The organism is Brucella anthropi ATCC 49188, from assembly GCF_000017405.1.
Lineage (GTDB): Bacteria > Pseudomonadota > Alphaproteobacteria > Rhizobiales > Rhizobiaceae > Brucella > Brucella anthropi.
In genome coordinates this window covers 2,720,938-2,777,192 of sequence record NC_009667.1, presented here as the reverse complement: position 1 = coordinate 2,777,192, position 56,255 = coordinate 2,720,938, and the positions used below count along the sequence as shown (strand labels likewise).

Here is a 56,255-nt window from a genome sequence, read left to right as displayed (position 1 = left end):
TCCATCCTTACCGCAATCGACGGCAACAAAATTCGTGGCAGATGGGACGGTTGTAAGGCCGTTTGCCTCAGCGATTGCAGCGATGCGATCGCGCCCTGCCTGTATTTTCGCGACTACGTCACGCAGATAAGCTTGATCCTTGAGGGCGGCGATAGCTGCTGCCTGCGCAAGGCGATTCACTGCGAAATGATCGCGAATCTTGTCGAAAGACTTGATGGTTTCGGCGCTGCCGACAACATATCCACATCGGATTCCCGCTAGACCATAAGCCTTGGAGAAGGTGCGCATCCGAAGAATGTTGGGTCGGTCGGTTTCAAAAGGCGGGAAGGCGGACGCTGGCCCTGTTTCGCAATAAGCTTCATCCAGAATGAGGAGGGTGGTTTCAGGAACGCGCTCGATGAAGGATTGAATGTCCGAACCCATATGCCAGGTTCCCATCGGATTGTCCGGATTGGCGAGGTACAGAATTGCAGCATCTTGCTTGCGGGCCGCATCGAGCAGGCCGTCGAGGTTCGATTTGTCGTTGATATAAGGAACAGTAACCAGGTTTCCGCCATAACCCGCAACGTGGTAGTTGAAGGTTGGGTAGCCGCCCAGCGAGTTGATGACCCTGTCACCTTCCTGAACATATTGTCTGACTACCAGCCCGAGCAAGGCGTCGACACCTGCTCCCGGCATTATGTGTTGCGGCTTTACGCCGTGATGTGCGGCAATGGCATGGCGCAGTTCATAGTTTTCAGGATCGCCATACTTCCAGATTTCGCTCGTTTCGGTCCGAATTGCATCAAGGACAGACGGCGCTGGACCAAAACTGCTTTCATTCGCGCCGACCCGTGCCTTGAAAGGCTTTCCGCGCTGTAGCTCCAGCGTTTCGGGGCCGGTAAAAGGAACAGTAGAAGGCAAGCTTGCGACGAGTGGTGTAAGGCGAGGCGATCCCATGGCGATTTCCAGTCGATTCTCAGTCCATCAACGTGTGAGGAGGGCAGTCGAAGAGCTGGAGAAAATCTTATCCACCTACGCCTGTCCAGCTCGGAAGGCATAGCAACTTGTAGTGACTGGTGCCATCACAATGATTCTAGTCGATTGAATAATCCAAGCGAACGATCAGGCTTGCTGCCCGCCGATCGAGTTAAACGATAAGGATCTGCAGAGTGAAACGGGTCGGAACCCGAACATCTGCACGCCTCAGGCGCGCGTGCGCACCGTCGGTGTCTCACAACCACAAGCACAACGCGCAGTGCCGGAGCCATCAAAAACGCCTGTCGATCTGATTGAATCAGATCGACGTTCCAAGCATTCAACCATATCGCACCTTGTCCGAAACCGGTTTACCCATTCCGAGATGCGTTTGAGTGGACCTCGAGCACTTTCACGCATGAATCGAGATCATGTGTCGCCAAATGGGCGTAACGCATGGTCATCTGGAGTGTCTGGTGCCCCAGCCACATCTGAACACGACGGATATCGATCCCGCCCCGGACGAGACGGGATGCGCAGGTATGACGTAAAATATGCGGAACGACCTGATCGTCCGTACCAAGACCGACTTCCATCTTCGCTTCATTCCAGATCTGGCGGAACCGGACCTGATTGAGCATGGAGAAGGGGCCTTTGAGCTTCTCATGCGGGATATGTGCAGCCTTGCGGGCACGGCGGGTGAGTGGGACATTGCGGCTGCGATTTGATTTGGTGAGCCAGAACGTAACCCGCTGATCTTGAACATCGTTCCAGGTGACACCGATTGCTTCTCCAAGGCGGCAGCCCGTGTCGACAAGAAAAAGGGAAAGCCGATAACTGTCTTCACAGCGCGACTTGATCGCGGCGAACAGGCGCTTTTCTTCCTCATATTCGAGGAATCGAATACGTCCCACACGCTCCTTCTGCCGGACGAATTCCGGTAGATTAAAGATATCTCCCATCTTGTGCGCCTTTCGCAGCAGCTTGCTCAGCGCAGCCATCTTTCGATTGATGGTTGCATTGCTGTTGCCACGCTCACGAAGCGAACCGATGACGGAATCAAGCATTTGCTGATCGAAACCTGAAAAGCGTTCGCCCTTCAAAATCTCATCAATCTCGCCGAGAAACGACTTCACATTATACTTGTGTGATCCATCATCCCACAGGATGTTGACATATTTCCCCGTCAGTTCCGCCACCGAAAATTGCTCGACAAGCCGGTGGTTCGGACTTTTGCTGGATGTGTACTTTAAGTTGTAGTCGACTATCGGCGCAAACTTGTCGCCTGTGTCGATCTTCGTTTCCCCAACGACGATCATTGCACGCCCCCCTTCTTCTTGTAGGACGTACAACTAATGAAATAATTCCCGGAGCACAAGATAAGTGAGCTAACTTTATGCGGAGACATGATTGGACCTTTCTAAAAGACCATGTTTGCCCCCAGCTTTCTGTCGTCCCCGAATTCCCCTCGTTTATCGATCCTTTTCGAAACTCCCTGTTCGAAAGGATCGTGTCACTTAATCGTAAGCGGTGTTTCAAATGGATGAGCGCCAACGGTTTCCCGTTGGCGCATTTTTTCAACGTCGTTCTTATTAGAACGAGCGCTGGAAGCGAAGCATGCCCTGGAATGCATCCTTGGTAACACGCAGAGGATGGTCATCGTCCCAGCGGGTGTAAGAGACTTCAGGCGTAATGGTGAAGCCCGGAACCAGCTGATAGGCAACGTTTGCGGTAACTGCGGTCTTGCCCCAGTCTTCGTATGCAGCCTGCACGTTGATGACAGCCTTTTCAGAGGCCTTGTACTTCAAGCCACCCCAGACGGCCCAGTCACCGCCCCACTGACCATACATCTGATCGTTAGACTCTTCCGAGGAATAACCAGCCTGTACCCAGACAGAGAACTGGTCGGTGAGGTTTACGTCACCGCGAACTTTAGCCGCCCATTCTTCAATAACGGAGTCATAAGCAACTACAGCTGCGATCGCACCCCAGCCACCGGCATACTTCACGCCACCAACAACGTGCGGAACATAATCGTTGACAACGTAGCCTTCGCCGCCTTCTTCCAGAGCAACAGTTGCCGAGAAGCCGTTGCCGCCAGTGAAGGTGTAAGAAATCTTGCCAGTACGATAAGCACCTGCAGCTACAACATCGTCGTTGATGACATCGCCAAGATAGCCAGTGAACGTATGGAACGACGATTCGTCGAGACCTACGCGAAGGCCGCCCAGTTCGATGTAAGCGAATTGCAGCGTGGTCGACTGACGATCAGCACCATAGCCTTCAAAACCGGTGTCACCGAGATTGCCTGGAACGGCATCCCACTGAAAGCGGTTTTCGGTAAACGTACGAAGAGTACCCAGTTCCGTTTCAGTCGCAGTATGCGTGCGCAGTGCGAAACGTGCACGCTTCACCCAGCCACCCAGTTCAACGCCGGAGTAGGCATCATCGCCACCCTTTACGTCGTAACGAACGTAACCGGAAATACGCAGGCAGGTTTCGGTGCCTGGGATGTAGAAGTAGCCAGCGCCGTAAGCATCGCAGACGCGGACATATTCAACGGCTTCTGGCTCTGGCGCGACGATTGCGTCGGCAGCCTGAGCGCCGGAAGCTGCAACCAGAGCTGCAGCGGAGCCAAGGAGAAGGCTCTTGATGTTCATTTCTGACCTCCAGTCAAGAATCGGAGGCTTTCGAAATAAATAAGTATTTTCAATGTGTTATAGAGTTTGCAGATTCGGGACTCAAAAAGTCAGCAAATCGGAAGTGATCCGACATGCGTCGAATACGGGGCGTAAAAGCACGGAATCGCACATCGCGTGGCAATCTGGATCTGATTTTTATGAAGAGATTTGCTTGAGGCAGCTGGCGGAGAGGATGGGATTCGAACCCACGAGACCCTTATGAGGTCTACTCCCTTAGCAGGGGAGCGCCTTCGACCACTCGGCCACCTCTCCGGTAAGGGCGAGATAGCTGGTACGCTTTGTCATTTCAAGCGAATTGCGCGCCAACTGGTAAAATTTCCTGCGAATTATCGCACTTTATATATACGCAATCAGGAATATGCGTGGAATCGGCCGCTTTCACCAGGCGTCGGCAGCCTCATTTCGAGCTGTATAACAAAGAAAGATTCGCACCCAAATCAGCTAATGTGGCAATACGCGACGGTGCTTTGACATATTCTCCACTCGGAGCACGGGAAGTCATGGATTCGCGGGCTGAAAACCGCAACGATGCCAAATATCGCGTGTTTTCAAGCGTTAAGACCCGTTAATTCGCGTTCACTCATGTTAATAAACCCTAAATAGCCCACCCTGAAACGGGCAATTTCGTGTCTTTTCTGCAACAACCCTCCCTCATAGAAGCACCAGAAAGGTTGGGAGAGTGTATTCGATGTTGAAACGAAGGAACGGGCGAGTATCTTCACATCCAGAAGAAGGAGCGCTTCGGGGCGACTTTTTCAAAAGGGGATGGGGACAGGTTGTCCTTCAGCCAAATCAGAATGCCCAGACCCATTTTTAACTTTGACTGGAGGTCAGAAATGAACATCAAGAGCCTTCTCCTTGGCTCCGCTGCAGCTCTGGTTGCAGCTTCCGGCGCTCAGGCTGCCGACGCAATCGTCGCGCCAGAGCCAGAAGCCGTTGAATATGTCCGCGTCTGCGATGCTTACGGCGCTGGCTACTTCTACATCCCAGGCACCGAAACCTGCCTGCGTATCCATGGTTATGTTCGTTACGACGCAAAGGGTGGCGATCGCGTTTACGCTCGTACGCCTGGCGATCTGGACCGTGACACCTGGGGCAAGAACGCCCGTGCAACGCTCCGCTTCTCGACCGCTTCGGAAACCGAGCTCGGCACTCTGAAGACCTTCACCGAACTGCGTTACAACTGGAACGGCGGCGGCGACGGCGAAGAAGACGCATACGGCTCGAGCGAAAACAGCTCGCTGCGTTATGCTTACATCCAGCTCGGCGGCCTGCGCGTTGGTCTCGATGAATCGGCCTTCGTAACCTTCCCTGGTTACCTCGGCAACGTCATCAACGACGACGTGATCCTCGCTGGCGGCTACCGCACCAACCTCATCAGCTACACCTTCACCGGCGGCAACGGCTTCTCGGCTATCCTGTCGCTCGAAGAAGGCGGCAACGGCGACTCCGACGTTGACGTAACGCTGAACGACTACACGCCGCACATCGTTGGCGGTCTGAAGTACGCTGGTGGCTGGGGCTCTATCGCAGCTGTTGCAGCTTACGACGCTCGTAACGAAGAGTGGGCTGGTAAGGTTCGCGGCGACGTTAACATCACGGACCGTTTCTCGGTTTGGGTACAGGGCGGCTACAAGTCCAACGACGACACCTATGCAGTTGACCGCGCTGGTTACTCCTACCGCGTAATCGACTCGTTCTACGGCACGTGGGGCGGCGACTGGGCTGTCTGGGGTGGCGCTGCATTCAAGGCAACCGAAAAGGCTACCTTCAACCTGCAGCTCGCTTACGACGACACCAAGACCTTCGCAGCAACCGCAAACGTTGCTTACGAACTGGTTCCTGGCTTCACGATCACCCCGGAAGTTTCCTACACCAAGTGGGATGACGAAAACATCAGCCTCGACGGCGAAGATGCTTTCCAGGGCATGATCCGCTTCCAGCGCTCGTTCTAATCCCTCTGGGATTGTTCAAAAAGAACCCGGCAGCATCGCTGCCGGGTTTTTTGTTTGCGGATTTTTACGTTTGTGATCTTGCCTTTGCGGGAAACTCGGTCTTTGTACGAATAGAAAGCGGGACGTGTTCGCCGCTTTGCATCCGATGATTTCCAGCGTGGAGATGCCACGATATGTTCAAATGGTTTTGGCCCGGTGTAACGTGGACCGCAGCGCTGACAGCACTTGCGCTCTGGTTTGGTGCAGACCGGGTCGAGACGGACATCGCAACACGTACTGGCGAAGCACTCACTCCTTTTATATGGACCGGTTTCGACGTCGATGGTCGCGACGTCACGCTGAAAGGCATAGCGCCCGATCCAGATACGCAATCCGCTGCGCGGGATGCGCTTGAAAAGGTAAGAGGGATTCGGGAGATCACCGACTTGACGAGTGTTCTGCCGCTCGTTTCACCCTACCAGCTACAGATAAAGAAGAGTGCCGACGGCATAGTCCTGTCTGGTTCAGTACCGGACAACGATGTTAGAGACCGTATCATGACGATCGCCGAAAGCGCGGCTCCTGGCATTCCGCTCGATGACGAGATGGCTGTAGGGCGAGGCAGTCCCGCAAACTTTGTTGATTCGGTGGAGTTTGCTTTGCAACTCGTTTCTGACCTGACGAAAGGGGAGATCGAGATGTCCGATCTCAATATCTCGATCAAGGGCGAGACTGCAGACAATGCCGGCTATCGAAAGATACAAGCCCAATTGGACCAGCCGCTGCCCTTTGGCCTGAAATTGGAACGAGCCGAAATTCGCGAACCTTGATTAAATCGCAGGGAGGGCTGAGCAGATTTGGATCCTCGTCCCCCGTTAGTTTTCTGTTCGGAATTGACAGTCCGCCTGTTCGGGCCTTTCCTTTCTCTTTATGAATAGGCATAGCGGATCATATCTTCCGTTTCCGGAACAGAAGGCGGGCCTGACAATGCTTTATCTAGCCGTATCGTTTTGGCCGGTTCTCGTTGCGGCGGTTCTTATCGGTGCGGGCGTGGGCTGGTTGACCGGTCCGAAGTAGTGGCGGCAAATTGGGGCGGGGAAAATTGACGGCGAATATGTTCGTCGGATTTGAGTAATTTGGAGTACGAGGAAACCATATGCCGTTGCTGATTGTTCAACTGGCTGTTCTTGTCGCCATCGCTTTCGTTATAGGCTGTCTTTTGGGCCGGTTCGTGCGGCGCAGAGGTGCGTCGATACCAGACCGTGAGCGCACGATCATTGCAGCGGCGCATGCTACATTGCCTGTCGATCAAAAGCCGGAAGCGGTGACGCAGACCAAAATACCGGAGAAGGTTGCAGAACCCAAGGCTTCGCCCCAGCCGAGCGAACCAGAGAAGCCTCAAATGAAAGCCGTGCCGGACGCAGAAGTCGTCGGAAATTGGCCTTCGCAAACGGAAAAGCCGGATGTGAATACGGAACCGGATCAGGATCCGGGGCGTCCAGAGCTTCTGGATGCTGCACGCCTTGGAAAGCCTGATGATCTGACAGTCGTTAAGGGTATTGGTGGGGCAGTTCAGGGGCTGCTCAACGGGATCGGCGTGTTTCACTACGACCAGATTGCCAGCTGGAACGATGACGAATCACGCTGGATCGAACGGAGTATAGGTTTTCCACGCCGCGTGGAGCGCGAGGATTGGATCGCACAAGCCACGAAACTGGCGAATGCAGCAAATAAAGCCAGCGCAAGGAAATCGGAAAAGCCCGGCAAAACAGCCGCTAAACCAAAATCGCGACGGACAAAAAAAGCAGGCGAATAGCCTGCTTTTTCATTTCAGAGCATTTCTACCATCTCAATATAGGCGCGAGATGTTTTAGAGCATGTCTCCCAAAAGTGGGAACCGGTTTTGGGATAAAGACATGCGTGAAAACAAAGAGATAGAGCGGTTCTAGCGACTTCGTTTTAACCGGAACCGCTCTAGCGGCGACCGTAAATCAGATCGGTCTGTATATCCGCACTTCCGGTCAGGCGGGCCTTATAGACTTCGTAGTTTTCCATCACGCGCTGAACATAGTTGCGTGTCTCGGAGTAGGGGATACGTTCGATCCAGTCGACGACCTGATCGATAGGCTTGCCACGTGGATCGCCATATTTCTCGACCCATTCGGATGCGCGGCGAGGGCCTGCATTGTAACCGGCGAAGGTAAGAACGTAAGACCCATTGAAACGGTCAAGCTGCTCGCCGAGGAAATGGGCGCCAAGCGTCGCATTATACCCTGCATCCGTCGTGAGGCGTGGCGCGGAGAAGCTCATGCCGTTGCGGGTCGCCACGCTTTTGGCCGTTGCTGGCATAAGTTGCAGCAGACCGCGTGCGCCAGCTTTTGAAACCGCGCCGACGTTGAATTCACTTTCCTGCCGGGCAATAGCATAGGCTAGAGCCTTACCTGATCCGCTTATATTGGCATTGGCGGGAATTGCGCCAAGCGGATGCGAGAGAGCACCAACATCAAGACCTCGCAATGCAGCATTTTTGCCGACGCGCAGCGCCAGATAGTGGTTCTCGTCGCGCTCGGCCATGACCGCCAGCAGAGCCAGTTCGCCGACACTGTCGAGTTCCTGCGAAAGCTGATTGTAGAGCGTCGTTGCGCGACTGCTATAGCCGACCTGTTCCAGCCGCTTGATTGCCTGCACGGCGGGACGGCCCGCAAACCGCGCGCGATCCGCTTCCGTTGGTCTTGGATAGATAAGCTCAGGTGCTTTTTCGCTCAGTTTGGCTGCCGAAAGCTGTCCGTAAAATGTTGTGCCGAAATGGGCGGAGCGGCGATAATAGTCGCGCGCATCGCCACCGCTACCTGCTTCGGCCGACCGTCCGAGCCAATAGAAAGCACGAGACGCCGAAATCGGACGCGAGGAGATTTCTGCGATCTTGGCAAAATGTGGCGCAGCCGTCTTCGGCTGGTTCAGGGCGCGCAGTGCATACCATCCGGCATGGAATTCCGCTTCTGCGGCCATTGTGGGCGATTCGGCGGCGTGGGCCGAAACCAGCTTGTAGGCGAGCTGCGGTTTGCCAAGGTCGAGCAGTTCCCGTGACAGGATGCGGCGTTCGACCCACCAGGCATCCGGATCGACAAGCGCCGACGCCTGACGTGGTGCCTTGAGCATGAGGTCTGTCGCCTCGTTATAGCGTTCGGCGCGACGCAGATAGCGAATCTTCAGGAACTGATAGGCGGCGTTTCCCTGCCACGTGCGGTCGACGTCCGCTATCGCCTTGGCGGCATTCGGAGACTTCTGTGCTACTGCCGCAAAAGCGTTGTAAAGCGATTGGGCCTGTGCCGGACCTGCAAGCAGTTTTGCGGACTGCATACGGTCATTATAAAGAGAACGCAGAATACGGCGCTGATGATCTTCGCGCGTCAGAACGTCAGAGAACTCTTTCAGGATCTTTTGCTCGTCATCGGCTGATAAGCGCTGTGTAGCCCACCATGGTGAAAGCAGTTCGCGCGCTTTGCCCGCATTTCCAGTGCTGACATAGGAGCGGGCAAGAAGAATCATGCCTTCTGTAGTCTGCGGGCGCGTATTGCCGAATGTTGCGATTACGGTCGCAGGAGCTGGATTTTCCTTGAACAAGGCCCGTTCAGAGTTACGGCGCAGAACCGATGTCCCCGGCCAGCCGCGCAAATCTGTTGCCGCCGCTGCAATTTCAGCGCTCGGCACACCATCAAGACCGGACGTCGCGATAGCCCACGTCAGAATCTGGCGGTCAAGCGAACCACGAGGCATCCCGTTGCGGAATGCGATAGCACTTGCCGTGTCACGGGAGGAAAGGGCATCAAGCCCGCTTTTCAGCGTTCCACCAATCGCTGCCGGGTTTTCCATACGGCTGACTGCTGACGTCACGACCGGATCAGGCGTGGCCGGACGCGGTTTCGGTGTCACCAGATTCATCGGCGACTGGTGTGTCGTCGTCGGTGCAAAGGGACGCGCAAGCGGGGTGGGAACGCCGGACGGCAGCGAGGATTGGGCGAGCGAAATCACCGGCTGCAGAGCAACCGCAACAAAGCAACTCGCGAGGAGAGCTTTTCTTTTCAGGGATATCGCTGCGACTTGTTTTGACATTGGCTAACTAGAACAAAGACTTGGTTGATGTGCAATATGTTGTTGAAATCCGGCTTTTCTTAGCCCGGTTTTTGACTGGCTATTTCAATGATGAGGATAGGCTCAAGGAATGAATCTATCCTTAATAAAGCGTTATCGCTTCGGTGTTGCCGCATCTTGGTTGTTTCGGGCCGCCGATGTTTCTAAAGGCAATCGAGCGAATAGCCGGTGGAGCTTGGGGATCGCTTTAAATTTTGTCGCAAAACTGCCGTATTGCCCTTGTTTTGCCTGTGTACCCCGCTTGCTCCACTCGTGTGGCAAGACTATTGTGCAACGCCTCAACCCGGTCAGAAGCCCCAGAGTGATCCCAAGCTGATCGGTGGAATGAGGTCCAGTCTTTCTTTTTTCAGGAGTTCACTAATGCTGAAGGGCTCAATTACCGCGCTTGTCACGCCATTCGATTCCGAAGGAGCGTTCGACGAGAAAGCCTTTCGCGCATTTGTAAACTGGCAGATCGAAGAAGGCACCAAAGGGCTCGTCCCAGTCGGCACGACTGGTGAAACACCGACCCTGTCGCATGACGAGCACAAGCGCGTCATTGAGGTTTGCATTGAGGTTGCAGCTGGTCGCGTTCCCGTGATCGCCGGTGCAGGTTCCAACAATACTGTGGAAGCGATCGAACTGGCGCAACATGCCGAAAAGGCTGGCGCTGATGCCGTTCTCGTCGTCACGCCTTACTACAACAAGCCGAACCAGCGTGGTCTTTACGAACATTTTTCGCGTGTGGCCCGCTCCATTTCGATCCCGCTCATCATCTACAATATTCCCGGTCGTTCGATCGTCGACATGACACCGGAAACGATGGGCGCACTCGTTCGCGATCACAAGAACATCGTGGGCGTCAAGGATGCGACTGGCAAGATCGAGCGCGTATCCGAACAACGCGCAACCTGCGGCAAGGATTTCATCCAGCTTTCCGGTGAAGACGCAACGGCTCTTGGTTTCAACGCCCATGGCGGGGTAGGGTGCATTTCGGTGACGTCCAACATTGCGCCGCGTCTTTGCGCCGAATTCCAGGATGCATGTCAGGCCGGCGATTTCTCCAAGGCACTCGAATTGCAGGATCGCCTCATGCCGCTGCACAAGGCACTCTTCATCGAGCCAAACCCGTCAGGCCCGAAATATGCGCTGTCGCGCCTCGGCCGCGTGGAAAATGCCTTGCGCTCGCCGATGGTGACTGTGGAAGCCGCGACGGCAGAGAAGATCGATCAGGCCATGAAGCATGCGGGTCTGGTCAACTGACCCGTCAAGTTTACCGCTTTCGCTGATTTTTACGCTCCCGTAGCTTCGGGAGCGTTTTCATTTCAGGCATTGCACATTATATGGTGCCATCATGAACAAGCCCAAGAATTCTCCTGTGCGCAAAATCATCGCGGAAAACCGCAAGGCGCGCTTCAATTTTGAAATTCTAGATACGCTCGAAGCCGGTCTCGTCCTGACCGGCACCGAGGTCAAGTCGCTGCGCGCCAATCAGTCCAACATAGCGGAGAGCTATGCGAGCTTTGAGAATGGCGAGTTCTGGCTTATCAATTCCTATATTCCGGAATATACGCAGGGCAATCGTTTCAACCATGAGCCGCGGCGCTTGCGCAAACTGCTCATCAGCAAACGCGAAATGTCCCGCCTGTTCAACTCGGTATCACGCGACGGGATGACCGTGGTGCCATTGAAGCTTTACTTCAATGATCGGGGTCGCGCGAAGCTGGAACTGGCGCTGGCGCGAGGCAAGAAGACTCACGACAAGCGCGAGACGGAAAAGAAGCGCGACTGGAATCGTGAAAAGGCTCGCTTGATGCGGGATAAGGGATAAAGATCAGCAAAGTATGAGAGCGCCTCAGGCGCTCTTTTGATTCAGATAGTCGCGTACATTCCGGAATACGGTTCGGAACATGGTATCCGTCAACCGCCCGGTATTGGTGTTATAGCGCGAGCAGTGATAGCTGGAAAAAATGCGCAGGCTGCCAATGTCGCTTGCCCGGTCGTGACCGAAGGGATGTCGCGCAACCGGCGCACCAAGTGCACGAACCGTCGATTGATGCGCAATCGTTCCCAGTGTGACGATTGCCTGCAGATTCCGAAATCGGGTCAGCATCGGCAACAGGAATTGTCGGCAATTGTTGATCTCGGCGCCGATGGGCTTGTTTTCCGGCGGCACGCAGCGCACCGCATTGACGATGCTGGCATCCAGCAGGCGCAAACTGTCGTCAGGACGAGCCTCGAACTTGCCAGTGGCAAAACCGAATTCACACAGTGTGCTGTAGAGCAGATCACCGGCATAGTCGCCGGTGAAGGGGCGTCCGGTTCTATTGGCGCCGCGCAAACCTGGCGCCAGCCCCACAATCAGGAGCCGAACATCGTCATCATGCGCTGGCAGAAACGGTGGAACCGGTGAATTATGCCACGAAGGCTCCTTGCGGCGCCATTCCTGCAGGAATGCGTGCAGCCTGGGGCAGATATCACAGTTGGGAGATGGTTCGGAAATCATGCCCCTGCATGAACCGGCTCGACGACGGCGTCAATAGCTGTCGTCGAGATCGTCATCCTGGCGGCGCGGTGCGCGTTCCGACGGATCGCGGCCAATCTCAGCCTTGAGCGAGACCAGATCGATGAAATGATCGGCCTGGCGGCGCAGTTCATCGGAAATCATGGCCGGCTGGGTGGTGAGGGTCGAGACAACCGAAACCTTGCGGCCCTTGCGCTGAAGTGCTTCGGCAAGTGAGCGGAAATCGCCGTCGCCTGAGAAAATCACAAAATGGTCGACTGTATCGGTGAGCTGCATGGCATCGACTGTCAGTTCGATGTCCATATTACCCTTCACCTTGCGACGCCCGGTGGAATCCGTGAATTCCTTGGCAGCCTTAGTGACGACCTTGTAGCCGTTATAATCCAGCCAGTCGATCAGCGGGCGGATCGAGGAATATTCCTGATCTTCAACCAATGCCGTATAGTAATATGCACGAAGCAGATAGCCACGCTTCTGAAATGCCTTCAAAAGCTTCCGATAATCAATATCGAACCCCAGAGTTTTCGAGGCGGCGTATAAATTGGCGCCATCAATAAAAAGGGCAATTTTTTCACGAGAATCGAACATCGTGCAATATATCCACTCTACGGCCGGACGGGAGTGGACCGACGACCGCTTATCAGTTTGTTTTCTAAACGGCGGGTGGTATCAAATTTTACCAATGCGTTTATTGCCTTCTAAGGATATATCACAGAAAAACAAGCAACCATGGGTTGTTATTTACCTGCACAAAATTACCTATAAGGGAGTCTTGTCTCAGTAATCCCGTTCTGGCTTACAAAATATTGTGCCGTTTTGACGCGCCGCCGTGTTTTATCGGGTGAATCCATGAAATTGACGTTCTTTTGGCAGATTTCATGAGGTGAGGCACGAGCAATTCCGCTTTTGCTTGTAATTTGGCTCCACAAGCGTTATGTGGGGAAAAATCCAATAAAGTTCGAGAAATGAAAGGGACCGCGCATGGCCCGCGTCACTGTTGAGGACTGCGTAGATAAGGTCGAGAACCGTTTTGAACTGGTTCTGCTGGCTGGTCACCGTGCTCGCCAAATTTCCCAGGGTGCACAGATCACCATCGACCGCGACAACGACAAGAATCCTGTTGTTGCTCTGCGCGAAATCGCTGATGAAACCCTGTCGCCCGATGATCTGAAGGAAGATCTCATCCACTCTCTGCAGAAGCATGTGGAAGTCGACGAGCCAGAAGCCGCTGCGCCTGCACAGATTGCTTCGTCTTCGGAAGAAGTTGCAGAAGGCATTGCAGACGCTGCCGAGGAAGATATGGTTGCTTTCGACCGTATGTCGGAAGAAGAGCTGCTCGCCGGTATCGAAGGCCTCGTCGCACCAGAGAAGAACGACGACTTCTAATCGTCGTTCGAATTATTTCTCTTTGTGCATGCGTCGCGACTTTCCAGTCGCGGCGCATGTTTTTATGCGCCGACGGTTTACACACTGACTGGTCGAGAAGTTTCTGAATGCTTGTTGCCGGTTAGAATGACCAGATGACGAGCGATTTCTGCCGGAAATTAATATTGTCGGCAGAAAATTAAGCCTAAACGTCGAGAACTATTCGATTTTCGGCGATTTTGGGTCACAATGCCCGGTATGTGTGCAGGTACAAGTACCGGTTTCGAAAGGGAGTTCTCGTAGATGATGCGCCAATATGAGCTTGTGGAGCGTGTTCAGCGATACAAGCCTGACGTGAACGAGGCGCTTCTCAACAAGGCATATGTCTATGCCATGCAAAAGCATGGCAGTCAGAAACGAGCTTCCGGCGATCCCTATTTCTCCCATCCGCTCGAAGTCGCTGCGATCCTCACCGATATGCATCTCGACGAAGCGACGATTGCAATCGCGCTCCTGCACGACACGATCGAAGATACGACGGCCACCCGTCAGGAAATCGATCAGCTCTTCGGCCCTGAAATCGGCAAACTCGTCGAGGGACTGACCAAGCTCAAAAAGCTCGACCTCGTTTCAAAAAAAGCAGTGCAGGCGGAAAACCTTCGCAAGCTGCTTCTGGCGATTTCAGAAGATGTCCGCGTGCTTCTGGTGAAGCTTGCGGATCGCCTGCACAATATGCGCACGCTGGGCGTGATGCGGGAAGACAAGCGCCTGCGTATTGCCGAAGAAACGATGGATATCTATGCGCCGCTTGCTGGCCGCATGGGTATGCAGGATATGCGGGAAGAGCTCGAAGAGCTGGCCTTCCGCTATATTAATCCGGATGCATGGCGCGCCGTGACGGATCGCCTGGCCGAGCTTCTGGAAAAGAACCGCGGCCTGCTGCAGAAGATCGAAAAGGACCTGTCCGAGATTTTCGAGAAGCATGGCATCAAGGCCAGTGTGAAGAGCCGCCAAAAGAAGGCGTGGTCGGTTTTCCGCAAGATGGAAACCAAGGGCCTTTCCTTCGAGCAGCTTTCCGACATTTTTGGTTTCCGCGTGATGGTCGACACCACGCAGGATTGCTATCGGGCACTCGGTCTCATTCATACGACGTGGTCGATGGTTCCGGGCCGGTTCAAGGATTATATTTCCACGCCTAAACAGAACGATTACCGGTCGATCCACACCACCATCATCGGTCCGTCGCGCCAGCGTATCGAGCTACAGATTCGCACACGCGAAATGGATGAGATTGCGGAGTTTGGTGTCGCAGCCCACTCGATCTACAAGGATCGTGGCAGCGCCAATAATCCGCACAAAATGTCGACCGAGACCAATGCTTATGCATGGCTGCGCCAGACAATCGAACAGCTTTCAGAAGGCGATAATCCGGAAGAGTTCCTCGAACACACCAAGCTTGAGCTCTTTCAGGATCAGGTCTTCTGCTTCACGCCCAAAGGCCGCCTCATTGCTCTGCCGCGTGGTGCGACGCCGATCGATTTCGCCTATGCCGTTCACACCGATATCGGTGACAGCTGCGTCGGTGCGAAGGTCAACGGGCGCATCATGCCGTTGATGACCGAACTGAAGAACGGCGATGAGGTCGATATCATCCGTTCCAAGGCGCAGGTTCCCCCTGCTGCCTGGGAGTCGCTTGTTGCAACCGGTAAGGCGCGCGCAGCCATTCGCCGAGCGACCCGTTCGGCTGTTCGCAAACAGTATTCGGGGCTTGGCATGCGCATTCTGGAACGCGCATTCGAACGTGCCGGTAAGCCGTTCAGCAAGGATATTCTGAAGCCAGGACTTCCGCGTTTGGCACGCAAGGATGTAGAGGATGTGTTGGCCGCAGTCGGACGTGGTGAGCTGCCGTCAACCGATGTGGTCAAGGCGGTCTATCCTGACTATCAGGACACACGCGTCACATCGCAGAATAGTCCGGCGAAGACTGGCGAAAAGGGCTGGTTCAACATCCAGAACGCCGCCGGCATGATCTTCAAGGTGCCCGAGGGCAGTGAGGATGCAGCGAAGACCGATGCGGAAGCCGTGGCGAAGCCCGGGAAAAAGGCGCTGCCGATTCGCGGCACCAATTCGGACCTGCCTGTGCGCTTTGCACCGGAAGGGGCCGTGCCAGGAGATCGTATCGTCGGTATCCTGCAGCCCGGCGCCGGTATAACGATCTATCCGATCCAATCACCTGCACTGACGGCCTATGACGATCAGCCGGAACGTTGGATCGACGTGCGTTGGGACATCGATGATCAGATGAGTGAGCGTTTCCCGGCTCGCGTCAGCGTATCGGCCATCAATTCGCCCGGCTCTCTGGCGGAGATCGCGCAGATCGTGGCTGCCAACGACGCGAATATTCACAATCTCTCCATGGTACGCACCGCACCGGATTTCACCGAGATGATTATCGATGTCGAGGTTTGGGACCTCAAGCATCTCAACCGTATCATTTCCCAATTGAAAGAAAGCGCGAGCGTCAGTGGCGCGAAACGCGTGAACGGATAGGACTAAGATGAACACCGAAGATGTGCTTGCCGTCTTCCGCGAAGCGGGAGCGATCCTTGAAGGCCACTTTATTCTTACGTCAGGCCTGCGCAGTCCTGTTTTCCTTCAGAAGGCGCGTGTTTTCATGCATGCCGACAAGACGGAAAAGCTATGCAAAGCGCTTGCAGAGAAAATCCAGGCGGCAGATCTTGGACCTATCGATTATGTGGTTGGTCCGGCAATTGGTGGCTTGATTCCCTCCTACGAAACTTCACGCCATCTGCGTGTTCCGTCGGTCTGGGTAGAGCGCGAGAACGGTGTGTTCCGCCTGCGTCGTTTCGATGTGCCGAAGGGAGCGCGAGTCGTTATCGTGGAAGATATCGTCACGACCGGACTTTCCATCCGCGAAACGATCGACTGCATGAAGGACCTCGGCATTGAAGTTGTGGCTGCGGCCTGCATCGTCGACCGCTCGGCGGGCAAGGCGGATGTTGGCACGAAGCTGATTGCTCTCGCCGAATATGAAGTTCCGGCCTATCCTGCGGATAAATTGCCGCCGGAGCTTGCTGCAATTCCGGCTGTGAAGCCCGGTAGCCGCAACATTTAAACAAGCACACCGACGGCTTTTGAAACGCTGCGGGGGACGATACACCCCTGCGGCGAAATTCCGCTTTGCCGGACGCGTTCTAGTTACCTATTTAAGGGGTAACTGCAAAAACGTTCTTCCAGCTTCCACAAACAGGGTTCCATCGTGAGTGTAGCGCCTATCAGATTCGACCCCAGATCGCCTTACCGTGCGCCATGTGGGGTATGCGTGGATTGCGATGTCCGACGAACGGCGGTTTGTGCGGCACTTGACGACGGCGATCTCGGTGCTCTCGAAGCAATCATGACGTCCAAGCGTCTCGATGCCAATGAGCAGCTGGTGGAAGAGGGGGAGCCGAAGCGCCGTGTCTTCAGCCTGACCTCCGGCATGCTGCGAATCTACACGTCGCTTCCGGATGGACGTCGGCAGATTGCAGGTTTCCTGTTCCCTGGCGACTATCTCGGTCTGGCTGACGACGAGACGTACTCCCAGTCTGCTGAAGCGGTCGTACCGTCGGTTTTGTGTGCGTTCTCCACCAGAGAGATGGATGATCTGATGGAGCGTTTCCCGAAATTGAAGGAGCGCCTGCACCAGATGACGCGGGCAGCTCTTCGCACGGCGCGCGACAATCAGCTGGTTCTCGGGCGCCTTGCGCCGGTGGAAAAGCTTGCGAGCTTCCTTCTGGTGCTGTCCGCGCGGGCTGAAAAGCGTGGTGAGAAGCCGAACCCGGTGCATCTCTCGATGAACCGTACCGATATTGCCGATTATCTCGGCCTGACCATTGAAACTGTCAGCCGGAGCTTCACAAAGCTGAAGACTCAGGGGCTGATCCAGTTGCTTGACGCCAATACGGTTGAGATCCTGTCCCGCCGGTCTTTGGCGGCCGTTGCCGGAATGGACCCGGAAAACCTCTGAATTCAAGCTGCCATCCCTAAAAGCCGGGTGTATTTCCGTTGATTCAAATCAATGCAGCACCCGGCAGAACAGCCTATTCCTGACCATAGAGATTGATGCGATCCGTTTCAGGATTGCACGTTCAAAATGGGGAAAACAGGTGCTGTTGTGGCTGGGAATTGCAATATCGGCTGTCATGCATGCGGGCTTCCTTGCCGCATCATGCCGTCTTGCCCCGCGGAATGTCGCCCCGGTTCTGGTGCGCGCATATCCGGCAGGGCCTCGCCGGAGCGCCCGACGCTTAAGGTGGACGCGCTATGCATGAAGAAGCGATAAGACGCTACGCCGCGTTGGCGGTTCCCAGATACACGTCCTTTCCGACAGCTGCTGATTTCATGCCTGTGGGGGTCGATACGACTCATCGTTGGTTGCGTCAGATCGGGCCGGAAGAAAGCGTTTCCCTTTACATCCATGTGCCTTATTGTCGGCAGCTCTGCCATTATTGCGGTTGTCATGCCAAGATGGCGGTCCGCAACGACGTGGTCGAGAACTTCTGCACTTCTTTGCTCAGCGAAATCGAAACTGTCAGCAAGAGCCTGACAGCACGGCCCAATGTCGTCCATCTTCATTGGGGCGGTGGTACGCCCTCAATTTTGAACCCGCGTCAGTTTACGAGCATTCTGGCCGCTCTGCGCGTTGCGTTCGATTTTGCGCCTGAGATGGAACACGCCATCGAGCTTGACCCGCGCACGGTTACCCCACAGCTGGTGCAAACGCTTGCGCTCATGGGAGTCAACCGCGCCAGCCTCGGCGTACAGGATGTCGATGCCGAGGTTCAGAAAGCCATCGGTCGCATTCAGCCGATAGAAACGGTTGCTAAGGCTGCAACTCTGCTGCGGGAAGTCGGCATTGATCGCCTCAACTTCGATCTTATCTACGGCCTGCCGTTGCAGACCGTCGAGACATTGCGTGAGACTTGTGAAAAGGTTGCAGTGCTCAAGCCTGACCGTGTTGCCTGCTATGGTTATGCGCATCTTCCGCAGCGGCGCGCCAATCAGCGCCTGATCGATGCAAGCCTTCTGCCCGATGCTGACGAGCGCTTCGCTCAGGCACGTGTCGTGGCGGACAGCTTCATCGGTTTCGGCTACGAGCCGGTGGGGATCGATCACTACGCATTGCCGGATGACAATCTGGCCGTCGCTGCGCGCAATGGAACGCTGCACCGGAATTTCCAGGGCTATACGGATGATCGCTGCCAGACATTGATCGGTCTCGGACCGTCATCGATTTCGCAATTCCCCGGTGGCTATGCCCAGAATATCTCGGACGTGAAGCAATATTCCAAGCGGGTTGAAGCGGGCGACCTTGCAACGGTTCGCGGTTATGCCATGCGCGAAAGTGACCGCATCCGTGCCGGAATCATCACAGCCCTGATGTGCAATTTCCGGGTCGATCTGAATACCACGGCGCCGGGCGTGGAGTTTTCCGATGAGCTGGCCTTGTTGCGACCTCTGGTGGCTGACGGGCTTGTGGAAGTCCGCAGTGGTGTCATCAGCGCAACAAGCGACGGCAAGCCGCTGATCCGTCTGGTTGCGGCTGCTTTCGATGAATTTCGCAGGGAGACGATGCACGGCTTCAGTTTCGCCGTCTGAACTTGCGTTGGAACAAAGAGATAGAGCGGATGATGCTCTATCAAGAGAATGCTGCTGCACCGGGCCGTCAAAAGGTCAGTAGCATGGGAGCACCGCCGTTGGGGGACGTGCGGTGCTCCACTATTTTGAGCACAGCCCGAGGAGCGTGAACTGCTTCTCGGGCTGTGCGTTTTCATATGGGTCAGGCCTTGCGGTTCTTTTCCAGCTTGGGCAGGAAAATCGTCAGCAAGCCGAGCAGCGGCAGATACGAGCAGATGGTGTAAACATACTCGATGCCCTTGTGATCGGCCACGATACCGAGGACGGCGGCTGCGATACCGGCCATGCCGAAAGCAAAGCCGAAGAACAGGCCTGACACCATGCCGACGCGTCCTGGCAGCAATTCCTGTGCGAACACCACGATTGCCGGGAAGGCTGAGGCGAGGATCAGGCCGATGATAACCGTCAGTATCGCCGTCATTTCCAGGTTCGCATAGGGCAGGGCCAGCGTGAACGGCAGGACGCCGAGGATCGATGCCCAGATCACCTTGCGCGCGCCGATCTTGTCGCCGATCGGACCACCGATGATCGTTCCCGCAGCTACTGCACCGAGGAACAGGAACAGAAGCAGCTGCGATGCCTGCACCGTCACGCCGAAATGGCTAATGGTGTAGAAGGTGTAGTAGCTCGTCAGGCTGGCCATGTAGATGTACTTGGTGAAGACCAGCATTGCCAGAACGCCAACGGACACCAGAACCTTGTTGCGTGGAAGCGGAAGGGTCTTGTCGGGCTTCGCCTTGCTGGCATTGGCAATCCGGTAGCGATTATACCAATTGCTGACATACCAGAGCAGCATCATGCCGATCAGTGCGGCGACGGAGAACCACGACACGCTGATCTGGCCGAAAGGCAGAACGATGAACGCTGCCAGAAGCGGGCCAATCGACGAGCCGAAATTGCCGCCCACCTGAAACAGGGATTGCGCGAAGCCATGACGCCCACCCGAGGCAAGACGCGCCACGCGAGCTGCTTCCGGATGGAAGACGGACGAGCCGAAACCGACAAAGGCCGCCCCCAGAAGCAAGATCGAATAGTGATGTGCCGTTGCCAGAAAGATCAGCCCGACAAGCGTACAGCCCATTCCGAAAGGCAGGGAATAAGGCATCGGCTTGCGGTCGGTATAGATACCCACGAGCGGCTGCAGGATCGATGCCGTCATCTGGAAAGTGAATGTCAGGAGGCCGATCTGCCAGAATGACAGGCTGTAGTTATCCTTCAGCATCGGATAGATGGCAGGAAGGAGCGACTGCATCATGTCGTTCAGGAAATGGCCCATGCTTGTGGCCAGAATAATAGCGAGGACAGTATTATCCGCGCCGCTGTTTGATGGCTGCTGTGCAGCACTCATGCTCATACTACTTCTCCGAAGATGAAAGCCGGTCTTCAGAGCCTGTTCCGAAAGTCGCCCTGTGTGGCTGCAAATGGCAATTTGTCTGCGTTCCGGTGCTCATGTAGCTTTCTCTGGTGCGTAGTCTTATCCGAAAAGTCTGCAACTTTTCGGGACCATGCTTAGAAGTACATTGCGCTCCGGTACTCGAAAATCACCATTTTCGCACACACATGACGCTTTTTGATCCAGGCTCTCAGGCATATTTCCTGCAGATACCATCCGAAAACAGGAAACAAGACCCTCAAGAAAATTACGGGGTGTTGATGAGAAACCAGCGAAAATTCGCGAATTTGACGTCTGAACCGGTACTTGTCCGATTCAAACGTCAAATTCATTCCGCCAGCGAATGTCGCGACCCATTCTCAGCAAGCCATTAATAGGACTATTGCCTCTCGCCCGCTTTCGTGATTTGGTCCAATAGTTTCGAGAGTGGGCCAAACGCAGGGCAGAACTGCAATGAAACCAAAGTCTCCGCCGGGGCTTTTACTGCCGGGAAGCGAGGAACTGCAGAAGTTCCACGAGCAGCGTATTGCCATGCTGGAAGGCATGAGCGGGCCAGTGATTGCCTTGCCGACACGCTATCCCGACGGCTATTTTGTGCCGCGCCACCGTCATAGCCGGGCACAACTTCTCTGCGCCTCACAAGGAGTGGTGCTGGTGACGACGGATGCTGGACGCTGGATGATTCCCAGTGACCACGCCATGTGGATACCGGCAGGTGTGGAGCACTCGGTCGAAATCCTCGGCGAAGTCTTCATGCGGTCGATTTACATCTGCGTCGATGCCGTCTCGGGCGTACCGGATTATCTCCACGTGGTCGGGCTTACCGATCTCATGCGATGCCTCATAACGGATGCAACGACGCAGGACAGCACGCCGGAACCGGATAGCCGTGATGCTCTGGTGATCGAACTGATCCTGCGGGACCTTCACACATTGCCGCAACGCTCGCTGGGCCTGCCTTTTCCATCGGATCCGCGCTTGCAGAAACTGTGTCGTGAATTCGTGAAAAAGCCTTCTTCGCGCGCCACAATTGATGACTGGGCGGACAGGATGGCGATGAGCCGGCGCTCGTTCACCCGGCATTTCCAACGGGAGACTGGCGTAAGCCTTTCAGTCTGGCGCCAGCAGGCCTGTCTTTTTGCGGCAGTTCCCCGCCTGGCAGAAGGGGAGGCGGTGACGAGCGTGGCACTGGATTTGGGTTATGACAGCGTTTCCGCTTTCACGACGATGTTCCGCAGGATGCTCGGTGTTTCGCCGCGGTTTTATTTGCCTCGACTGGACACTGTTCCGTTTGAGCGCAGCGACAACGCCGCAGTTTTGGCCGAATAATAACAATTGTCTCCGCGATGGGAGAGCATTAATAGAAGCGCATGCTGTTTCAACGCCGTAATCCTCCGACCAGAAAAGAGCGCTTAAGGCTTCTGGTCTGGCCGCGCCGCTCCTTCTCCCGTTCCTTCCGGTACGGTGGCAAGCGGATTCTGCGCATCACTGCCTCGCCTCATGCTGTCGCAGCTGGTTTGGCCGTGGGCGTGTTTTCGGCGTTCACGCCTTTCTTTGGCTTCCATCTCATCATCGCAATCGTGCTGGCCTATTTCCTTGCCGGAAATATTGCCGCCGCGGCACTTGGCACGACGCTTGCCAATCCGCTGACCCTGCCATTCATCTGGGGCAGCACATTCGAGCTGGGCCGCTTCATCATGAATGGAAGCATCGACGATGCTCCGCCAGTTCATCTCGGGCGGGCGCTGGAAACCATGCATCTCGATGAAATCTGGACGCCGCTTTTGAAGCCGATGCTATTCGGCTCAACGATTCTGGGCGCAGCATTCGCTGTCGTGGTCTATTTCGTTACCCGGTTTGCCGTCTCGGCCTTCCGCCGTCGCCGTATCGAACGCCTTGCCGAAAAGCATCGCCTGCACCGCGAACAGGAGCTTCAGAAAGTATGATCGTCGGTATAGGCAGCGATCTCATCGATATTCGTCGTGTCGAAAGCGCGCTGGAACGACACGGCGATCGCTTTCGCAACAGGGTTTTTACCGAGGTCGAGCAGAAAAAATCGGACGGGCGCAAGCAGCGTGCTGCATCTTATGCAAAGCGCTTTGCGGCGAAGGAAGCCTGTGCGAAGGCGCTTGGAACTGGCATAGCTCAGGGCGTTTTCTGGCGGGACATGGGTGTGGTCAATGCCCCTTCCGGAAAGCCCACCATGCATTTGACCGGTGGTGCGGCGAAGCAGCTGCAGAAACTCTTGCCCGCCGGAACACGCGCCGCCATACATCTGACAATTACCGATGATTTTCCTCTCGCGCAGGCGTTCGTGATCATCGAAGCCCTGCCTGAGTGTCTGAATCAAAATGCGTCAGGCCGCAGCGAGAATGGTGATTTTCGAGAACCGGAGCGCAGTGTACTTAAAGGTACATGAGCACCGGAAGCGCAGAAAAATGCCATTTGCAGCAAGGCATGGCGACTTTTGGATCAGGCACAGAGACGAAATAGTTGTGGTTGTGACAGGTAAACTCCTGCTCATAATCGTGCGATAAACCGGCGTTCTGCCGGTGGCCTGATTGCGTCATGCATTCATAGTCGTTATTAGATCGCGTTATCGGAAGCGGAGATACAATGAGCGTGTCCAGCAAGAGTGAGACAAAAAAATCCGGCGGCCTTGGCGAAACCATCAGCGTTATCGTGCAGGCGCTGCTGCTGGCACTGGTCATACGCACCCTTCTTTTCCAGCCTTTCAGCATACCGTCGGGCTCCATGCGCCCCACGCTTCTCGAAGGCGATTATCTGTTCGTTTCGAAATATGCCTATGGCTATTCGCGCTATTCACTGCCGTTCGGACTGGATTTGTTTTCAGGTCGCATCTGGAGTGCCGAACCGAAGCGCGGTGACGTGGTGGTGTTCAAACTGCCGAGCGATCCTTCCGTCGACTACATCAAGCGTGTAATCGGCCTGCCGGGTGATCGTGTGCAGATGCGCGGTGGTGTGCTTTATATCAATGATCAGGCGGTCAAGCGCGATCGCATCGGCACGATCAACAATCCCGATGTCACCGAACAGAACCGTCCCGTCGAAGTCTATCGTGAAACCTTGCCGGACGGCGTGACCTACGACACGCTTGATCTGTCGCCAAACTCCATCGGTGACGATACGCGTGTTTTCGAGGTTCCAGCCGGCCATTACTTCATGATGGGGGACAATCGTGACAACTCGCTCGATAGCCGTTTCGGCGTTGGCTATGTTCCGTTTGAGAATCTTGTCGGGCGCGCAAACATCATCTTCTTCTCGATCGCCGACAAGGCGAGCCCGCTGGAAATCTGGAAATGGCCGACTGATGTGCGCTTTGGCCGACTGTTCAGTTCAGTCAATGCCGCGCCTCATACAGCTGTAACCGGAAACTGAAATGGCTTCGGCAAATCAGGCAGCAGCAATCCTGGAGGAGCGCACCGGACACCGTTTTCTCAATTTGAAACGGCTGGATCGTGCGCTCACCCACTCAAGTGTGCAGGCGCCATCGCGCGCAAATTATGAACGTCTCGAATTTCTCGGGGACCGCGTTCTGGGACTGACCGTCGCGGAAATGCTGTTCGATGAGTTTCCGGACGCATCCGAAGGTGAACTGTCGGTTCGCCTCAATGCGCTGGTGAACGCAGAAACCTGTGCGGCGATTGCCGATGAGATCGGTCTCGCCAACCTCATCCATACCGGTTCCGATATCAAGTCGCTGAATGACAAGCGTCTTTTGAATGTCCGCGCCGATGTTGTCGAAGCACTGATCGCCACGATCTATCTCGATGGCGGACTGGAGGCCGTGCGGCCTTTCGTCAAGCGCTACTGGGAGAAGCGGTCTCTGCAAACGGGCGCTGCCCGCCGTGACGCCAAGACGGAACTGCAGGAATGGGCACACCAGCAGGGCAACGTCCATCCTTCATACGCCATCATAAGCCGCACCGGTCCGGACCATGATCCGCTGTTTGCGGTGGAGGTTACGGTCAAGGGCTTTGCCACGGAAACGGGTGAGGGGCGTTCCAAAAGAATAGCCGAACAGAATGCGGCGGAAGCGATGCTTTATCGCGAAGGCGTCTGGAAGCGTGACGATTCCGCTTGATGCAAGAGTTGGCGTTTTTTAAGTCGAGATCGGTTATAATCAGTCAATTACGCTGTGTCGCTTTCGTCGGCGGTTTTGTCGTATCCGGAATGCCGTACGCAGGGGACGGCGGCGTTCTGCAAGGAAATATCGTCTGGAAGGATAAAAAATGAACAATCGGACGACGCCGGCTGACGGCGAAAACGAGGCAGGCCAGACCCGGTCCGGCTTCGTGGCGTTGATCGGGGCGCCGAATGCGGGGAAATCCACGCTGGTCAACCAGCTTGTGGGAACGAAGGTTTCTATCGTCACGCACAAGGTGCAGACGACACGCGCTCTTGTGCGCGGCATATTCATCGAAGATCAGGCGCAGATCGTCCTGGTGGACACACCTGGTATTTTCCGGCCGAAGCGCAGGCTCGACCGTGCCATGGTCACCACGGCCTGGGGCGGTGCGAAGGATGCCGACATCATTCTCGTTCTTCTCGATTCGCAAGGCGGTTTGAACGAGAACGCCGAAGCGCTGCTTTCGAGCATGAAGGATGTGCGCCGGAAGAAGGTTCTGGTGCTCAACAAGGTTGATCGTGTCGATCCGCCGGTTTTGTTGGAGCTTGCCCGCAAGGCCAACGAGCTGGTCGCGTTCGACCAGACCTTCATGATCTCGGCGCTGAACGGATCGGGCTGCAAGGATCTTGCGAAATATCTCGCAGAGAACGTGCCGAACGGTCCTTGGTATTATCCGGAAGATCAGATTTCCGACATGCCGATGCGGCAGCTTGCAGCCGAAATCACACGCGAAAAGCTCTATCTGCGCCTGCATGAAGAACTGCCTTACTCGTCGACGGTGGAAACCGAACGCTGGGAAGAGCGCAAGGATGGATCAGTCCGCATCGAGCAGGTGATCTATGTCGAGCGCGAAAGCCAGAAGAAGATCGTACTTGGCCACAAGGGCGAGACGATCAAGGCAATCGGGCAATCCGCGCGTAAGGAAATCTCCGAGATACTGGAACAGACGGTTCATCTCTTCCTTTTCGTGAAAGTGCGTGAGAACTGGGGCAACGACCCGGAACGCTATCGTGAAATGGGTCTTGATTTTCCAACCTAAATTATAAGACTGGCGGCCATGGAATGGCGCGATGAAGGCATAATTCTCGGGACAAGACGCCATGGCGAGACAAGCGCCATCGTGGAAGTGATGACCCGTGAGCATGGCCGCCATATGGGTATGGTGCGCGGCGGGCGTTCCCGCCGCATGCAGCCTTTGCTACAGCCGGGCAATCATGTGGACGTGACATGGTGGGCGCGGCTGGACGAGCATATGGGCAGTTTTACCATCGAACCGCTGGAATTTGCCGCCGCCCGCCTCATCGAAACGCCGGTGGCGTTATACGGTATCCAACTGGCGGCTTCCCATTTGCGTCTCCTGCCGGAACGCGATCCGCATCGCGGCCTCTATGAGACATTGCGGCTCATCATCGAACATTTTGACGATCCGCTGGCCTCCGGCGAACTGGTGCTGCGTTTTGAAGTGATGATGCTTGAAGAGCTGGGCTTCGGCCTTGATCTCAAGAAATGCGCGGCAACAGGCGTCAAGGAAGACCTGATCTATGTGTCGCCGAAATCCGGGCGCGCGGTCTGCCGTGATGCGGGTGCGCCATGGGCTGACAAACTTCTGCTGCTACCCGGCTTCGTCAACAACACGGCTGTTCGCGCGTCGTCCTATGACGACATCGATCATGCGTTCACGATGACAGGCTATTTTCTGATGCGGCATGTTTGGGAGCCGCGTGCTGTAACACCGCCTGATGCGCGGGGTGGGTTTTTGAATGCTCTCGGGCGGGCAATCAGCCCTTAGATGCATTTGATCCTGTTCTCACAGGCAGGCTGAAAACCTCACCTTCGAAGGCATCCGCTCCGCGTCCGATTGCGCGTATGGACGCAACCATTCGCCCTTGTCGCTCCAAAATTTGGTCTGCGAGTGATATGAGCCGGATATTCGGCGTCGCAGATGGTGACAGGCTGCGAACAAGCGCGGCGAGCTCGCTTTCGTCCAGCGTCGGGTTCAATGCGGAAGCGATGATATAAGCCGCGGCCGTAGAACGAGAAATGCCAGCATAACAATGGATGAGCAAAGGCGCGTCCATGGGCCAGCTCTTCGCGAAGTTCAGAAGTCCCCGCACATGGCTTTCATCGGGGGCAATCAGCCCCTCGCGTGGCTCAATAATATCGTTGAACGTCAGTGACAGGCGATTGGCATCGTATCCATCAGGCAGAGCCACCGGAGCCTCGCTTCCAAGCGTCACGACATGGCTTGGCTGGTGCGATGCGAGTTGTGTTGCCAGTTGCGACAAGGGCGTCACGACGATCCGGCTCATCGAGGGTGTCGCGCCTTGTCCAATGCCGCAAATCGCGCCAGGAAATCCGTCTGCACGTCTTGTGTGGGGCGCGGTGCGATATCCAGCCCTGCGGGGTCGAAGCCACGCGGGCGCCCGAAATATTTAACGGCCTCGGTCTCGGTGAAACCGGCAAGTCGTGTGGCTTCAAAGAAAGCGGCAACCTGATCCGCGCGCTTGATCAGCGTCTTGAGTTGGACGGGCACGGTAATCGGTAGCGAGAAGCGCAGGTGAATTGCGTTTTCCAGTCGCGTTTCAATTATCTTGTAATTACCACCCATCACCGCCTTGAAGGGCGAGATCATGTCACCGATCACATATTCCGGTGCGTCGTGCAGGAGTGACAATAGCTGCCATTCAACGCTGGCATCGGGCACCAGCCGGTTGAATATCTGATCCACGAGCAGCGAGTGCTGTGCAACCGAAAATGCATGTTCACCAACAGTCTGACCGTTCCAGCGCGCAACACGGGCAAGGCCGTGAGCAATATCTTCGATTTCAATATCGAGCGGCGAGGGGTCAAGCAGGTCGAGACGGCGTCCCGACAACATGCGCTGCCAGGCACGTGTCTTGCCGGAAGATCGGTCGGCGCTTGCCATCAGGCGTTACCCGCTTCAGCTTCCGGAAACGCGAACCGCACATGAGGCGGCAAGGTGAGTGTTATGGGCGTTTCGCCAGCCAGAATCGGACTGCCCGCATCTATCGCATCCTTGGCGCGATCGATGCGCACAAGCGCGATGCCGATAGTGTCAGCGGAGCTTCCTGTCGTGCCGATCTCGCGCCCATCAACGGTAATGGACGTACCCATCGGAGGTAGATTTCCATCGGAGTGCGCCACCAGAACGCGCCGCCGAGCCGTACCGCGATGCTGCATGCGCGACACGACTTCCTGCCCGATGAAACAGCCTTTCGGGAAGGAAACGCCGCCGGTCTGGTCGAAATTGACGTCATGCGGGAAGACGTCATTATAAGCGAAATCCGTTTCGCCTTCCGCTATGCCATACTCTGCGCGCAGCTTTGTCCATGCGCTTTCATCGGTCGTGCCATCGGCCGGACCGTAAATCCGGTGTACGTTCAGCTCGGTCGGAAAGCGGCTGTCCCGCTTGATTGAATCATTCTGTGAAGGATGTGATTCAGTTTGCCAGGAAACACTGACAAGCGATTCTGGTAGTTGCGTTATTTCGGCTTTTGCACGCAGCCTGTAGAGGGTGATACGCTTGATGAAATCGGCGGCAATGCTTGCCGGGAGATCGAAACGCAAGCCGCCATCAATGCGTGAAACGAGAAAATCGAACAGGATTTTCCCTTGCGGAGCGAGCAATGCTCCCGGTTTCAGGTTGTCCGGTCCAAGCTTGTCGAGGTCGGTGGTAATCACAGCCTGCAGAAATTTTTCCGCCTCTTCGCCAGTGATATGAACCAAAGCCCTGTTTGAAAGATTTACCACTTCAACTGCCGTCGTCATCGCTTCGTCCTTGCCTTTCGCGCCTTCGTTACGTAAGCCCCAATGGAAAGGCTCGCAAGTCCTATCAATCTGGCAGGAGACAACTATGGCCGAAACATTCGATACGATTTTGAAGGGTGCAACCATCGTCAATCACGACGGTATAGGCCAACGCGACGTCGGTATTCGCAATGGTCGCATCGCTGCCATAGGCTCTCTTTCCACACATACCGCAGGTGAGGTGATCGACTGCACCGGCCTGCATATTCTGCCCGGCGTGGTGGATAGCCAGGTCCATTTCCGCGAACCTGGCCTTGAACACAAGGAAGATCTCGAAACCGGTTCACTCGCAGCCGTGCTGGGTGGGGTGACCTCCGTGTTCGAGATGCCGAACACCAAGCCGCTCACCACTTCCGCCGAGACGCTGGAAGACAAGATTCGTCGTGGCCGCCATCGCATGCATTGCGATTTCGCTTTCTGGGTCGGTGGTACGCGCGACAATGCAAACGACGTTGCTGAACTGGAGCGCTTGCCGGGCGCTGCCGGGATCAAGGTTTTCATGGGATCGTCCACCGGCGATCTGCTTGTTGAAGACGATGATGGCGTTCGTTCGATCCTGAAGAATACGCGCCGTCGCGCGGCCTTCCACTCTGAAGACGAGTTCCGGTTGAAAGAACGCGAAGGCCTGCGCGTGCAGGGTGACCCGTCGAGCCATCCGGTCTGGCGCGATGAAGTTGCAGCACTTCAATGCACGGAACGGCTTGTGCGCATCGCTCGCGATACTGGCGCCCGCATTCACGTACTGCATATCTCCACAGCCGAAGAAATCGACTTCCTGAAAGATCACAAGGATGTCGCGACGTGCGAAGCAACGCCGCATCATCTCACCTTGTCGGCAGACGACTACAAGACACTCGGCAATCTCATCCAGATGAACCCGCCTGTCCGTGACAAGCGTCACCGCGATGGCGTATGGAAGGGTATAGATCAGGGTATTGTCGATGTACTCGGTTCTGACCACGCTCCGCATACGCTGGAAGAAAAGCAGAAGCCTTATCCGGCTTCCCCGTCTGGCATGACAGGCGTGCAGACGCTGGTGCCCATCATGCTTGATCACATCAATGCGGGCAGGCTCACGCTGGAGCGCTTCGTCGATCTTTCCAGCCACGGCCCGAACCGTATTTTTGGCATGGCGCGCAAGGGTCGTATTGCAGTCGGCTACGATGCCGACCTGACCATCGTGGACATGAAGCGCCGCGAAACGATCACGCATGAGCAGGCCGGTTCGAAAGCCGGCTGGACACCCTATCATGGCAAAACTGTTACCGGATGGCCGATTGGCACTTTTGTGCGCGGCATCAAGGTGATGTGGGAAGCGGAGATCGTCAACGCCAACAAGGGCGAGCCGGTGGAATTCCTCGAGGCATTGCCGCATCGCTGAAGGTCGTCTCATGTTCGTTGTCAACCTGACCTACATCAAGCCTCTTGAGGAGATCGGGAGGCATCTCGAAGCGCATCGGGAGTTTCTGGACCGGCAATATGCGGATGGCGTTTTCCTGGCTTCCGGGCCGAAAAACCCACGAAACGGCGGCGTGATCCTTGCAAGCGGTAAGGTCAGCAAGAGTGAGCTGGACGCGATACTGAGGCTTGACCCTTTCAGGCAACACGGACTGGCAACTTATGACGTTGTGGAGTTTACGCCAGCAAAGTATGCACCTCCTCTTGGGGATATTCTTTAAGGTAAGGAGCTGGTAACGTGTTGGCGTGATCTGTCCGCTCTTTGTCCGTCAGGTGGCTTTTGATCCAAGTTGCAAGGCGTATTCTCTCCCTATAGTCTTTTTATAGGGAGAACAAAAATGTCCGCTCAAGATACAGCTTTGCTGGTTATCGACGCTCAGGAGTCATTCCGCCACCGGCCTTACTACCGGGACGAAGAGGTTAGCGCCTATATTGAACGCCAGCAGGCACTGATCGATGGCGCCAAGCGTGCCGGTATTCCGGTGGTGCAGATTTTCCATGTCGAGAATGAAGGCCCATTCTCGGAAGCATCGGGTCTGGTGAAGGCGATTTCGCCGCTGTCGATTGAACCCGACGCGGTTTTCCGCAAGCGCCGCCACAGCGCGCTGGTTGGAAGCGGGCTTGATGTGTGGCTGGTTGCCAATGGTATCCGCCGTGTGCTGGTTTCGGGTATCCGCACAGAGCAATGCTGCGAGACGACAACACGGCAGGCATCGGATTTTGGATATCACGTCGATTTCGTCAGTGAAGCGACATTGACCTTTCCCATGACTGACGCAAGCGGCCATGAGTGGAGCGCTGCGGACATCAAGGCTCGCACGGAGCTTGTTCTGGTCAATCGCTTTGCTCGTATCGTAACTGTGGAACAGGCGCTCGCCACGTCCGGAGAACGGAAGGCAGCATGAGTGACCAAGAGGACATTGTCCGGGTAGTTCCGGTTTATGTCGTAATCCCGCCGCGTGTGCTTCTGCTCGACGTGGCGGGGCCGCTTGAGGTTTTGCGCAAGGCAAATCTTGAACAGCATAAGGTGCGTTTCGACGTTCGCTACGTAGGGCCAGCCTCGACCGCGCTCAGTTCCATCGGCCTGTCGGTGGCGGGGGTGGAACCTTTGCCGGAGGCCCTGCCACATGACGCACTGGTCATTGTTTCGGGCGCGGCTGACATTCCGCTCGGAAATGTGGAGTTCGACAGAAACGCGGATACCGTTCTGGAAAAGGAAATCGTTTTATGGCTTCGCCGGGCGGTGCGTCCCGGTGTGCGGCTGGTGACGATCTGTTCCGGTGCGTTGCTCGCAGCACGCGCGGGATTACTCGACGGCTATTCCTGCACCACGCACCATTTGACGCTTGGCGAACTTGAACGGCTGGCCCCTGCCGCGCGCGTGTATGAAAACAGGCTGTTCGTTGAAGATGGTGAAAGGCTGACGAGCGCGGGCATCACCGCAGGCATCGATCTGATGCTGCACGTTGTTGCCGGACTGACCGATCACGCCACGGCGCTGGCGGTTGCGCGTTATCTGGTCGTTTATTTGCGGCGCAGCGGCAATGACCCGCAGCTATCGCCCTGGCTTGAGGGGCGAAATCATATGAACCCGGTCGTGCATCGCGCACAGGATGCCATCGCGCACGATCCGGCGGCGGACTGGTCGGTGGAGCGACTGGCGGATATCGGTGGGGCAAGCCCGCGCAACTTCTCGCGTCTTTTCAATGAATATGCCGGAATGACGGTGACCGACTATGTCAATCGTCTCAAGATCAGCCTTGCGCGAGAGATGCTTTTGAATTCCGAACTCGACATCGAGAATGTTGCGGCGCAGGCCGGCTTTGCTTCCGCACGGCAGTTTCGCCGGGTCTGGCAGCGCATCTATAAGGAGCCGCCGAGCCGGATTCGCATTGCGGTCTGATCATTCGCCCGCAGTGAAAAAGCGCCAGCTACCGTCCGGCCCGATGCCGATACTGTAGAAGATATAGCCGCCTGCTTTCTTCATATCCTCGAAATCACCGGCGGTGACGATTTCGAAAAGCTCCACGATCTGCGGCGGTGTCAGTCTGTCGAGGGGCATGGCGTAGAAATAAGGCCAGACATACACCTCGTCGTCCTTGCCTGCATTCAGGTGCACATAGCCCGTATCCAGTAGATCGACGATGATTGCCAGAACTTCACGGCCTGCTTCGTCGCCCGACAGCGATTTGAGGAAATCGATAACATCTTCCTCGTGATCTTCCAATGATAGCTGGGTGACCTTGTCCTCAACGCCGAGGAGCGGTCGCAATTTCTCGATGTCACCGGAACGGGCTGCTTCCAGCATACGCTCCCGCGTCAGCCTCACAGGCTCAGGCAGCTTGTCGAAATCGCGATGGATTTCCGGCATGGGCTTGGAGGATGTCGCCGGGGCAGGCTCATGGCCGGGCGACACTCTTGGTATTGCGCGAGGAAGCGCGCCAGGCAGGGGAATAGGGGAGGAGCTGTCGCTTTCATCCGTCACCGCACGGCCGCCGGGGCGTTGCAGGAAGTCCGACTGGTCCGCCAGCGCGAGGTCAAAAGAGCTTGCCGCAGCTGCGGGCAAGGCAATGCCGCAGGCAAGGATTATCCCGGCCAATAAAGCTCGGGGCGAGGCGAAGTTCCTGATCGGGAATGACATTTGGCGCAAGAAGAGGGACGCCGGGAGGGAACTGCTACGCCGGTCTGGTCCCGCGACCGGCGCTCTATCGATGCTATTGAAGAATGCGCTGCGGCAGGAAGGTTCCCGCTACAATCTGTTCGCGCATTTTCTCAATCAGCTCCAGCGCACAATCGTCGCCCGCTTCACGGATCAGTTCAGTAAGCGCGGTCGTAAAGGCTGCTTCGGCAAGGATTTCCGGTTCGATACCTTCAGAGATACCGTCTGCCCAGGCCTCGTTATGATATTCGATTGCGACGAGTTTCTTCTCGCGCGCAATCATTTCGTCCAGATCGGCCGGTGCATGTTCCATAGACTTCATCCTGGCTTTCGCCTTTCTGTTGCACTGTCGGTGTCTCACCGTTTCGCGGGAGCTCAACCATCTGGCAACGTGACTGCCTTCTTAAGACAGTGTTAACAGATTATCACGGATTTGAACGAACTAATCCTGTCAATCCGCACAAGAGTGAATGATTGGTTAATTTCCATAGCGCGAGATGATCTCGTTCGACAAGTCCTCGCCTTCCTTCATGTAGCGATCAATCGCCGCAAGCGCCGAAGGGGTGCAACGGGTATAATTGTCGCTGAACACGCGATACCCGTGGTTGAAGCTCGAAATGAGCCGCACCCGTTCGGCTTCGGAAGGCTTTTCCGCCGTCACAATCGCATCCATCCGATCGCGCCATTCGCTACCAGCTTCGCCACACAGATTGCGCAGATAGTGAAGCGAGCCGAGAATTTCGGCGAGCCGCAACATCTTCCCTTCATAGGGCGCGTCCTGAGCCAAAGCCGGAGATGCCACCCCGACCCACAAAGCGATCGAGAAGCAGATAGCCGGTCGAAAAAACGGAATGCTTTTCAATCGAAAACCTCTCACCTGAAAATGAGCTATTGCTATAAATCGGGGCCTCTTCAAGGCAGATCGCTAAACAGGATTAATATCCAAGCGCTCGTCTTCATTTTCCGCCACCGTGCGGGCGACATCGAGGGTACTGTCCGTCACCTTTGCGGACGCCATTTCTTCTATCGTCAGCCAGTGAATGGATGCGGCGTCGTCTCCGGCAATTTCCTGCCCCGAAACTTCGATGGCCCGGAACACAGACAGATAATAGCTCTTGTCATATGCCTTTCCCTCAAGCGCCAGATCTACAGTAATGACGTGCGATAGCGCCCTTGCATCGAGCGCCGTTTCTTCCTTGAGCTCGCGGATCGCGGCTTGTTCGGGTGTTTCGCCCGGTTCGATACTTCCTCCCGGAAAGGCAAGCCAGCCTTTCCACGGCTCCTTCCCGCGCTCGACCAGAAGGAAGCGCCCTTCGCGTCTGCAGATCAGCGAAACACCATGAATCTTCAGAGGTATCGGAACTACGGGAACTGTTTTCATCATGCTAGAGCTACACCGTTGGTAATGGAAAAGCACCCCTTGACCGGCGCAGAAAAACGCTAAACATGGCTACCATGTGTGGACGTTTTTCATTGACTGCAAGCCGGGAGGAGCTGGAAGCCTTCGCGGCCGCATTGATCGCAGAGGATTTTCCTCCACGATACAACATCGCGCCAACGCAACCCATATTGACTATTCTGGGCGGGGAAACGCCACCGCCGGGCAGCAACAGGCCGGATCGCGTCGGCTTGCTGGTGCGATGGGGCTTTGTCCCGTCATGGGTCAAAGACCCGAACGACTGGCCGCTCATGTTCAACATCCGCTCCGAGACGGCTGCAGAGAAGAATTCGTTCCGCGCGGCGCTGAACCATCGGCGCGCCCTGATCCCTGCATCGGGTTTCTATGAATGGCGCCGTGAGGGCAAGAACAAGGCTCAAGCCTACTGGGTGCGCCCGCGCAAGGGCGGAATTGTCGCTTTTGGCGGCTTGATCGAGACATGGAGCAGTGCGGACGGATCGCAGATCGATACCGGAGGCATATTGACGACGAGTGCCAACGGCCTGTTGCGGCCGATCCATGAACGGATGCCTGTTGTTGTGCAGCCGGAAGATTTTGCCCGCTGGCTGGACTGCAAACGTTTTCTGCCGCGCGAAGTGGCGGATATCATGCGTCCGGCTCAGGATGATTTCTTTGAAGCAATTCCGGTGTCGGACAAGGTCAACAAGGTGGCCAACACAACGCCCGATTTGCAGGAGCGTGTAGAGGAACAGGTTCCTTCGGAGCATGCAAAGCCAAAGCGAAAGAACAAGCCCGAATCCGATGACGGAAATGGCGGGCAGCTTTCGATGTTCTGACCGTGACCGCCAGTCTTGCTGAACTGGCGCTATTTGTTACGCATCCACCGACTCTGATCGCCGAGCCTGCGCGGCTCGGCGCTGAACGACATCACCTTCTTCAGCCTGTCTTCTTGACGGCGAGAATGGAACGCCGGCGATTGTCGTTACGACCGTCGCTGCTGCGCCGCGTTGCGTTCAGCAATGCTGCAACAAGCACGGCAGGCCCGATTTCGCGGTATTTATCAACCAGTCGGTCTTGGCGGGGTTGCAGTTCACTCTTAGACATTGGTCCTTCCTTTCGATAATGCCTGCTCACCATTTTGTGATTGATTGAGACCGAATGAAGGCTGTTTGGAGCCGGTTTTGCGGTTTTCCGGTTAACGCGGGAAAGGGGGATATGCAGGTTGCAAAAATACAACATGCTTGGTGATCTCACTAAACTATCAGCCGCTTAGCGAAAGTTCTTGACGGAAGCACTCCTGCTGAGGATAAGTGCAGCCATGAAAACGCCGACCACGATCATTTGTATTTGTGCGATTATTATTGGCTAGCAGTTTGCTGGCCCGGCCGTTTTCGTCTCCCTTTCATAAAAATTGGATGATAACGCCCCGGCCAGTCGGCTGCGGTCAGTTGCGCATTGATTTCACAGGTCTATTTGGGGAATATTTACAATGGCTTATGCGCCGCAACTGCGTCTGTACAACACGCTGACCCGCATGAAGGAGGAGTTTTCTCCTCTCGATGCTGACAATGTGCGCATGTATGTCTGCGGACCGACGGTTTATGACTTCGCGCATATAGGCAATGCCCGTCCGGTGATCGTTTTCGACGTGTTGTTCCGTCTGCTGCGTCATGTCTATGGCGCAGAACATGTCACCTATGCGCGCAACATTACCGACGTTGATGACAAGATTAACGCCCGTGCCGCGCGGGATTACCCTGATCTTGCCTTCAATGAAGCCATTCGTCGGGTGACGGAAAGCACCAATGCGCAGTTTCAGGCTGACGTGACGGCACTCGGCAATCTGCAGCCCAGTGTTCAGCCGCGTGCAACCGAGCATATGGACGAGATGCGCGCGATGATCGATCGTCTTGTGAAGCTTGGTGTGGCCTATGTGGCTGAGGACCATGTCCTCTTCTCGCCGTCCGCCATGAATGAACGGAAGGGGCCGCGTTATGGTGCGCTCGCCCGCCGTTCGCTGGATGAGATGCTGGCTGGCGCCCGCGTTGACGTCGCGTCTTACAAACGGGACGAAATGGATTTCGTCTTGTGGAAACCGTCGAAAGAGGGCGAGCCGGGCTGGTCGTCTCCTGCGGGGATTGCGGTGCTGGGCCGGCCGGGCTGGCACATCGAGTGCTCGGCCATGTCGATGGCCAAGCTGCTTGAGCCGTTTGGTGGCGGATTGAAGTGCGATGATCCGCTGAAGAACCAGTTCGACATTCATGGCGGCGGTATCGATCTCGTCTTCCCGCATCACGAGAACGAAATTGCGCAGTCATGCTGCGCATTCGGCACTGAGCGGATGGCAAACATCTGGATGCATAACGGCTTCTTGCAGGTCGAAGGGCAGAAGATGTCGAAATCGCTCGGCAATTTCATCACCATTCGCGATGTGCTGAACGAAGGCCTGCCGCAACTGGGCGTATGGGATGACGTGGATGCGCGTGATCGCTGGATCGGTCTGGCGGCACGCTTGTCGATGCTACAGACGCATTATCGTGAGCCGATCAACTGGACGGCGCAGCGTCTGGCAGAATCCGCCGACGAACTGCATCGCTGGTATGGCTTGCTGCGCGACAGGAAGTTCACTGTACCGGAAACGCTGACCGCAGTTGGTGAAGTCGTTGAGGCCTTGTCTGACGATTTGAACAGCTGGACGGCGATCACCGCATTGCGCAAAGCTTTCAAAGCACGCGATATCACCGGATTAGGCGAGGGCATGGCGCTGCTGGGCTTGTTGGATCCGCATTTCGTTATGGCTGAAGATATTCCTGTCTTTGCAAAGGCGGAAGTGGATCATCAAGCCATCGAAGCACGTATCGCGGAGCGTCTGCGCTTCATCAATGAGAAGAACTGGGCCGAGGCTGATCGCATTCGCGACGAACTGCTTCAGGAGGGCGTTCAGCTCAAGGATGGCAAGGATCCGGCAACGGGCGAACGCACAACCAGCTGGGATGTGGTAGGCTAACAAGCTTATGGAGCAGGGAGGATGACATGACGCTTGATAACAAACCGATCTATACTGGCGGATGCCAGTGCGGTGCGGTTCGCTTTCGCGTCGACGGCGCGATGGGCTCCGCATCGATCTGCCATTGCCGCATGTGCCAGAAAGCGTTTGGCAATTTCTATGCGCCGCTGGTTTCGGTGAGCGATGCGAAGCTGGAATGGACGCGCAACGAGCCGAAGCGCTTTCGTTCGTCCAATCATGTGCAGCGGGGCTTTTGTCCCGAATGCGGCACGCCGCTTACCTACGAAGCGCCCGACGGGATTGCGCTTGCCATCGGTGCTTTCGATGCGCCGGAGGAAATCGAGCCGACGGTTCAATGGGGGGTCGAGAAGCGGCTCCCCTATGTGGCCGAACTGGCAAATCTTCCCGGCTACACAACAGAACGCGATCCGGAGAGCATCGAATTTGTACGAACGATGATTTCCTATCAGCATCCTGATTACGACACTGAAAGCTGGCCGCAACAGCAAGGTTGACCGGACCGCATACCCACCGACAGGCAGGCACAATGGCACGCGAGCGCATCTATATCTATGACACCACCCTGCGGGATGGACAGCAGACACTTACCGTCCGCCCGCAGCCGCGAAGCGTGCGAGGACGGACAAAACTTGAAACGGGAGGTTATTGTCCAGCCCGAATGCGGGGAGCAGAATAATGGCACGCGAACGCATCTATATCTACGACACCACTTTGCGGGATGGGCAGCAGACACCCGGCATTGATTTTTCCGTGGAGGACAAGAAGTCGATTGTCGCGCTGCTGGAAGAGCTCGGCGTCGATTATGTGGAAGGCGGTTATCCGGGAGCCAACCCGACTGATACGGCTTTCTTCAAGCGTCGCCAGACCGCTCGCGCCAAGTTCGTGGCCTTTGGCATGACGAAGCGTGCAGGCGTTTCGGCATCCAATGATCCCGGCCTTTCCAGTCTGCTTCAGGCCTCTGCCGATGCTGTTTGCTTCGTTGCCAAGAGCTGGGACTATCATGTCCGCCTGGCGCTGGGCTGTACCAATGAGGAAAATCTGGAGTCGATCACCGCTTCCGTCACGGCTGCGCGTATGGCAGGACGGGAAGCGCTGGTCGATTGCGAGCATTTCTTCGACGGATACAAGGCCAATCCCGAATATGCGCTTGCCTGTGCCAAGGCTGCCTATTCAGCAGGTGCGCGCTGGGTTGTGCTTTGCGATACGAATGGCGGCACGCAGCCGTCGGAGATTGGCGAAATTGTTGCCGCCGTGGCGGCTGTAGTTCCAGGCGAGAGCCTTGGCATCCACGCCCATAACGACACCGAGCAGGCGGTCGCCGTCTCGCTTGCAGCTATCGATGCGGGTGTTCGCCATGTGCAGGGGACCCTCAACGGAATAGGCGAGCGTTGCGGCAATGCCAATCTCGTTTCGCTGATCCCTACACTGGCGCTGAAACCCTATTGGGCAGAGCGTTTCGAACTGGGGATCAAGCCAGCTGCGCTGAAGGGGATCACGCGGATCTCGCGCGCCTTCGATGATATCCTGAATCGTCCGCCGACGGAGCAGGCACCCTATACCGGCACTTCCGCATTTGCGACCAAGGCCGGAATTCATGCTTCCGCGCTGCTCAAGGAACCGCAGACCTATGAGCATGTGCCACCGGAATCCGTTGGCAACAGCCGGCGTGTCATGGTGTCGGATCAGGGTGGAAAGTCCAATTTCATCGCCGAACTGGAACGCCGGGGCATTCGCGTTGCGAAGGACGATGTGCGTCTCGATACGTTGATTGCCGTGGTCAAGGAGCGCGAAGCCGAAGGCTATGCCTATGAAGGCGCGGATGCGAGTTTCGAGCTGCTCGCGCGCAATATGCTGACGCCACAGCCGGAATTCTTCAAGGTCGAATCCTTCCGCTGCCTCGTCGAGCGTCGTTTCGATGCCAACGGCATGTTGAAGACCGTTTCCGAAGCCGTGGTCAAGGTTGAGGTCGATGGCGAGGTTCGCATGTCGGTCGCCGAAGGACATGGCCCGGTCAACGCGCTCGATATTGCATTGCGCAAGGACCTCGGGCGTTTTCAGGCCGAAATCGAGGATCTTGAACTGGTGGACTTCAAGGTGCGTATCCTCAATGGCGGTACGGCGGCTATCACGCGCGTTCTGATAGAATCCGGAGATGCGACCGGTGCCCGCTGGCGCACTGTCGGCGTGTCGGACAATATCATCGACGCGTCCTTTCAGGCACTGATGGATTCGGTCAACTACAAGCTGATGAAGAACCGCGCGATGGCCGGACTGGCTGCTGCTGAGTAAACCCATCTGTTCACGGCGATTGATGCTTCGATCAGTTTAATTGAATGGATTTTATGGGTTGTTGGGCGCATAGCAGGTGAAGTTTGATGCTTCGCCTGCCGCAATCGGTTTGCGACATCTTCAGTTTCGCCGAGGAGAGAGGCATGTCCGACCAGACCATCACCGATACGCGCCTTTCTGACGGGTCGCGCGGTTTTCTGATGGCTCTGGCAGCCTACGGCCTCTGGGGCGCTCTACCGTTCTATCTCAAGGCGCTTGGCCACATCCCGGCAATGGAAGTCGTATCGCACCGCGTGATCTGGTCGGTTCCGGTCGCGCTGCTGCTTTTGCTGGCTCTGGGCCAGTTCAAAGGCATTCTCAGCGCCGTGCGCCAGCCGCGTATGCTGGCCATGGCTGCTCTGACAGCCGGGCTTATCACCATCAACTGGTCGATCTATGTGTGGGCTGTGGCTCATGATCAGGTGATGGGTGCAGCGCTCGGCTATTACATCAATCCACTGTTCAATGTCGTCCTTGGCGGTCTCTTCCTCGGCGAAAGGCTGACCAGGGTTCAATATGTTGCCGTGGGACTGGCTTTCGCTGCTGTGATACTGCTGACCGTTAATGCAGGCGGTTTGCCGTGGGTATCGCTGGCGCTGCCACTGACTTTCGGCCTCTATGGTTTCTTCCGCAAGTCACTGCCAATGCCACCGCTGCAGGGCTTCACACTTGAAGTGCTCATCCTGTGCATTCCGGCGCTGGGCTATGTGCTATGGCTGGCCGCAAACGGTCAGGACCATTTCTCGACCGGCCCAGCGTTTAACGTGACAATGCTGCTTCTGGCCGGGCCTTTCACTGCCATCCCGCTGATCCTTTATGCAGGTGGTGCCAAATTGCTGCGCTATACGACGCTTGGCCTCATGCAGTACATGACGCCGACGATGTTGTTTTTCTTTGCGATTTTCATCTTCCATGAGCCGTTCTCGACAGCTCAACTCGGTGCTTTCGCGCTGATCTGGGCCGGTCTTGCGCTCTATACATGGTCGATGCTGGTCGAACATCGCCGGGGGCGGGTGAAGGCCTGATCTTCACAATTCGCTGAATGTGATTCTCTTCTGGTGGATATCCCGCCAGAAGCCTTATTTTGGCCGCTGTCTTTGCCACTCTTCCGCCGATAATCCTTGGCGGAGAATTATTTAAAATGGTCTTCTGGTCAGCGCCAGCAAACGAAAGACTAGTTGCTGCGACGGCGGAGCCAGATTTTGCGTCCTTCGGAGCTGCCCTCAAGGGCGAGCCACTTTCTTCCCACAGTCTGAGACCATTCCGGCAGGTCCGGTTTTCCCTGCATACACATCTGCGGTTCTGTCTGGCACTGGCAGCCGCTACCGTCATTGCCGGGGGCGGATTTTTGTTTACGACAGGGCGGCTGGTGCGGCATGGGCGGCCCGCACAACCGGTCATGTTCAATACAACTACACTGAGAAGGAACCGCGCTGCACCGAAAGAAGCACGACTGGTGCCGGAAGGGAGTATTGCCCCCGGAAGTCGGGTATCAAGACGCATCGACATAGCTGAAGGCGTCGAGGACGGCGACGCGCGCCTTTACACCTACCAGCACGTGGTTCTTGACGTCAAAGGCTCGAAACGCGCCGTGATTGATGATGCACTTCGCGGAGGAATTTCCTCGCTGAAATCTCGTTCGGAACCAGCCGAAGAAGCACTGGAGCGGGGTATTCCGGTCAATGTCAGTCTCGCCAGACCAGCCGTAGGAACAGAAGCCAAGGTTCATGAAATTATTGTCGCGCCGCAGTCACGCGAACGATTGGGCGCGTTGTTGCAGGCAGCGGGCATAGCAATCGAGGACAGCAAGCGGCTTGAGGAGGCTCTGGCTCGAACCGAACTGGTGCCCGGTGACAGTCTGGAACTGCTGGTCGATAAATCGGGGCAAGACGCTGGCGCTGATGGCGAACAGCACATCGCGCTTGCGCGCTTCGAGCATGGCGATATCGATAAAGCTGTCTACGGACGTGCCGACGATGGCGTTTTTCGCGCTACCGGCAATGAACGCCTTTTTGCACGACTGTCGCGCGATGCGATGCTGACAGCCTACCACCCACAAAATGAGGTCAGCAGTAGCGGCTCCATTCCGTCCCGGCTGGCACAGGCGGGCGCACCGAAAGCAATCGTCGGTGAAGTCGAGAGGCTGGCTTCACAGAATGGTATTTCGCTGAATGGTGGTAAAAGGCCGGACTTGATCGACCTGCTCTTCCGCAAAAGTGCGGAGACGGAACCGGAACTGGTTTTTGTCGAGTTCACAACGGATGGGAAAAGCCGCCGCCTGTATCGTCATGAAGGCAATGGCGGTGCGGATTACTTTAATGAAGACGGCTCCTCCATGACGAAATATCTCATGCAGAAACCTCTTCCGAATGGCCGTCTCAATGATGGTTTTGGCTGGCGCATACATCCCGTTCTGCATGTTCGCAAACACCATAATGGCGTGGATTACGATGCGCCGATCGGTTCGCCCATCGTTGCGGCGGGTGACGGTGTGGTGGAGCTTATCTCGTATCAGAAGGGATATGGAAAATATGTCCGTATCCGTCATCAGGGTGGCTACAGCACGACCTATGCGCATCTTTCAGCGGCCAGAAAAGACCTGAAGGTTGGCGAACACGTCAAGCAGGGTGAGGTGATCGCCTATGTCGGGTCGACAGGTTATTCAACAGGCCCACACCTCTATTATGAGCTCAAGGTCGGCGATCAGTATGTCAATCCGTTGACGGCGCGTCTCAACGCTGGTGAAAAACTGACTGGCTCGTCCCTGAACAGCTTCCGTGAAGAGATCGACCACGTGGGGCAGATCGTCAATGAAATGAAGCTGCCAGTCATGCCTGCTGCGCCTGAAGCGGCGAAGGCAGCCACCGGGAAAAGTGACCGTCATTAGAGGAGTAAACCGCTCTAACTATTTGATCGGGCGATAGGCGTTTGCCAGCGCGACGAATTCTTCCACACTGAGCGTTTCGGCACGGCGTGTTCCGTCGATGCCTGTCTTCTCAAGAAGCTCGGCCCCGCCAACCGGTTTCAGGCTCTGGCGTAACATCTTGCGACGCTGTCCAAAGGCGGCCTGCGTAATTTGCCCGAGCGCATTCGCATTGCAAGGCAGCGGGTTTTCACGCGGAATGATATGGACGACCGACGACATCACTTTCGGCGGTGGTGTAAATGCTTGCGGGGGCACATCGAAGCTGATCTTCGAAACAGTTCTCCACCCGGCAAGCACACCCAGACGTCCGTAATGATCGCTGTCAGGCGTTGCGACGATACGCTCGGCGACCTCCCGCTGGAACATCAATGTCATCGACGAATAGAAAGGGGGCCATGGCTCGACCAGCAGCCAGTTGAGCAGAAGCTGCGTGCCGACATTGTAAGGCAGATTGGCAACGATGCGCGGCTTTGGCCCATCTGGAAATAATGCCGAAAAATCCTGCTCAAGAGCGTCGCCTGAGATGATGCGCAGACGACCCGGATAATGGGCCTCAATTTCGGCAAGAGCATCAAGGCATCGTTCATCGCGCTCGATTGCCGTGACATAAGCGCCTTGGGCAAGAAGTGCGCGGGTCAGTCCGCCGGGACCCGGACCAACCTCGATGACGGGCTGGTCCTGCAGATTGCCCGCCTGCCGGGCGATCTTCGATGTCAGATTGAGATCGAAAAGGAAATTCTGGCCGAGCGATTTCTTCGGCATCAGATCGTGCCGTTCGATTACCTCGCGAAGCGGGGGAAGGCCATCAATACTCATGCCATTTGTACTCGTTAATGTCCGTTGGCTGCATTCTCAGCCAGTTCTTGCGCAAGGCGAATAGCCGCGACAAGGCTGTCCGGGCGGGCGATGCCTTTGCCCGCAATGTCAAAAGCCGTGCCATGGTCTGGCGATGTGCGAATGAAGGGAAGCCCGAGCGTTACATTCACGGTTTCGTCGAAAGCCAGCGCTTTGGCAGGGATAAGAGCCTGATCGTGATACATGCAGACCGCAGCATCATAGGTTGCGCGGGCTGGCGCGTGAAACATCGTATCAGCGGGCAGGGGGCCGCGCGCATTGATCCCCTCATGGCGCAACGCCTCGATTGCGGGAAGGATGACGACATCATCCTCTTTGCCCATGGCTCCGCCTTCGCCCGCATGCGGGTTGAGTCCGGATATGGCCAGACGGGGTGATGCGATGCCGAACCGTTCGCGCAGTTCGGTGGCGGTGATCCGCGATACTTCGATGATATCGGCAGTACGCAAGCGTACGGGTACTTCGGAAAGCGGAATGTGTATGGTGACCGGAACGGCGCGAAGCTGTGGCCCGGCCAGCATCATGACCGGCGTAACAGGCTTTCCAAGATGTTTGCTTGCCAGTTCCGCCAGAAATTCCGTATGGCCGGGATGCTGAAACCCGGCTTCATAAAGCGGCTTCTTCGAGATTGGGCAGGTAACGACTGCCGAAGCCTCACCTTTCAGTGTGAGCGCGACCGCGCGCTCGATGGCTTCGATGATGCCTGCAGCGTTTTCTGGCAACGGCTTCCCGACATTATCCGTCAGCTTGTTCTCGAGCGGAAGCACCGGCAACGCACGAGAAAAGACACTGCTTGCGGCAGATATAGTGGAAATAACCTCTATCTCAACATCAAGACCAAGGTGTCGTGCACGGGCAGCCAGTTGCAGCGGATCTGCCAGCAAGGCGAAAGGCGGCAGCGAAAGTTCGCTGCGCCGAAGCCAGGCTGCAAGCACAACATCGGGGCCGATGCCAGAAGGGTCGCCAATGCTGATAGCGAGGAGAGGAACAGGTGCGGCGGACATCACGTCATATTCCATAGAGGACGGATGAACCGTCCGGTCGGTTTAGCGATTAACGATCGTCGCCTTTTCGCGCAGTTCCTTCAGATATTTCTCGCTGAGCTGTTCGGCTTTCTTTTCCTGGCCAGCAGGGGAATCCGCACCTTCCATGGAGAAGACGAGCTGAGCAACGCGGTCATCCGATATCTGGCGGGTCGAGCAGACTGCCAGGAATTCCACGCCCTTTTCGGTTTCCTGTGGCGGGGTCGTGCCACCGACGGATGTTGCCTTGACCGCTTTCGCCCACTCGTTCGGCAATTGCTGTTCGATGATGCGGCCGAGATCGCGGACGGTCACGTCAAGAATGCCTTTGGCCTGCTGACGGGTCGCGTCACAGCTCTGGAAGCGCGAGCGAAGCGCATTGGCTTCCTGCTTGCGCTTGGAAAGCAGGGCAGGAGAGCGTTTGGAAGCGGGGATCACGAAAATGACCTGCTGAAGGCGATATTCGGTTGCCACAGGCTTCTTACCGCCATCCTTCAACATGCGTTGAACGGCTTCCTGTTCACTGACCATGCCGGTCGCGCGGAAACGGGCACTGACGAGGCGGCCCCAGCCCATCTGGACCATGATGTATTTCTTGAAATGGTCGGGCGTAACACCTGACTGGTTCATCAACTGATTGAGCTGAGCCAGGCTCATCTTGTTGCGGCTGGCAAACCCGGCATAAGCCTCATCGACCTGCTGGTCGGTAATGTTGATGCTGCGCGATTTCATTTCGATGCGCTTCAACATTTCATCGGTCAGTTCTTCTTTCGCGACCTGACTGAGATTGCCACCCTTGCGTTGCAGCTTCAGGAACGCGACGCGGTGCTGAATGTCGCTGTTTGTAATGGCATTGCCGGAAACGATGACTTTGACCTCGGACCCTGCACCTGCAGCAAATGCCGGAACCGCAACGGTTCCAAGCGTCGTCAGGCAAACTGCGGCGCTCAGCATGGAGGCGAAGAGAGGTCTTGCAATCATCATCTTTCTTTCCCGATTCCTTCCGGTCGACGAACGACAATCCTTACCGGACATATCCCATTATAGTCATTGCCGCTATTCAGCCCAACAAGCAATCATATCAGCGGCTGATCATAAGCTGCCTGTATAGATGAGCTAGTGCGGCGAAACAATGACCCAAAAGCTATTTTAGGAAGCTTGTATCGTCTGAATACTGAAGAATGGATGCCAAATCAGGCTTTGATGAGCAAATTTCTTTGTCGCATTAAATGGAAAGACCGGAAGCATTTCCAACGCTTCCGGTCCATCAAGATTAGAAAGTCTGATTACCGCTGCCTATGTCGCCGAGGGTGCGCAGCGAAATGTTGAAGCCAACGCTATGGGACGCTTTATCATCACCCGGATTGCGGGTTTGGACATAAGCCATGGAATACGTGAAGCACTCATCATCATAGGCGAGGCCTGACGATGCGCGGACCAAGGTTTCAGATACCATATCGTAGGTGCCTGAGCCGAAAACGCGCCAGTTCGTATTGATACGCGCTGTTGCCGAACCCGTAACTTCCTGACGAAGATCACTATATCCGTAGGCCGGCTGCGGCGCGATATAGGCGTATTGTGCAGAAACTGTCAGCTTTTGCCAGCTCTGCTGGGCTTCAAGCTCGCCGCGCTGAACTGCGAAACTGTCCTTGTCGAAACGTCCGCGCGCAGCCAGAGCAAGTCCTGTCGAGTTGGACGTGCCGATCATGGCAACATAGTCGGAGCGGGCATCTTGCAGGCCGGAATCTGCGCCGACATTCACGAAATCGCTTGTGCCGTAGGAGTTTACGCCACCCAGCTGGAATGACTGACCGCCGAGAGCATAAAGCGCCCAATCGCTATTGTTGAAGTTGCCCGAATAGCGGACGCCGAGATTGGCACGGGTGCCACCTTCAACACGATCATAACCGGAGAACTTGTCGCGCGAGAACAGGTTCGTCGCGTCGAAGACAAAGCTCTGGGCATCTTCATTCGGCAACTCGCCTGCATAGCGTTCGTTGTTGCGAACATAAAGCTGGGCAATCGGCTCGATGATATGGGTTGAGCTGGTGGTCGAGAACAGGATCGGCCAGCGCAGTTCAAGCCCTGCGGTTGCCATGGCGCGAAGCGCTTCCGAACGCACGAGTGCATCCGTATAGCCAGCATCTGCCAGATTGAAGTTCGTATTGGCGCCAATGGCGTCACCGCGCAGTGCCAGCAACGGCGTGATGACCAGACCGGCAGGCGTGATGAATGTGCGTTTCCATTCCGCTTCGGTAGTCAGACGTGCATTGGTTCCGTCGAAGCCTGGAACGCGAGGGAACCTCGTGCCGAGAGGCGTATAATTTGCATTCTGACGATAAAGAACCTGCAGATTGGTATTGAAGTTCAGCTCACCGCCATAGACCGGCTCAGGCATCGTGTAGGAATAATCCAGACTTGGGAAAACCCACGGCTGCTTCGAATGCATCTCGTTCGGATTATCCGACAAGAGAGATTCCTGCACATTGAAACGGTAGAAGTTCAGGTCGAAATAATTCCGGTTATTAATACCCGTAAGGTATATTTTGGAAACCTGAGTTTCGGCACCGTAGCCGTCAAGAGAATAAGTGCGGCTGAAATTCCGGTCGGTCTGTGCCATCACATCCCAACCAAAACGCCAGCGCGAATTAAGATTGAAATCGCCTTTCGATGCGACCATGCCGCGATTGTCTTCTTCGCGGTCAACGGTGTTTACATCGAATTCGCCCGGCTTGTTCTGGTGAATGCCAGCAATACGAAGATTGTATGTGCCATTTTCCAGGCGATGACGCCATTCGGCTTCGGTCAGGAAGCCCTGCTTCGTGTAATAGGTCGACGAAAGGGTCACGTCGTAATTCGGCGCAAGTGCCCAGAAATACGAGTTCTTGATGCCGAAGCCGAGATCGTCCTTGTAGGAGAAACCCGGAAACAGGAAGCCGCTCTTGCGCTTCACCGTCGGGTCTGCCATCTCGAATGCCGGGAAATAGGCAAGTGGCATACCAAAGAACTCGAAGCGGCCATGTTCAAAACGAACCGTCTTCGTCGTGCTGTTCCAGATGATCTTGCGCGCCTTGATCTGCCAGAGAACAGGCTTGTCCGGATTCTTCGCGCAGGGTTCGCAGGCCGTATAGACGCCATTGTTGAACGTCGTGATTTCGCCGTTACTGCGTTCAGCGCTTTCGGCGGCAAAGCGGGTGTTATCCGTCGTCTCGACGCGAAGGCCGTTTACGAAGCCGTCGCGGAAACTGTCGGTGACATCCATATGTTCGGAGTAGATCTTGTTGCCGTCGCGTTCGACGATCTCAACATTACCCGTCGCGGTCATGCGCCGCGTCTGCTGGTTATAGGTTACCTTGTCGGCGACGAGATGGTTGCCGTCATACTCGATACGCACCTTGCCCTGAGCCGTGACGGTATTGATGTCGCGATCATAGACGAGCTCGTCTGCTTGCAGAAGCATGCGCGCATTCGGATCGCTCTCATAATTGGATGCGAGAGCGTCCTGTGCCGATGCGGGTGAGGGCAGGGCTGCGACAGAAATGAAAGGTAAAGCAAGGACGCACGCCAAGGCAGTCCCGCGCGCAAGACGCGAGAGCGAATGGGGCAATACCATGCGGGCGTTACTCAAACCCACTAACCATCCTCCTTATGCAACAGAAAGGAGACACCAAAGAATGTCGCGATAACAACCGGAACCCAGGCAGCCACGAACGGCGGAACGAATCCCGCATTCCCGAATGCCTTCACCAGCACCGAAACGACATAAAGCATGAAGCCTGCGATAACGCCACCCAGAATCATCGCTCCTGACTGACCAAATCGCACAAATTTCAACGACACTGTTGCAGCAATGAGAGTCATCGCCATCAGCAATGCCGGCAATGCCAGAAGTGACTGGTATTGCATGTCAAATGCGTTTGCCGAATAACCGAACGAACGCGCGACTTCGATCTTGTGACGCAACTGCGTGAAGGGGATCGTGTCGGGCGTCGCGAGCTTCTCTTCCACATATTCCGGGCGCAGCTGCGTCTCTATCTGGAAACTCGCCATTTTCTGGGGTTCTTCGCCGCGCGCGAATCGCGTCACGTCGGTAAGCTCCCAATGACCGTCCTTCAGCTGCGCAGTCCGCGCATCGTAACGGACCTTGATGTTCTTCTTTTCATCGAACTGAATGAATGTCGCATCGGCAAGTGTCGCGCCCTGATCCAGAATGCTTTTTGCGCCGATGATGGTTTCGCCTTCATCCGTTTTCTGGCGCAGCCAAGGATCGCGCAAGGCGGAAACGTCGGTAACCTTGCCGGTCTTCCATGTCGATGCAATCTCGTCGGCCTTGGCAAAGCCGTAGGCAGCAAACGGATTGAGGATGAAGATGGTGGCAAGGCCAAACAGGAAAGCGCCGAAACAGGCAGGCAGAAGGAATTGCCAGGCCGACACGCCAACGGAGCGGGCGACAACGAGTTCGTATTTTCTGTTGAGCGAGATGAGCGTCGCCATTGCGGAAAACAGGGCAACGAACGGGATCATCTGCTGCATGATGAACGGAACGCGCATGGCGGAAAGGCCAAGCGCCGCCCATACCGAATAGTCCGGCAGGTTCGAAAGCTTGCTCGCATTCTCGGTAAAATCGAGAAGCAGGGACAATGCAAAGATACCGAGCAGAAAATAGAACGTGATCTGCACGTAGCGGATGAAGAAATAGCGTCCAAGCGTCCAGCCGATCATGCCTGACCTCCGGCTTTATTGCGCGAACGTCCAGTGAGACGGGCATAGCGCTCCGAAACACGGTTTCTCAGATTGTCGAAATTGTCGAGAATACGGTCGTTCCATTTGTCCGGCAGGCCGATCCGTCGCCCGGTAGCGAGCGCAAAGCCCGTCACAAGAATGACAGCGGCAGGAACGAGATACATGACAACGATATAGCCTGCATCCTTGTCTGCCCGGTCGGACGCGAAATAGCCTGCCCAATAGACGAGAAGGGCGGTGCTGATCGCCGAGAAGGACGCCGATACGCGGGCTTCGCGATGCGAGCGGGAATCGCCCGCAAAAGCCAGTGCGATCATTGCAAAGACAACCGGATAGAGCCATTGCGTCAGACGGCGATGCAATTCGGCCTTGTAGCGCAATGGACGGGTCTGAAGGATCGGATCGTTCGGGTCCGGATTCAACAGGTAGGAAAGCGGACGATCCTTCGCGTAGATAACGAAATCGTCGCCAGCCGAGGCGAACTGGCTGAGATCGAATGCGTAGGAATTGAACTTGATGATCGAGACGGTGCCATCCGACACATCACGCCGCTGCACTTCACCGTTCTGCATCAAAAGCATGTCGCCAGTCGGCGTCGACGCAATCGCGCCATCTGCGGCGTAATAGATGAGGTCGAGCGACGGATCGCGTGAATCGGCAATGAAAAGCCCGCCAATGCTGCCGTCTGCGCGTCGTTCTGCGACCTGAATATAGAGATTATCCGCCAGTTTCCGGAAGTTGCCTTCCTGAACGATGACATTCATCAGGTCGGCGCTGGCATTGGCAATCATCGCGCGCATGTTCATGCGCGCATAGGGATCGACATAATTGGCGACGAGAAACGAGACGACGGAAATGACGGCTGCAAGAATCAGGATTGGACGCATGACCGCGCTGCGCGGTGCGCCCGACGCATTGATGACGACGAGCTCGGAATCCTGGTTCATCGTCGAAAGCGTCTGGGTGATCGCAATAATCAGCGCAAACGGCATCACGAGAGGGATGGCCGACGGGATCAACAGCGAGCTGAACTGAATGATGGTCTGGAATGTCTGTCCGCTTGTGGTCAGAAAGTCGATGCGCTGGAGCACCTGCACAGTCCAGGTAATACCGACCGCCGCCCCAAGCACTGCTAGGAACATGATCGCCACCCGGCGCAAGATGTACAACTCAATCAATCGCATAGGTGGAGTCTACATCCCGGTTCCGTTGAAGGAGTGCGCACCCGAAAGGGCAGCAGCACTCGTGATAATCATTAAACTTAATGACGCTTGGCTAAGATTGGCCCAATAAACGCGGTTAACAGACTACTAAAAGCATTAGGAAGATGCCAGCTCTGCTACTCCCATTAATGGGCCCTGTTAATGAGCGATGAGTCGGCTCATGGCAACCAGTTTTTGTGCGGAGCAGGTAAGACGGGTTTGCAATTGTGTCCTGCACGGTTTTCCTCGGGCTAAAACTGGACAATCTAGCATCAACTCTTGCTGTTTCGCCATATTCGTCTCACATGAGTGGGGAAAAGTCGCGACACAATCGTGTCATTCTCAAATCGACACCAAGTTTGGAGTTGTCATGTCTAAACGTCCTTCGATCTCTTTCAGCGATTTTGCAGCACCGGAAAAAGGCGTGTCCATCGTCCTCGTCGCCAAGGGCGGCGGCTTTGCGGATGAGGCGGCTCAGGCTGCTGGCGGTGCGGAAAAGATCAAGCGCATTGCCGAAATTTCCGGATTCACCGGTGCTCTCGGCAAGACCGCTGAGGCGATCGAAACCACGTCCAGCGGTGTCGACAAGATTGTTCTGGTCGGCGTCGGTGAACCGGGCAAGCTTGGCAATGACGATTGGTTGAAGATCGGCGGCGCTGCATTTTCACGAATCGGTAAAGCCGAGCGCGCAACGGTGACGCTTGCATTGCCTGAAACCACCATTGCCGGTGACGAAGCAGCTGATCTCGCGCTTGGTATGATTCTGCGCTCCTACAAGTTCGAGCGCTACAAGACGCGCAAGAACAATGAGGAAAATGGCGATCCGAAACACGCTGCCAAGATCAGCATCTGCGTCGCTGATCCGCACACGGCGAAGCGGGCTTTTGAAGTTGCTGAAGCGGTTGCGGACGGTGTTATCCAGGCGCGCAATCTCGTCAATGAGCCTGCGAACATTCTCGGCCCGGTCGAATTTGCACAGGAAGCTGAAAAGCTCGAAAAGCTTGGCGTGAAGATCGAGGTTCTCGGCGAGAAGGAAATGAAGAAGCTCGGCATGGGCGCGCTTCTCGGCGTGGCACAGGGTTCCGTTCGCCCGCCGCGACTGGTTATCATGGAATGGCAGGGCGCGAAGAGCAAGGAAAAGCCGGTTGCCTTTGTCGGCAAGGGCGTGGTGTTCGATACGGGCGGTATTTCCATCAAGCCTGCCGCTGGCATGGAAGACATGAAGGGCGACATGGGTGGCGCGGCAGCCGTTACTGGTCTGATGCGCGCTCTGGCTGGACGCAAGGCAAAGGTCAATGCCATCGGCATTATCGGCCTTGTTGAAAACATGCCGGATGGCAATGCCCAGCGCCCGGGTGACATCGTTACATCCATGTCGGGACAGACGATTGAAGTCATCAACACCGATGCCGAAGGCCGTCTCGTTCTCGCCGATGCGCTGCACTACACGAATGACCGTTTCAAGCCGCGCTTCATCATCAATCTGGCCACCCTTACGGGCGCTGTCATGGTTGCTCTCGGCCAGTATCACGCCGGCCTCTTCTCCAATGACGACGAGCTTGCGGATCAGCTTTATGATGCAGGCCAGTTGACCGGTGAAAAGCTGTGGCGCCTGCCGCTCGGCACCGAATACGACAAGATGATCGATTCGAAGTTTGCCGATATGAAGAACAGCGCTGGCCGTTACGGCGGATCGATCACGGCGGCACAGTTCCTGAAGCGCTTTGTCGGCGAAACCGCTTGGGCGCATCTCGACGTTGCCGGAACGGCTATGGGGTCGCCAGCAAACGAGTATAGCCAGACATGGGCTTCAGGTTATGGCGTCCGCTTGCTGGACCGCCTTGTCCGGGATCATTTCGAAAGCTAAAATCTTTTCCAAACAAAAGGATGGGTGGAGAAGCGGAATCAATTTCTTCACCCATTCCCGAAACGGATAGCGCATGGCGGAAATTCTCTTCTACCATCTGACGGAATCGACGCTCGATGAGGCCTTGCCCGGTCTGGTCGAGCGCTCGCTCGGGCGCGGCTGGCGCGTCACGATCCAGACTGTCAGCGAGGAAAGACGCGATGCGCTGGATGGTTTGCTCTGGACCTTCTCCGATACGTCCTTCGTGGCGCATGGCACCGATAAAGAGCCTCATCCCGAACACCAGCCGGTTCTGCTGACGACCAGTGAAGCCAATCCGAATGGAGCGACGGTGCGCTTTCTCGTTGAAGGCGCAGGACTGGAACAGGCGGATGCCTATGAACGTCTTGTCGTCATGTTCGACGGCCACGATCAGGATCAGCTCGATATTGCCCGAGGGCAGTGGAAAAATTTCAAGGCGGGGAGCCACGACTTGACCTACTGGCAGCAAACGCCCGATCGCCGTTGGGAGCGCAAAGCGTGACGCGATTGCTATTTATTTTGATGATCGTCGCCGGTTTCGGGCTCGCCATCGGTTATCCTTGGTATATGCGCCATTTCACCGGCAGCGAAATCGGGCGCTGGGCCATGCTTGAAAACCGCCAAAGCGGCTTCAAGATACAGGAAGTCAGGCTGTCGGCGGACGATGGGCCGGTGCGTGTGTTCATTGATGCAACGCCTTTGCCGGGTTACGTACCTGCGGAAAGGCGCTCGGCGGTGACCCTTGCGGTCAGCCGCGACGGCCAGCCGGTTCTCTCTCAGGGGCTCGATTTCGCCTCGACGAGCGGTTCCATCAATACGGACCGCCCGCAGGATGGCAGCGTTCTGCGCCAGAGTGCGGGCGATATCGATCCAGTCATTCCGGGGCTTTATGCGTTCCGTCTGGTGCAGGGAAACACGGATGGGCTTCAGCTTTCAAAAGCCGATCTCGTATTGCGTCGTGGAGCGGAAACGCCGGACGAGGTCTATACGACCATAGGTCTGATCCTCGGTGCATTCGGTCTTTATGCCTTGATGCGCACGCGCCTGCGTCCCCAGAGCTGATTGATGACGATGCTCTGCAAAATTTCCGACAGATTGCTGCTGTTGCTGCTTTCGGCTCTTGCAGCGCTGGTTGCGCTGATACCGCTCGAAAAGCTTGGCGTCTTCGGCTCTTCTTTTGAAGGGCAGAGCGGTTACGCCGCCCTTTATTTCGGGTTTCCCGTTCTGACCGTCATTTTCGCGCTTCTCGCGGTGCGGTTCATGCCCCGTCCTCTGCCGGTTGCCATGCGTGTCATCGGCTGGATCGTGTTGGGGGTCGTGATCTTGCTTATGTTCACGTAGGACTCTGCCGACAGACAGAAGGCCGATTTTTAATCGGCCATAGCTTCTTCATATTCGGTGGAAAGCTCCAGCCACTTGTCCTCTGCATCCGCAAGTGCAGAACGGGTATCGCTCATGTCCTTGTTGATCCGGACCGCCTTCTGAGGTTCCTTCTCGTAAAGCGCCGGGTCTTCCAGTTGCGACGAGAAGCCTTGAATCTGTTTCTGCAGTTTTTGAATCAAGGCTTCGGTTTCCTTGATCTTTTTCTGCAGCGGCGCCATGGCTTCGCGCTTCTGGGCGGCGAGCTTTCGCTGTTCAGCCTTGTTGACCTTGGCGTTATCGTCGCGGTCGGCAGCCGGTTCTCCCTTGGCATCAGCAAGAACGATCTGTCGGTATTCATCGAGATCGCCTTCAAACGCCTTCACGCCGCCTTCGCGGACCAACCAGAGTCGTTCCATCGTGGCTTCGATAAGATGGCGGTCGTGGGCAATCAGGATAACCGCGCCGTTGAAAGCGTTCAGCGCATGCACAAGCTCCTCGCGGCTGTCGATGTCGAGATGGTTGGTCGGTTCGTCGAGGATCAACAGGTTGGGACCATGAAAGGTCGCAAGTCCCATCAGGAGGCGCGCTTTCTCGCCACCGGACAGGTCTTTGGCCGGCGTCAGCATCTTCTCGGTCGACAGGCCCATCTGCGCAACGCGCGCGCGCACCTTCGCTTCCGGTTCCGTCGGCATGAGTTTGCGCACATGCTCGATGGCATTGTCTTCAGGAATCAGATCGTCCATCTGATGCTGTGCGAAGAATGCGACTTTCAGGCTCGGCGAAAGCGTGAGCGTGCCTTTTTCCGGCGTCAGACGACCGGCAATCAGCTTTGCAAGCGTTGACTTACCGTTACCGTTCGAGCCGAGGAGGGCGATGCGGTCATCATTGTCGATGCGCAAGGTCACATTGCGAAGGACCGGCTTGCCCGGCACATAACCGACATCGGCATTATCAAGCGCGATGACAGGCGATGCCGTCTTTTTGTCGGCATCCGGAAAACGAAACGGCTGCACATTGCTTTCAACATAAAGCTCAATTGGCTTGAGCTTTTCCAAAGCCTTCATGCGCGATTGCGCCTGACGGGCCTTGGTGGCCTTGGCACGGAACCGTTCCACGAAGGATTCCATGTGCTTGCGGTGGGCTTCCTGCTTGGCGTGGGCCTTCTGCTGCAATTCCAGCATTTCGTGGCGCTGGCGCTCGAACTGATCGTAATTGCCACGCCAGAAGCTGATCTTCTTCTGGTCGAGATGCATGATCGAACTGGTCGCCGAGTTCAGGAGATCACGGTCGTGGCTGATGATGATGACGGTGTGCGGATAGCGCTTCACATAGTCGACCAGCCACAGCACGCCTTCAAGGTCGAGATAGTTGGTCGGTTCGTCGAGGAGCAGCAGGTCCGGTTCGGCGAAAAGAACTGCGGCCAGAGCGACGCGCATGCGCCAGCCGCCGGAAAAGGCGGACGCAGGCTGGCGTTGTGCTTCGGCGTTGAAACCGAGACCGGACAGAATGGCGCCTGCGCGAGCTTCCGCCGAATGCGCATTGATATCGGCAAGGCGTGTATGAATTTCCGCAATGCGGTGCGGGTCGGTTGCCGTGTCGGCCTCTTCAAGAAGTGCTGTGCGCTCCTTGTCCGCCTTCATGACGATTTCAATCAGTGCGTCCTCGGTGCCGGGCGCTTCCTGCGCCACCTGACCGATACGGGTATTTTTCGGAAGCGAGATGCTGCCTGTTTCCGGCGCAAGATCGCCCGTGATCACACGAAACAGCGTGGATTTGCCGGTGCCGTTGCGGCCGACGAAACCCGTCTTCGACCCCGCAGGCAGCGTTACGCTGGCATGGTCGATCAAGAGGCGTCCGGCAATTCGTACGGAGATGTCGTCAAGGATAAGCATGGTGAAAGCGCTTTTGCACGGCTTGAAGCGTTTCCGCAAGTATCAACATCAGTCAGGCGAAGCGGCGTCCGCCTTCGGTTCGCTGGAATTGTGAGAGGTCGAGCGACGGAGCGTCGGTACCGAGCCGCGTCAATGCCGCGTGGATCTGGCCGCGATGATGGGTCTGGTGATTGAACAGATGCGCCAGCGAAGGCGCAAGCCGCTGGCTCATCGTGCGCAGGTCCGAAACGGTCGTATAGGTAAAACGTCCAGCAAGCTTGTCGGCGTTCAAGGAGTCGGTGTACCGGCAGATGCGTTCATCTTCGGCATGACGCAGATCGCGCAGCGTGATGAAATTGTCGGTGATGATGGCGTCGAGTTGCTTTGGATGGTCGCCTTCGCCGGTAAACCGCTTCATCCAGATGCGGTCGGTGACCAGAAGATGGTTGAGCGTGCGATGGATCGAACCGAAGAACAGCCCAAGATCGAGCCGGTATTCCTCGTCGCTCAGATCGGCGGCAGCGGCATAGAGCAGTTCGTTGGCCCAGCGATTGTACCACGCAAACATTTGAAAATGCTGTTCCATACAAGTTCCCCGCTACCCGATAGCCTGAATCAGAGTGGCATTATCTATGCCTTCAAATTTCCGTCGTCTCAAGCTGCTAGGCGGTATGCGATGTGTTCTAAATTGAACGGCCTCTTGGCAATTCGGCCTATCGACGGTATAGAGCCTCACTTTTCTAAAAATTCCAGCGAACAAGGTGTCATAATGGCAATCGAACGTACCTTCTCCATGATCAAGCCCGATGCGACCCGCCGCAACCTGACCG

54 protein-coding genes, 1 tRNA gene and 1 pseudogene (2 of these 56 only partly in view) are annotated in these 56,255 nt (G+C 56.0%); 32 read left to right on the top strand and 24 right to left on the bottom strand.

The genetic code is table 11. The features are described 5' to 3' along the window. The 4 genes from OANT_RS13740 to OANT_RS13725 form a co-directional block, all read right to left on the bottom strand. Positions 1 to 939, bottom strand: partial view of a pyridoxal phosphate-dependent aminotransferase gene (locus OANT_RS13740; RefSeq protein WP_012092425.1) — the 5' portion only. Its footprint begins 192 nt before the window's first position; 939 of the gene's 1,131 nt are visible here — the first part of the coding sequence; the start codon lies at positions 937 to 939; its stop codon lies off the left edge, out of view. Positions 940 to 1,328: 389 nt separating this feature from the next. Beyond that, positions 1,329 to 2,276, bottom strand: coding sequence for a tyrosine-type recombinase/integrase (locus OANT_RS13735; protein WP_012092424.1), 948 nt, complete (start codon positions 2,274 to 2,276; stop codon positions 1,329 to 1,331). 273 nt (positions 2,277 to 2,549) lie between these two features. After that, positions 2,550 to 3,617, bottom strand: a complete 1,068-nt coding sequence (locus tag OANT_RS13730) for a porin (protein ID WP_010661621.1) — start codon at positions 3,615 to 3,617, stop codon at positions 2,550 to 2,552. A 203-nt stretch (positions 3,618 to 3,820) separates the two neighbouring features. Continuing rightward, positions 3,821 to 3,911 (bottom strand) — tRNA-Ser (locus OANT_RS13725). Positions 3,912 to 4,495: 584 nt separating this feature from the next. On the opposite strand from OANT_RS13725, the gene OANT_RS13720 reads away from it, so the two are divergent. The 3 genes from OANT_RS13720 (at position 4,496) to OANT_RS13710 (ending at position 7,409) form a co-directional block, all read left to right on the top strand. Continuing rightward, complete coding sequence (locus tag OANT_RS13720) at positions 4,496 to 5,614, top strand: porin (RefSeq protein WP_012092423.1); 1,119 nt, start codon at positions 4,496 to 4,498, stop codon at positions 5,612 to 5,614. Between the two features lie 173 nt (positions 5,615 to 5,787). Further along, positions 5,788 to 6,423 (top strand): BON domain-containing protein, encoded by a 636-nt coding sequence (locus tag OANT_RS13715; protein WP_012092422.1) that lies wholly within the window; start codon positions 5,788 to 5,790, stop codon positions 6,421 to 6,423. A gap of 326 nt (positions 6,424 to 6,749) precedes the next feature. Continuing rightward, the gene (locus OANT_RS13710; RefSeq protein ID WP_012092421.1) at positions 6,750 to 7,409 is read left to right on the top strand and encodes a helix-hairpin-helix domain-containing protein; all 660 of its coding nucleotides are present in this window, start codon (positions 6,750 to 6,752) and stop codon (positions 7,407 to 7,409) included. A gap of 158 nt (positions 7,410 to 7,567) precedes the next feature. On the opposite strand, the gene OANT_RS13705 is transcribed toward OANT_RS13710, so the two are convergent. Then, entirely contained in the window at positions 7,568 to 9,706 is a 2,139-nt protein-coding gene (locus OANT_RS13705; protein ID WP_012092420.1) for a lytic transglycosylase domain-containing protein, read from the bottom strand. Positions 9,707 to 10,105: 399 nt separating this feature from the next. On the opposite strand from OANT_RS13705, the gene dapA reads away from it, so the two are divergent. Both dapA and smpB read left to right on the top strand, forming a co-directional pair. Continuing rightward, entirely contained in the window at positions 10,106 to 10,987 is an 882-nt protein-coding gene (gene dapA / locus OANT_RS13700) for a 4-hydroxy-tetrahydrodipicolinate synthase (RefSeq protein WP_010661626.1), read from the top strand. 91 nt (positions 10,988 to 11,078) lie between these two features. Continuing rightward, entirely contained in the window at positions 11,079 to 11,555 is a 477-nt protein-coding gene (gene smpB, locus OANT_RS13695) for an SsrA-binding protein SmpB (protein WP_010661627.1), read from the top strand. Positions 11,556 to 11,579: 24 nt separating this feature from the next. Here the strand turns inward: smpB and OANT_RS13690 are convergent, their stop codons facing one another. Continuing rightward, a complete protein-coding gene (locus tag OANT_RS13690) occupies positions 11,580 to 12,230 on the bottom strand; it encodes a uracil-DNA glycosylase (protein WP_010661628.1) in 651 nt (216 codons plus the stop codon). A 30-nt stretch (positions 12,231 to 12,260) separates the two neighbouring features. Further along, positions 12,261 to 12,836 (bottom strand): LabA-like NYN domain-containing protein, encoded by a 576-nt coding sequence (locus tag OANT_RS13685; protein ID WP_012092419.1) that lies wholly within the window; start codon positions 12,834 to 12,836, stop codon positions 12,261 to 12,263. Positions 12,837 to 13,229: 393 nt separating this feature from the next. Between OANT_RS13685 and rpoZ the strand changes: the two genes are divergently transcribed. The 5 genes from rpoZ (at position 13,230) to hemN (ending at position 19,274) form a co-directional block, all read left to right on the top strand. Beyond that, complete coding sequence (rpoZ, locus tag OANT_RS13680; protein WP_012092418.1) at positions 13,230 to 13,634, top strand: DNA-directed RNA polymerase subunit omega; 405 nt, start codon at positions 13,230 to 13,232, stop codon at positions 13,632 to 13,634. 282 nt (positions 13,635 to 13,916) lie between these two features. Then, positions 13,917 to 16,163, top strand: a complete 2,247-nt coding sequence (locus OANT_RS13675; protein WP_012092417.1) for a RelA/SpoT family protein — start codon at positions 13,917 to 13,919, stop codon at positions 16,161 to 16,163. Positions 16,164 to 16,170: 7 nt separating this feature from the next. Next, positions 16,171 to 16,749 carry an orotate phosphoribosyltransferase gene (gene pyrE / locus OANT_RS13670; protein ID WP_010661632.1) on the top strand — a complete coding sequence of 193 codons (579 nt, stop codon included), beginning with the start codon at positions 16,171 to 16,173 and terminating at the stop codon, positions 16,747 to 16,749. A gap of 144 nt (positions 16,750 to 16,893) precedes the next feature. Then, complete coding sequence (locus OANT_RS13665) at positions 16,894 to 17,643, top strand: helix-turn-helix domain-containing protein (protein WP_012092416.1); 750 nt, start codon at positions 16,894 to 16,896, stop codon at positions 17,641 to 17,643. A gap of 296 nt (positions 17,644 to 17,939) precedes the next feature. Further along, the gene (gene hemN, locus OANT_RS13660) at positions 17,940 to 19,274 is read left to right on the top strand and encodes an oxygen-independent coproporphyrinogen III oxidase (protein WP_012092415.1); all 1,335 of its coding nucleotides are present in this window, start codon (positions 17,940 to 17,942) and stop codon (positions 19,272 to 19,274) included. Between the two features lie 181 nt (positions 19,275 to 19,455). On the opposite strand, the gene OANT_RS13655 is transcribed toward hemN, so the two are convergent. After that, positions 19,456 to 20,667 (bottom strand): MFS transporter, encoded by a 1,212-nt coding sequence (locus tag OANT_RS13655; RefSeq protein ID WP_010661635.1) that lies wholly within the window; start codon positions 20,665 to 20,667, stop codon positions 19,456 to 19,458. A 522-nt stretch (positions 20,668 to 21,189) separates the two neighbouring features. On the opposite strand from OANT_RS13655, the gene OANT_RS13645 reads away from it, so the two are divergent. The 7 genes and pseudogenes from OANT_RS13645 (at position 21,190) to recO (ending at position 26,645) form a co-directional block, all read left to right on the top strand. After that, entirely contained in the window at positions 21,190 to 22,035 is an 846-nt protein-coding gene (locus OANT_RS13645) for an AraC family transcriptional regulator (RefSeq protein WP_029376309.1), read from the top strand. A 41-nt stretch (positions 22,036 to 22,076) separates the two neighbouring features. Further along, on the top strand, positions 22,077 to 22,652 hold the full coding sequence (gene bspA, locus OANT_RS13640) for a type IV secretion system effector BspA (RefSeq protein WP_012092414.1): 576 nt from the start codon (positions 22,077 to 22,079) through the stop codon (positions 22,650 to 22,652). Continuing rightward, a pseudogene (gene acpS / locus OANT_RS13635) lies at positions 22,649 to 23,041 on the top strand (holo-ACP synthase); the annotation flags it as partial. The gene bspA and the pseudogene acpS, both read left to right, overlap by 4 nt. 281 nt (positions 23,042 to 23,322) lie before the next feature. After that, positions 23,323 to 24,105, top strand: a complete 783-nt coding sequence (gene lepB / locus OANT_RS13630; RefSeq protein ID WP_010661640.1) for a signal peptidase I — start codon at positions 23,323 to 23,325, stop codon at positions 24,103 to 24,105. A 1-nt stretch (position 24,106) separates the two neighbouring features. After that, positions 24,107 to 24,811, top strand: a complete 705-nt coding sequence (gene rnc / locus OANT_RS13625) for a ribonuclease III (RefSeq protein ID WP_010661641.1) — start codon at positions 24,107 to 24,109, stop codon at positions 24,809 to 24,811. Between the two features lie 148 nt (positions 24,812 to 24,959). Then, complete coding sequence (gene era, locus OANT_RS13620) at positions 24,960 to 25,895, top strand: GTPase Era (protein ID WP_012092413.1); 936 nt, start codon at positions 24,960 to 24,962, stop codon at positions 25,893 to 25,895. 18 nt (positions 25,896 to 25,913) lie between these two features. After that, the gene (gene recO / locus OANT_RS13615) at positions 25,914 to 26,645 is read left to right on the top strand and encodes a DNA repair protein RecO (RefSeq protein ID WP_012092412.1); all 732 of its coding nucleotides are present in this window, start codon (positions 25,914 to 25,916) and stop codon (positions 26,643 to 26,645) included. Here recO and OANT_RS13610 read toward each other — a convergent pair. From OANT_RS13610 to ygfZ, 3 genes are read right to left on the bottom strand one after another with little or no spacing between them, the layout of a single operon-like run. Continuing rightward, a complete protein-coding gene (locus OANT_RS13610) occupies positions 26,635 to 27,165 on the bottom strand; it encodes a tyrosine phosphatase family protein (protein WP_012092411.1) in 531 nt (176 codons plus the stop codon). The two genes, recO and OANT_RS13610, sit on opposite strands and share 11 nt — an antisense overlap. Beyond that, positions 27,162 to 27,782 (bottom strand): YfbR-like 5'-deoxynucleotidase, encoded by a 621-nt coding sequence (locus tag OANT_RS13605; protein WP_012092410.1) that lies wholly within the window; start codon positions 27,780 to 27,782, stop codon positions 27,162 to 27,164. The genes OANT_RS13610 and OANT_RS13605 overlap by 4 nt, the downstream gene beginning before the upstream one ends. Beyond that, positions 27,782 to 28,645, bottom strand: coding sequence for a CAF17-like 4Fe-4S cluster assembly/insertion protein YgfZ (gene ygfZ, locus OANT_RS13600; protein ID WP_012092409.1), 864 nt, complete (start codon positions 28,643 to 28,645; stop codon positions 27,782 to 27,784). Before ygfZ ends, OANT_RS13605 begins: the two co-directional genes overlap by 1 nt. Before the next feature lie 85 nt (positions 28,646 to 28,730). Between ygfZ and OANT_RS13595 the strand changes: the two genes are divergently transcribed. The 4 genes from OANT_RS13595 (at position 28,731) to OANT_RS13580 (ending at position 32,045) form a co-directional block, all read left to right on the top strand. Continuing rightward, positions 28,731 to 30,065 carry a dihydroorotase gene (locus tag OANT_RS13595; RefSeq protein ID WP_012092408.1) on the top strand — a complete coding sequence of 445 codons (1,335 nt, stop codon included), beginning with the start codon at positions 28,731 to 28,733 and terminating at the stop codon, positions 30,063 to 30,065. 10 nt (positions 30,066 to 30,075) lie between these two features. Continuing rightward, on the top strand, positions 30,076 to 30,363 hold the full coding sequence (locus OANT_RS13590; protein ID WP_012092407.1) for a YciI family protein: 288 nt from the start codon (positions 30,076 to 30,078) through the stop codon (positions 30,361 to 30,363). 117 nt (positions 30,364 to 30,480) lie between these two features. After that, complete coding sequence (locus tag OANT_RS13585) at positions 30,481 to 31,047, top strand: isochorismatase family protein (protein WP_012092406.1); 567 nt, start codon at positions 30,481 to 30,483, stop codon at positions 31,045 to 31,047. Next, entirely contained in the window at positions 31,044 to 32,045 is a 1,002-nt protein-coding gene (locus OANT_RS13580; RefSeq protein ID WP_012092405.1) for a GlxA family transcriptional regulator, read from the top strand. The genes OANT_RS13585 and OANT_RS13580 overlap by 4 nt, the downstream gene beginning before the upstream one ends. On the opposite strand, the gene OANT_RS13575 is transcribed toward OANT_RS13580, so the two are convergent. From OANT_RS13575 to OANT_RS13560, 4 genes are all read right to left on the bottom strand, one after another. Beyond that, positions 32,046 to 32,783 (bottom strand): hypothetical protein, encoded by a 738-nt coding sequence (locus tag OANT_RS13575; RefSeq protein ID WP_012092404.1) that lies wholly within the window; start codon positions 32,781 to 32,783, stop codon positions 32,046 to 32,048. It abuts the gene before it with no gap. A 73-nt stretch (positions 32,784 to 32,856) separates the two neighbouring features. Then, positions 32,857 to 33,123 carry a hypothetical protein gene (locus tag OANT_RS13570; protein ID WP_010661652.1) on the bottom strand — a complete coding sequence of 89 codons (267 nt, stop codon included), beginning with the start codon at positions 33,121 to 33,123 and terminating at the stop codon, positions 32,857 to 32,859. A gap of 156 nt (positions 33,124 to 33,279) precedes the next feature. Further along, complete coding sequence (locus OANT_RS13565; protein WP_373366457.1) at positions 33,280 to 33,654, bottom strand: TIGR02301 family protein; 375 nt, start codon at positions 33,652 to 33,654, stop codon at positions 33,280 to 33,282. 72 nt (positions 33,655 to 33,726) lie between these two features. Then, the gene (locus tag OANT_RS13560; protein ID WP_029376312.1) at positions 33,727 to 34,182 is read right to left on the bottom strand and encodes an NUDIX hydrolase; all 456 of its coding nucleotides are present in this window, start codon (positions 34,180 to 34,182) and stop codon (positions 33,727 to 33,729) included. 74 nt (positions 34,183 to 34,256) lie between these two features. Between OANT_RS13560 and OANT_RS13555 the strand changes: the two genes are divergently transcribed. Then, a complete protein-coding gene (locus OANT_RS13555; RefSeq protein ID WP_010661655.1) occupies positions 34,257 to 35,036 on the top strand; it encodes an SOS response-associated peptidase in 780 nt (259 codons plus the stop codon). 100 nt (positions 35,037 to 35,136) lie between these two features. Here the strand turns inward: OANT_RS13555 and OANT_RS13550 are convergent, their stop codons facing one another. Continuing rightward, the gene (locus OANT_RS13550) at positions 35,137 to 35,304 is read right to left on the bottom strand and encodes a hypothetical protein (protein WP_010661656.1); all 168 of its coding nucleotides are present in this window, start codon (positions 35,302 to 35,304) and stop codon (positions 35,137 to 35,139) included. Between the two features lie 385 nt (positions 35,305 to 35,689). Here OANT_RS13550 and cysS point away from each other — a divergent pair, with 385 nt between their 5' ends. The 5 genes from cysS (at position 35,690) to OANT_RS13525 (ending at position 42,443) form a co-directional block, all read left to right on the top strand. Then, positions 35,690 to 37,207 (top strand): cysteine--tRNA ligase, encoded by a 1,518-nt coding sequence (cysS, locus tag OANT_RS13545; RefSeq protein WP_012092399.1) that lies wholly within the window; start codon positions 35,690 to 35,692, stop codon positions 37,205 to 37,207. Between the two features lie 26 nt (positions 37,208 to 37,233). Next, positions 37,234 to 37,722 (top strand): GFA family protein, encoded by a 489-nt coding sequence (locus OANT_RS13540; RefSeq protein ID WP_012092398.1) that lies wholly within the window; start codon positions 37,234 to 37,236, stop codon positions 37,720 to 37,722. A gap of 181 nt (positions 37,723 to 37,903) precedes the next feature. Continuing rightward, a complete protein-coding gene (gene cimA, locus OANT_RS13535) occupies positions 37,904 to 39,517 on the top strand; it encodes a citramalate synthase (RefSeq protein WP_012092397.1) in 1,614 nt (537 codons plus the stop codon). 143 nt (positions 39,518 to 39,660) lie between these two features. Continuing rightward, positions 39,661 to 40,581, top strand: coding sequence for an EamA family transporter RarD (rarD, locus tag OANT_RS13530; protein ID WP_029925235.1), 921 nt, complete (start codon positions 39,661 to 39,663; stop codon positions 40,579 to 40,581). A gap of 116 nt (positions 40,582 to 40,697) precedes the next feature. Then, positions 40,698 to 42,443 carry a M23 family metallopeptidase gene (locus OANT_RS13525; protein WP_012092395.1) on the top strand — a complete coding sequence of 582 codons (1,746 nt, stop codon included), beginning with the start codon at positions 40,698 to 40,700 and terminating at the stop codon, positions 42,441 to 42,443. A gap of 18 nt (positions 42,444 to 42,461) precedes the next feature. Here OANT_RS13525 and rsmA read toward each other — a convergent pair whose 3' ends face one another. The 6 genes from rsmA to lptF form a co-directional block, all read right to left on the bottom strand. Further along, a complete protein-coding gene (rsmA, locus tag OANT_RS13520) occupies positions 42,462 to 43,298 on the bottom strand; it encodes a 16S rRNA (adenine(1518)-N(6)/adenine(1519)-N(6))-dimethyltransferase RsmA (RefSeq protein WP_012092394.1) in 837 nt (278 codons plus the stop codon). Between the two features lie 14 nt (positions 43,299 to 43,312). Next, the gene (gene pdxA / locus OANT_RS13515) at positions 43,313 to 44,341 is read right to left on the bottom strand and encodes a 4-hydroxythreonine-4-phosphate dehydrogenase PdxA (protein WP_041545222.1); all 1,029 of its coding nucleotides are present in this window, start codon (positions 44,339 to 44,341) and stop codon (positions 43,313 to 43,315) included. A 42-nt stretch (positions 44,342 to 44,383) separates the two neighbouring features. Beyond that, positions 44,384 to 45,343: a peptidylprolyl isomerase gene (locus OANT_RS13510; protein ID WP_010661664.1), complete on the bottom strand. Its 960-nt coding sequence runs from the start codon at positions 45,341 to 45,343 to the stop codon at positions 44,384 to 44,386. 289 nt (positions 45,344 to 45,632) lie between these two features. Next, the gene (locus tag OANT_RS13505; protein ID WP_041545219.1) at positions 45,633 to 47,972 is read right to left on the bottom strand and encodes an LPS-assembly protein LptD; all 2,340 of its coding nucleotides are present in this window, start codon (positions 47,970 to 47,972) and stop codon (positions 45,633 to 45,635) included. A 20-nt stretch (positions 47,973 to 47,992) separates the two neighbouring features. Further along, a complete protein-coding gene (gene lptG, locus OANT_RS13500) occupies positions 47,993 to 49,081 on the bottom strand; it encodes an LPS export ABC transporter permease LptG (protein WP_012092391.1) in 1,089 nt (362 codons plus the stop codon). Continuing rightward, on the bottom strand, positions 49,078 to 50,286 hold the full coding sequence (gene lptF, locus OANT_RS13495) for an LPS export ABC transporter permease LptF (protein ID WP_010661667.1): 1,209 nt from the start codon (positions 50,284 to 50,286) through the stop codon (positions 49,078 to 49,080). Before lptF ends, lptG begins: the two co-directional genes overlap by 4 nt. A gap of 388 nt (positions 50,287 to 50,674) precedes the next feature. Between lptF and OANT_RS13490 the strand changes: the two genes are divergently transcribed. The 4 genes from OANT_RS13490 (at position 50,675) to OANT_RS13475 (ending at position 53,533) form a co-directional block, all read left to right on the top strand. Next, on the top strand, positions 50,675 to 52,171 hold the full coding sequence (locus OANT_RS13490) for a leucyl aminopeptidase (protein WP_012092390.1): 1,497 nt from the start codon (positions 50,675 to 50,677) through the stop codon (positions 52,169 to 52,171). Between the two features lie 73 nt (positions 52,172 to 52,244). Next, entirely contained in the window at positions 52,245 to 52,694 is a 450-nt protein-coding gene (locus OANT_RS13485; protein WP_012092389.1) for a DNA polymerase III subunit chi, read from the top strand. Beyond that, positions 52,691 to 53,254 carry a type IV secretion system effector BspB gene (gene bspB / locus OANT_RS13480; protein WP_012092388.1) on the top strand — a complete coding sequence of 188 codons (564 nt, stop codon included), beginning with the start codon at positions 52,691 to 52,693 and terminating at the stop codon, positions 53,252 to 53,254. The genes OANT_RS13485 and bspB overlap by 4 nt, the downstream gene beginning before the upstream one ends. Positions 53,255 to 53,257: 3 nt before the next feature. Next, entirely contained in the window at positions 53,258 to 53,533 is a 276-nt protein-coding gene (locus tag OANT_RS13475) for a hypothetical protein (RefSeq protein ID WP_012092387.1), read from the top strand. 29 nt (positions 53,534 to 53,562) lie between these two features. Here OANT_RS13475 and OANT_RS13470 read toward each other — a convergent pair whose 3' ends face one another. Continuing rightward, on the bottom strand, positions 53,563 to 55,446 hold the full coding sequence (locus OANT_RS13470; protein WP_012092386.1) for an ABC-F family ATP-binding cassette domain-containing protein: 1,884 nt from the start codon (positions 55,444 to 55,446) through the stop codon (positions 53,563 to 53,565). Between the two features lie 52 nt (positions 55,447 to 55,498). Then, positions 55,499 to 56,011, bottom strand: coding sequence for a DinB family protein (locus OANT_RS13465; protein ID WP_012092385.1), 513 nt, complete (start codon positions 56,009 to 56,011; stop codon positions 55,499 to 55,501). A gap of 183 nt (positions 56,012 to 56,194) precedes the next feature. On the opposite strand from OANT_RS13465, the gene ndk reads away from it, so the two are divergent. After that, positions 56,195 to 56,255, top strand: the 5' portion of a protein-coding gene (ndk, locus tag OANT_RS13460; protein ID WP_010661674.1) for a nucleoside-diphosphate kinase. The gene runs 362 nt beyond the window's last position; the window shows 61 of its 423 coding nt (coding positions 1–61); the start codon lies at positions 56,195 to 56,197; the stop codon falls past the right edge of the window.

What these genes read in the sequence shown, in the direction of transcription:
- OANT_RS13735 (WP_012092424.1), bottom strand. Translation starts at nt 2,276, where the DNA reads ATGATCGTCGTTGGGGAAACGAAGATCGACACAGGCGACAAGTTTGCG.
- OANT_RS13730 (WP_010661621.1), bottom strand. Translation starts at nt 3,617, where the DNA reads ATGAACATCAAGAGCCTTCTCCTTGGCTCCGCTGCAGCTCTGGTTGCA.
- OANT_RS13720 (WP_012092423.1), top strand. Translation starts at nt 4,496, where the DNA reads ATGAACATCAAGAGCCTTCTCCTTGGCTCCGCTGCAGCTCTGGTTGCA.
- OANT_RS13715 (WP_012092422.1), top strand. Translation starts at nt 5,788, where the DNA reads ATGTTCAAATGGTTTTGGCCCGGTGTAACGTGGACCGCAGCGCTGACA.
- OANT_RS13710 (WP_012092421.1), top strand. Translation starts at nt 6,750, where the DNA reads ATGCCGTTGCTGATTGTTCAACTGGCTGTTCTTGTCGCCATCGCTTTC.
- OANT_RS13705 (WP_012092420.1), bottom strand. Translation starts at nt 9,706, where the DNA reads ATGTCAAAACAAGTCGCAGCGATATCCCTGAAAAGAAAAGCTCTCCTC.
- dapA (WP_010661626.1), top strand. Translation starts at nt 10,106, where the DNA reads ATGCTGAAGGGCTCAATTACCGCGCTTGTCACGCCATTCGATTCCGAA.
- smpB (WP_010661627.1), top strand. Translation starts at nt 11,079, where the DNA reads ATGAACAAGCCCAAGAATTCTCCTGTGCGCAAAATCATCGCGGAAAAC.
- OANT_RS13690 (WP_010661628.1), bottom strand. Translation starts at nt 12,230, where the DNA reads ATGATTTCCGAACCATCTCCCAACTGTGATATCTGCCCCAGGCTGCAC.
- OANT_RS13685 (WP_012092419.1), bottom strand. Translation starts at nt 12,836, where the DNA reads ATGTTCGATTCTCGTGAAAAAATTGCCCTTTTTATTGATGGCGCCAAT.
- rpoZ (WP_012092418.1), top strand. Translation starts at nt 13,230, where the DNA reads ATGGCCCGCGTCACTGTTGAGGACTGCGTAGATAAGGTCGAGAACCGT.
- OANT_RS13675 (WP_012092417.1), top strand. Translation starts at nt 13,917, where the DNA reads ATGATGCGCCAATATGAGCTTGTGGAGCGTGTTCAGCGATACAAGCCT.
- pyrE (WP_010661632.1), top strand. Translation starts at nt 16,171, where the DNA reads ATGAACACCGAAGATGTGCTTGCCGTCTTCCGCGAAGCGGGAGCGATC.
- hemN (WP_012092415.1), top strand. Translation starts at nt 17,940, where the DNA reads ATGCATGAAGAAGCGATAAGACGCTACGCCGCGTTGGCGGTTCCCAGA.
- OANT_RS13655 (WP_010661635.1), bottom strand. Translation starts at nt 20,667, where the DNA reads ATGAGCATGAGTGCTGCACAGCAGCCATCAAACAGCGGCGCGGATAAT.
- bspA (WP_012092414.1), top strand. Translation starts at nt 22,077, where the DNA reads ATGCTGTTTCAACGCCGTAATCCTCCGACCAGAAAAGAGCGCTTAAGG.
- lepB (WP_010661640.1), top strand. Translation starts at nt 23,323, where the DNA reads ATGAGCGTGTCCAGCAAGAGTGAGACAAAAAAATCCGGCGGCCTTGGC.
- rnc (WP_010661641.1), top strand. Translation starts at nt 24,107, where the DNA reads ATGGCTTCGGCAAATCAGGCAGCAGCAATCCTGGAGGAGCGCACCGGA.
- era (WP_012092413.1), top strand. Translation starts at nt 24,960, where the DNA reads ATGAACAATCGGACGACGCCGGCTGACGGCGAAAACGAGGCAGGCCAG.
- recO (WP_012092412.1), top strand. Translation starts at nt 25,914, where the DNA reads ATGGAATGGCGCGATGAAGGCATAATTCTCGGGACAAGACGCCATGGC.
- OANT_RS13610 (WP_012092411.1), bottom strand. Translation starts at nt 27,165, where the DNA reads ATGAGCCGGATCGTCGTGACGCCCTTGTCGCAACTGGCAACACAACTC.
- OANT_RS13605 (WP_012092410.1), bottom strand. Translation starts at nt 27,782, where the DNA reads ATGGCAAGCGCCGACCGATCTTCCGGCAAGACACGTGCCTGGCAGCGC.
- ygfZ (WP_012092409.1), bottom strand. Translation starts at nt 28,645, where the DNA reads ATGACGACGGCAGTTGAAGTGGTAAATCTTTCAAACAGGGCTTTGGTT.
- OANT_RS13595 (WP_012092408.1), top strand. Translation starts at nt 28,731, where the DNA reads ATGGCCGAAACATTCGATACGATTTTGAAGGGTGCAACCATCGTCAAT.
- OANT_RS13590 (WP_012092407.1), top strand. Translation starts at nt 30,076, where the DNA reads ATGTTCGTTGTCAACCTGACCTACATCAAGCCTCTTGAGGAGATCGGG.
- OANT_RS13585 (WP_012092406.1), top strand. Translation starts at nt 30,481, where the DNA reads ATGTCCGCTCAAGATACAGCTTTGCTGGTTATCGACGCTCAGGAGTCA.
- OANT_RS13580 (WP_012092405.1), top strand. Translation starts at nt 31,044, where the DNA reads ATGAGTGACCAAGAGGACATTGTCCGGGTAGTTCCGGTTTATGTCGTA.
- OANT_RS13575 (WP_012092404.1), bottom strand. Translation starts at nt 32,783, where the DNA reads ATGTCATTCCCGATCAGGAACTTCGCCTCGCCCCGAGCTTTATTGGCC.
- OANT_RS13570 (WP_010661652.1), bottom strand. Translation starts at nt 33,123, where the DNA reads ATGAAGTCTATGGAACATGCACCGGCCGATCTGGACGAAATGATTGCG.
- OANT_RS13560 (WP_029376312.1), bottom strand. Translation starts at nt 34,182, where the DNA reads ATGAAAACAGTTCCCGTAGTTCCGATACCTCTGAAGATTCATGGTGTT.
- OANT_RS13555 (WP_010661655.1), top strand. Translation starts at nt 34,257, where the DNA reads ATGTGTGGACGTTTTTCATTGACTGCAAGCCGGGAGGAGCTGGAAGCC.
- OANT_RS13550 (WP_010661656.1), bottom strand. Translation starts at nt 35,304, where the DNA reads ATGTCTAAGAGTGAACTGCAACCCCGCCAAGACCGACTGGTTGATAAA.
- cysS (WP_012092399.1), top strand. Translation starts at nt 35,690, where the DNA reads ATGGCTTATGCGCCGCAACTGCGTCTGTACAACACGCTGACCCGCATG.
- OANT_RS13540 (WP_012092398.1), top strand. Translation starts at nt 37,234, where the DNA reads ATGACGCTTGATAACAAACCGATCTATACTGGCGGATGCCAGTGCGGT.
- cimA (WP_012092397.1), top strand. Translation starts at nt 37,904, where the DNA reads ATGGCACGCGAACGCATCTATATCTACGACACCACTTTGCGGGATGGG.
- rarD (WP_029925235.1), top strand. Translation starts at nt 39,661, where the DNA reads ATGTCCGACCAGACCATCACCGATACGCGCCTTTCTGACGGGTCGCGC.
- OANT_RS13525 (WP_012092395.1), top strand. Translation starts at nt 40,698, where the DNA reads ATGGTCTTCTGGTCAGCGCCAGCAAACGAAAGACTAGTTGCTGCGACG.
- rsmA (WP_012092394.1), bottom strand. Translation starts at nt 43,298, where the DNA reads ATGAGTATTGATGGCCTTCCCCCGCTTCGCGAGGTAATCGAACGGCAC.
- pdxA (WP_041545222.1), bottom strand. Translation starts at nt 44,341, where the DNA reads ATGTCCGCCGCACCTGTTCCTCTCCTCGCTATCAGCATTGGCGACCCT.
- OANT_RS13510 (WP_010661664.1), bottom strand. Translation starts at nt 45,343, where the DNA reads ATGATGATTGCAAGACCTCTCTTCGCCTCCATGCTGAGCGCCGCAGTT.
- OANT_RS13505 (WP_041545219.1), bottom strand. Translation starts at nt 47,972, where the DNA reads ATGGTATTGCCCCATTCGCTCTCGCGTCTTGCGCGCGGGACTGCCTTG.
- lptG (WP_012092391.1), bottom strand. Translation starts at nt 49,081, where the DNA reads ATGATCGGCTGGACGCTTGGACGCTATTTCTTCATCCGCTACGTGCAG.
- lptF (WP_010661667.1), bottom strand. Translation starts at nt 50,286, where the DNA reads ATGCGATTGATTGAGTTGTACATCTTGCGCCGGGTGGCGATCATGTTC.
- OANT_RS13490 (WP_012092390.1), top strand. Translation starts at nt 50,675, where the DNA reads ATGTCTAAACGTCCTTCGATCTCTTTCAGCGATTTTGCAGCACCGGAA.
- OANT_RS13485 (WP_012092389.1), top strand. Translation starts at nt 52,245, where the DNA reads ATGGCGGAAATTCTCTTCTACCATCTGACGGAATCGACGCTCGATGAG.
- OANT_RS13475 (WP_012092387.1), top strand. Translation starts at nt 53,258, where the DNA reads ATGACGATGCTCTGCAAAATTTCCGACAGATTGCTGCTGTTGCTGCTT.
- OANT_RS13470 (WP_012092386.1), bottom strand. Translation starts at nt 55,446, where the DNA reads ATGCTTATCCTTGACGACATCTCCGTACGAATTGCCGGACGCCTCTTG.
- OANT_RS13465 (WP_012092385.1), bottom strand. Translation starts at nt 56,011, where the DNA reads ATGGAACAGCATTTTCAAATGTTTGCGTGGTACAATCGCTGGGCCAAC.